Below are 40,925 nucleotides of genomic sequence, written 5' to 3' on the forward strand. Positions count from 1 at the left end.
TGCGGGGACAGGATTTGAACCTGCGACCTCCGGGTTATGAGCCCGGCGAGCTACCGAACTGCTCCACCCCGCGGCGACTCATATAACTATACAGACCCGAAACCGGGCGCGCAAGCTAAAATCACGATTTGTAACCAAGCACACAAAAATAGAGGCTGTGGGTCAATAATAGGGGCTACGGGGCAGTACCAGGGGTAGAACGTACAGGAACGGGGTGGAAGCGATTGCTTCCACCCCGTTCCGCCAGAGACCGCTAGAGGTAGCCAGTAGGAGCCATACCCAGCGCAGGCTCCGGTTCTAGAGCGAGGACGCTAGACCCGTGAGCATCCGGTATGGGCTACTCCCCCGCTGTCTCTTAGGCTTAGCCTCTTAGTCTTAGCGAGAAGCCGAGGCGCTGGCGCTGGGCTTCGCGCTTGCGGGGGCGCTTGCAGAAGCCGCGGCACTGGGAGCTGCAGAGGCGCTCGGAGCCGCAGAGGCACTGGGCGCTGCCGAAGCCTTAGCGGAAGCCGCGCTCTGCGCCTCCTCAGCCTCCAGAGCCTTCTTCACGGCTGCTTCCAGACGCTTCTGAGCCTCACCGTAGGCAGCCCAGTCGCCCTTCTTCATTGCCGCATCAGCATCGGTCATCGCCTTCGAGGCATCCGTCAGAGCCTGCTTCAGCTCCGAAGACTGCGAAGCCGACGAACCGCCGGTCGAACCTCCGGTCGAAGCGCCCGAAGAACCAGAAGCCGAGGGGCTGGCCGACGCCGAACCGTCCAGCTTCGCACCCGAAGAGCCACCGAACACCTGGTTCAGCGCCTCCTCCAGAGTCGGAGCGAAACCGACCTTATCGCCGAAGCTCACCAGCACACGCTGCAGACGCGGGTACTTAGCGTCACCGCTCGACTGCACGTACACCGGCTGAACGTACAGCATGCCGCCGCCCACCGGCAGAGTCAGCATATTGCCGTTAATAACCTCAGACGAACCGCGGCGCAGCAGGTTCAGCTGGTTCGACACCTCAGCATCAGAGTTGAAAATGTTCTGAGCCTGGCCCGGACCCGGAACCACCGAAGAACGCGGCAACTCCAGCAGACGCAGCTTGCCGTAATCGGGGCTACGCTCGCCGTCCTTACCGGTACCGGCATCACCGTTAGCGGCAAGGAAGCCGTACATCACGTTACGAGAGTTCGAATCGCTCTGCTGAGGAATGAACGTGGTCGTCAACGAGAAGTGCGCACGAGAATCCCCGGGCATCTGCAGGGACAGGTAGTAGGGCGAAATCAGCTGGTTACGATCATTAGTCGGGTCATTCGGAATCGACCAGACATCGTCACCGGCATAGAAGCTATTCGCGTTCGTCACGTGGTACTTATTCAGCATGGTGCGCTGAATATTGAACATGTCAGTCGGGTAACGCACGTGGCTCATCAGCGAAGCGTTCATCTCACGGTAGCTCTTCACCGTGCCAGGGAAAACACCCTGCCACGCCTTCAGCACCGGATCCTCCTCATCCCACGCGTACAGGGTTACCGAACCGTCATACGCGTCCACGGTAGCCTTCACCGAGTTACGGATGTAGTTCACCGAGTTAGAACGCTGAGCACCCGCAGCGGTTGCCGCGTCCTGGGAGCTACCCTGCGCGTAGGGGAACTGATCGCTCGTGGTGTAGGCATCCACGATCCACTGCACGCGGTTATTCACAATCGCCGGGTACGGCTTAGAATCCACGCTCAGGTACGGCGCCACCTTACGCACACGATCCAGCGGGTTGCGTTCGTACAGGATCTGCGAGCCCTCACGCACCGCATCCGAAAGCAGAATGTCAGAGGACTGGAACTTAATCGCGTAGGACAGGCGAGCCAGCAGCGAATCAACGCGAGGACCACCGTAACCGGCGAAAGTGTACTTCGCATCGGAGGCGTTGGTTTCCTCAGCGGAAAGCGGACGGTCCAGCTCCAGGGTGTCGCCCTTACCGCCCACAATCGAATACTCCGGCGAGCTCATGCCAAAGTAAATACGCGGCTCATAATCCTCGCTCAGGGAACCGGTCGCTTTAATACCGGACTGCAAGAACTTCGGGTTACCCGCAGAATCCACCTGGTTACCGTAGGCGGCAATCACGCCGTAACCGTGGGTGTACACCACGTGGCGGTTATACCAGGAATCGCCGCTCGTCTGCGCCGGGTTGAGCTCACGAGCCGCCAACACCGTATCCTGCGTGGTGTTACCCACCGAATAGCGGTCCACCGACAGCTGCGAATCAAAACGGTAGTACGGACGGAACTGCTGCATCTGAGCAAACGCCGAGGACACAACATTCGGATCCAACAGACGGATATTCGCAATGGTCGCGCTCGAAGAGCTCAACGCACCGGCACGGGTATCAATCGTCGCGTCATACGGAGTGGTCTCAATCTTGTCCAGACCGTACGCGTAACGGGTCGCATCAATATTGCGCTGAATAAACTTCGACTGAGCACCCTGCTCATTCGGAACCACCTGGAAACGCTGAACAATCCACGGGTACAGGCCGCCAGCAACCACGGCAACAATCACCAGCATCGCGGTGCTAATCAACGGCAGACGCCAACGATTTATCGAAGCCGCCACCACAAACATGATCGCCACCAGCAAAGCAGAAATCGCCAAAATAGCGTTCACCGGGATCGACGAGTTCACATCCGTGTACATTGCGCCAGCCCAGCGGCCCACCTGCTGCTGAGTCGAGGAATAACGATCCAGCCAGAAGCTCACCGCACGAGTCAGCAAAAACACAGCCACCACAATCGCAGCGTGACGGCGGAATGCCGACGTGGTACTCACACCACCGGGCTGAACCTTAATACCGCCGTAGAAGTAGTGCATGAACAGACCCGCGAGCGCCGACAGCACCACAGCGGAGGTCACCAGAGTCACCACCATGCGGAAGAACGGCAACGCAAACAGGAAGAACCCGTAATCCAGACCGAACTCGGGGTCAGTCTTACCGAAGGACTGCTGGTTGAAGAACAGCGCGACGGTGCTCCACTGAGTCATCGTCGCCGAAGCAATGAACAGGCCCAGCAGTAGCGGAACCGCAATCAGCAGAACCTTACGCGCCTTATCCACGCTCTCGTGGTAGCGGCGCATGCTCTCCTCAGCACGCTGCTGACCAAATACGTCACGAAGCATCTGCTCGGCAGCATCCGTGCCGCTGGTCGGTACGCTCTGATTCGGGTTCGGCGCCTCCTGCGGCTCCTTCTCGGACGCCGGCGCCACATCAGCATGACGGACCGCGTAGGACATCGAAGCCCACAGCGGCACAGCAATCACCACGGCAGCCACCACAAACACGGCTGCCTTCAACAAAATCTGGGTAGTGAACACGGTGCTATAACCCAGCTGATCAAACCACAGCCAGTCCGTGTACACCTGGGACGCACCCACAAAAGCAGCAATGAGCACCGCCACCACAGCAATCGTCGCCCTCAGGGGGCTACGACGCTTAGGCGTTGACTTCTTCGGCTTGGGATGCGCGGTGTTATTGGTCGACTCAGACACAATTCCTCGCTCATCATACGTTCAGAGAAAATAACTTCCTTTAAGTATCTCAGAGGTAACGCAGAAGGGCAGAACCTCGTAGAAGCTCGGGGCGAAATATGACCGGTTGAGAGGTTTTGGGGCGCGAAATGCTGAGATGAGAGGTGCTGGCGAGGATTACGGAGACGCAGACGAGGACAGAGAATAGGGCACAGAACAGCCCCGGTACCGTAAAGTACCGGGGCTGACTTCTACGCTATACGGGTGAGAACCTTGCGGAGAAAAACGTTATGTTAGGAACCGCAGCGGGGCAGGGAATCATCCGGGGTGCCGGACTTAATCGCCTCCACCGTCTTCACCGCCTCATCCAGGGTCGACACCGGCACAACCACCATCGTGCCGCGCACCTGACCGGCGTGATAGTAGTTGAACAGGTCGGGGTCCTGCGCCTGCATCTTCACAATCGAATCGCAGTTCTCCTTAGGCGCCAAGAAGTAGCGCGCACCGTAACGGCCCGTCGCCAAAATCTTGTACTTGATGCCGCCAATTGCGCCGACCTTACCGTTCGCATCAATCGTGCCGGTACCCGAAATGTAGCTGCGGTACGGGTCGCCTCCGGCGTCCTCATCGGCGAGCAGAGTACCCTCGCTCAGCTTATCGACCGTGCCCAGCGCCAGCATCAGACCCGCACTCGGGCCGCCCACACCGTCCAGGTTGTACTGCACGTGTGCCGGCAGGTCATAGCTCTGCTTCAGGCCAGCGCCCAGAATCCAGCGGCTATCGTCACTGGCACGAACCGGGGTCAGCTTAAAGGTCTGCTGCTTGCCGTCACGCTCCACGGTCACGTCAATCGCCGAACCGTTCGACGCATTCACAGCCTTCGGAACGTCGGTGAGGGTCTCAATCTGCTTCTCCCCCACCTTCACGATGCGGTCATCAGCCTTCAGCGCGCTCGCCGCCGGGGAACCCTCCACCGTGGAAAGCACCTGAACCTTCTCGGTCACCGGCATCTTCAGCTGGCGCATTGCCGCGACCTTCGCCTGAGTCTGCGAATCAGCCATCTGCGCACCGGTCGCTGCCGTCGCCTGCTCATGGCTCACATGCGGGTACAGGGCATCGGTCGGCACCACGAGGCTGCGGTTACCGTCAAACGCCAACCAGCCGTAGAACGCCTCCGCACCGGACAGCTCAGTGTAGGGACCACCCGAAACCGACACCGTGGTCATGTTCATCTTGCCGAACGTCTTATAGCTCGGCGCACCCGAGACCTCAATGACGTCCTTCTCCTGGTAGGTTCCGAGCACGTCAAAGAGAGGGCCGGGGCCCTCCTTCACATAGGAGCTGGGCAGCACAAAAGCACCAGCCAGCAGGGCGCACGTCGCCACAGCGCTCACCGAACGCAGGTTCACACGGCGCGGCGCAAAACGCGAACGGCGCTTAGCCGCCTTCTCATTACTCTTCACGCTCGCGGAGGCGGCGTTCGGCTGCTGCTCAGCATCGGGGGTGGACTTAGTCATGGTTTCTACAGTACCGGATAAACCTACTTTTCAACACGCGCGCGGGCACCCTCACCCAGCTAAAAATAGAGCAACCACGGGGCGTTTACTCTCTTGCCCCCGCTCTTGCCCCCGCCGCACTGTGTCAGCACCCCGAGGTTACAGCGGCACGAAAAAGCTCCCAAACCCCGGCGCCAGAGACAAGCTTGTGAGCCCTCAGCTGATTAACCCGCATCCACAGCGGTGGCGCGGGAAATTCTCAGCAAAAATCGGTAGGCTGGACAGCGAGCGGGCCAGCTACGCCCACCCCCGGATTACGAAAGGCTTCACATGTCTGAGAACCCCACCGGCGGCGCCTCCAACGAGCGCGACCCCCTCGAAGAATTCCTTAAGAAGATGCAGGAGCAGGGCTTCGACCCCTCCGCAGGGGCAACCGGCCAGGGCGGCAAGGGCGCCTCCAACGCGCAGAACCCCTTCGGTGCGCTCTTCGGTGAAGGCGGCCAGAACCCCTTCGGCATCAGCATCGACCCCGAAGACCTCAAGAACATGGGCATGGGCTTTGACCCCGCCATGATGCAGAGCATGTTTGCGCAGGTGCAGGCGATGTTCTCCGGCGCGGGCGCATCCGACAGCCCCAGCGGCGTGAACTGGGATAGTGTGAAGAACCAGACCCGCCAGATGCTCGCCGCCAAGGGTGAAGACCCCTCCGTACCCGAAAACCTCAAGCGCGCTGTAGAAGACGCGGCGAACCTCGCCGACCTCTGGCTGGACGCGGTGACTATCGTTGAACGCCACAACCTGCCGGTGCAGGCGTGGTCCAAGGCGGAATGGGTTGAGCATTCCTTCGACTCCTGGCGCGAAATGGTTGAGCCCGTCGCCGCCGAAGTTACCCAGTCCATGGTCATGCCCGGCGCACCCGAAGACGTACCCGAAGAGATCTCGCAGATTCTCAACAGCGGTTTCTTGAACAACATTGGTTCCGTAATTTTTGGTGCGCAGATGGCACAGGCACTCGCGCAGCTCGCCGGTGAGGTGTACTCCTCCACCGACGTGGGCTTCCCCCTCGCGCCCGGCTCCTCCGCGCTGCTGCCCAACGGCTACCAGCAGCTCGCCGAGAGCATCGAGGTTCCCCCGCAGGAGGTCCTGCTCTACCTTGCCGTGCGTGAATCCGCGCTGATCCGCCTGCACAAGGCAAACCCCTGGCTGCGTGAAGACCTGGTTCAGCTCGTGGCGCGCTACGCCCGCGGCATCCGCGTGGACATGAACCGCATGCAGGACGCCGCATCCCAGGTGGACATGAGCAACCCCGACGCCGTACAGGAAGCATTCGAAGGCGGCATGTTCAGCCCCCAGCGCACCGAAGACCAGGAACTGGCGGTACAGCGCCTGGAGGGTCTGCTCGCCCTCATCGAGGGTTGGGTGTCCGTCGTGACCGAGGATGCGACCCGCAACCTGCCCAAGGCACCGCAGCTGACCGAAATCATGGCGCGCCGCCGCATCGACGGCGGCCCCAGCGAGCAGGTCTTCGAGAACCTGGTCGGCCTGGAACTGCGCCCGCGCCTGGTGCGTGAGGCACAGCAGTTCTGGCGCTGGTACGAAAACTCCCACGGCATTGAGGCGCGCGACGGCCTCTGGGACACCCCGGAGACCCTGCCCACCCCCGCCGAGCTGGAAGACTTCACTGCATACGATGCGCGCATGAACGAAATAAGCCTGGACGATGTGGACTTCGACTCGGAGCTGCAGAAGCTGCTGGACGGCGGCTTCGGCGACGCGCCCGAAGAAAAGTAGAGCTGAGCGAAGTAAAGCTGAGCGGCGAAAGTAAATAGCTGACACCTCGAGCGGGGGTGGCTTGTGTATTCACAAGCCACCCCCGCTCGAGTGTTTTGGTTGAGTGTTCGGTTGGTTTTTGATTCTTTGACTTTCGAGAAGCGCTTTAGCCGGCTGGATTTTAGCTGGCAGGATTTTAGCCGGCGCTGTTTTCGCCGCGCTCGCCCTCAGCACGTTCACCCTCAGCCCGCGAGCGCCCCAACGCGTACCCCTCCAGGTAGGCCTGCGCCCGCAGCAGCTGCGGGTAGCGCGCCTCCAGGGCACGGAACGCCGCCGAATGATTCGGCTGCAGCAGGTGGCAGAGCTCGTGGTGAATCACCGAATCCAGCACGTACTCGGGCACGCCCTGCAGCTCCGAGGAGATGCGGATCTGCGTGTTCGCGTAGGTTGCCGAGCCCCAGCGCTGACGCTGGTTGCTCACCCAGCGAATCGACAGCTTCTCGAGCCTGCCCGAGGCAACCAGCTCCGGCAGGTTCTTCTGCGCCAGGTGCAGGGCGCGGGAGCGCAGGTATTCGTCCGTGACCGTCAGCTGAGTGGCACGCTCACGGCGGGCGGCACGACGCTGAATGCGCGGCAGCAGGCGGGCAATATGCTCGTCAATCTCTTCGCTCGTACTCGCGGCGGGAATGAGCAGGCGGTAGGCGGGGTTGCCGTGCTCGTCCACGCCGTCACGCTGCATGCTGATGGTGCGGGTGCGGCGCGCCGAGCGGACCAGCTCAATCTGCGGGCGGTCCTCGGTGGCGGGCAGAATCTCACGCTTAAAACGCTGAGCCATAGTCTCCTCTTCCCTTCGACGAACGGCGGGGCTGTGTTGAGCGAGGCTGTGTTGAACGCTGGCTATACGACGAGCCAGCACTCTCAGCCCTGCGGCGGCGCTTCGCCGGATCAATATCGTCCAGGAAACGCGAACGCTTACGCTGACCGCGACCACCCACGGTGCGGGTCATCGTCCAGGTCAGCCACAGGTACTTACGGGCGCGCGTAATACCCACGTACAGCAGGCGGCGCTCCTCATCCACCTCATCCGGGGTGGTCGCAAAAGTAATGGGCATGAGGCCCTCGTTCAGGCCGCACAGGAACACGGCGTCCCACTCCAGGCCCTTAGCCGCGTGCAGGGAGGCGAGGGTTACGCCGTTGACCTGCGGTGCGTCGTTGAATTCGCTGCGGTGGTTCAGGGTCGCCACCACCTCGTGTATGGTCAAAGGGAGCGGCTCGGGCACGCCCGGGCGAGGATTCGCGCGGTGCTCCTGAAGCTGCTCTTGGCGGTGCTGCGCCATCATATCCACCATATGCACCAGGGCGGCGAGGGACTCCCACTTCTGGCGGGTGGCGCCTCCCGAAAGGGGGCCTTCCTCCTTATAGCCGAGGCCGCCGAGCACATCGCGGGTGTAGCGGGTGACGTCCTCGGTACCGTCCGTGGACTTCGCCGAACCGCGCAGGGCAAGCATCGCCTGCTTGACCTCGGGGCGCTCAAAGAAACGCTCCGCGCCACGTAGCTGGTACGGAATGTGGGCGGCAGCCAGCGCAGACTCAATCGCCGCCGATTGCGCGTTCGTGCGGAACAGCACCGCAATCTCCGAAGGCGGCACGCCGTCCTTCTCAATCAGGTCGCGGATATCCTCGGCAATGCCGGCGGCCTCCTGCTCATCGTCGGCATAGCCGAACCACTCCACATCCACGCCGGGGCCGCGCTGAGACATCAGCTCCAGCGGCGGCGCCCACGAATGCGGGCTCGAATCCGGATGCGGACGACGCGCCGCCAACAGGCGGTTCGCCAACTCCACCACCTGCGAATGGGAACGGTAGTCGCGGGTCAGCTTCACCGTGTGCGCGCCACGGTACCGGCGTGCAAAATCCAGCAGGTAACGGCTGGTCGCGCCGGTAAAAGAGTAAATCGTCTGGGAGGCGTCGCCCACCACGCAAATATCGTCGCGGCCGCCCAGCCACACATCCAGCAGACGCTGTTGCAGCGGGGACACGTCCTGGTACTCGTCCACCACAAAATGGCGGTACTGGTTGCGGACGGTTGCGGCGAGCTTCTCGTCCTCCTCCAGCATGGCGATGGTCAGCAGCAGCACGTCCTCAAAATCGATGAGGTTACGCTCATCCTTCAAATCCTCATACGCCTGGAAAATACGCTGCATATTCTGCGGGGTAATCGCCGAGGGCAGCTGCTTCTCACTCAGACGCTGCATGATGGTGTCCGGGGTGAGCAGCTGAACCTTCGCCCACTCAATCAGCGACGCCAAATCACGCAGCAGGGAACGGTCCGTACTGATGCGCAGACGGTTCGCCGCCTCCGTAATGAGCGCTGCCTTATTCTGCACGATGGACGGGAACGTACCGCCCACCACCTGCGGCCAGAAATACGCCAGCTGACGTAGCGCCGCCGAGTGGAAGGTACGCGCCTGCACGCCGTGCGCACCCAGCTGGTGCAGGCGGGTGCGCATCTCCTCCGCAGCACGCAGGGTAAAGGTCAAGGCGAGTACGCGCGGGCCCTGGTAGCGACCAATCGCAATACCGTAGGCGATGCGGTGCGTAATCGCACGGGTCTTACCTGTACCGGCACCGGCGAGCACGCGCATGGGCCCGTCAAGCTCGGTGGCGACCGCACGCTGATCCGGGTCAAGCCCGGCAAGAATATCGTCTGCGGAGATCATATGCTGAGGCTGTTGAGGTGTGGCGGTCATAATACTCCATCAGTAAGGCGGGCGGTGCGGGCAGGCGGCGTGTGCTCGCGCGGGCATACGGACGTGTGTGTATGCGGGTGCCCGAGGCGGTGATAGCCGGTCTTCCATTGTATTCTCCCAGACTGTGTTCTCCAGACCTGCCGCGGCTTCTTGGCTGTTGCTTTCGTTCAGGGCGTGAGGAACCCGCCTCTTTTGGAGTGGGCAAGTAGAAGCTCAACGGGCAGCGCAGGCGAGCACGTTTAGGCTTATCCACAAGTATCTTCACCACTTGGCATAAAGATCCCAAAAACTACTAAACGGCACACATTGGTTTGGTAACCTTAACCCGTGACTTTATCTCCCCTTCAGCTAGCAGCCATTGTCTCCGCCGGAGTGCCCGGAATTTACCCCGTCGGCGCCGAACCGGTCCGCGAAGACAGCGACGACTTCGACTCGGCAATCATCGCCGACTCCACCGGTCGCCGCTGGCGAGTGCGCGCCCCGCGCCGCCCCGACGCCAGCATGCGTCTGGAAGCTGAACACCTCATCCTGCAGTCGTTCAGCCCCGGCCTGCGCGCACGACTGCCCTTCGCCGTACCCACCGTCGCCGGCACCGTACCCTACGCGGGCGGCAACGTGTTCGTGTACACGCACATCCCCGGTACCATCTACGACGTGGACCAGCTCGCCGAGCTGAGCCGCCGCGAAGTTGCGGCAAACCGCCCCTCCCTGGCATCCATCATCGCCAAGGACATCGCGACCCTGCACGTGATGCCCGAAGACATTATTTACGAAGCCGACCTGCCTTCCTACTCTTCGGAGCAGATTCGCCTGCGCAAGAACGCTGAGCTCGAGCGTGCCGCCGCAACCGGCAAGGTGCCCGCCGACCTGCTCGCGCACTGGCGTACCGTGCTCTCCCCTGGCCCCATGTGGCAGTTCCGCCCGCGCGTAGTCCACGGTGACATGGGCGCCGAGAACCTCGTACTGCACGTCACGCCCTCGACAGCTCGCATCGTGGAGGTCACCGGCTGGTCCGATGTGCACGTGGGCGACCCCGCGCAGGACTTCGCCTGGCTGTACTCCTGCCAGGACATCGAATTCACCGACGAGGCAATCGAGGTGTACCGCCAGCAGATGCCTCAGCTGCCCGACGCCTACCTGGCGCAGCGCGCGAACTTCTACGCAGAGTTCGCGATCGCCCAGTGGCTCACCCACACCGTGGAGGTTGGCGACCGCGACGGCGCAACCCACGCCGTGTCCATGCTCCTGGACATTCAGGACGACCTGCGCGCCTCCGGCGAACTGCTCGGACAGGAGGAGGTCGGTCCGCTGGTCGGCCCCGCCGAATAGATATTGGTCGGCCCCGCCGAGTAGCTCATAAGGTAAGTAGCCGCCAGGTTGTTGCCAGCCAGGTGTCACCTGCCGCATAGGTTTTTCAGTTCAGCCCCGCAGTACCGCGCTGCGGGGCTGAACTGTATCTACTGGGCTGTATATCTACTGGGCTGTATATCCACTGCCTCGCGCCCGGTGAAACTAGCTCTCCTGACTGTCTGTCACTGACTGTCTGCCAAACCGGCGGAACTATGCCTATAAGGGCTAGTGGAGGGGCTTTAGTGGGCTTTTTGCCGAAATTTCTTTAAGTGTTTCCCCTCACCTTTTGAGCACCAGTTTTGCATTTTTGTGCATGAATGACTCAAATTAAGGCTGAGACTTGAAGGTGTGATAAAGGTGTTATTCACAATATTTCCCGAACCCAAATACGTCATAAACCCACATAAACCAACTTTTGATTTCAAGAACCCACAGAGCCTCAACTCTACCTTGAACTATGCTCAAAATAGTGCATTTTAGGGTAAAAACTTACCCCGTAGATTTTTTCAAAAACTCCTGGAATACTTTTGCTGTGCCGCGAGAAAACCAGCGGACACACTCCCCATAGCGCACTGACCAGCACTGATATCGTGGCAGCGATAAATTGGGGAGACAGATTGGACGGGACCCTGACCGGTCATGTCAGACCCGAGCCGGATTCATGCACCGCGCAACCAATCACCGATGGCAGAAATCTATAGAGTTACTTTCGAGGTTGTGTTTGAGAGTAAAGACGCACGCAAACCCCACGGGGCGCCAGCGATGCGAGTGAGGTCGCGAGAGCGGCAGTCGTTCGGCGCAATTCTTTCCGGAGCGTGCGAGGGCACGAAGTACCTCTATAGTTCTTCAGCGGCTGAGGACGCCTCATCACCCTAATGCAGTGGAGTGAAGAGGCGTTCTCTGCCATTAACCGCAGAAGTCCACACAGAAAAGCAGCTCACGAGGCGCAATGCCTCCGTGAGCTGCTTTTCCATATTCGGTTACGGCGGGCGCTAATACGCGAGCGCATGCTTCCGCCGCTTAGCCTTGCTGCCTAGCCCTTGCGCGCCTCACGAATCACCTTCGCCAGCTGCGCCTCCGTGGGCAGGCCGCCGCGGATCTGGTGATCCCACACCTCCGCAACGCCCTTGCCGCCCAGATACACGAACACGGTGCTGATACGCTCCGGATCCACGCCCATAATGCGGGAGAACGCGATGCGGTACAGGCCCAGCTGGAAGCGTCGAGACTGCATGGTCGCCATCTTCGGGCGGGAACCGCTCTTCCAATCCACCAGGACCCAGCGTTCGCCGTCCTCGTCCTCGGTGCGGAACACCGCGTCGATACGGCCGCGCAGGCTTACACCCTCGATGTGGGTTTCGACCGGGTATTCGACCGCCCAGATGCGGTCCTTCCACTCATCGCTGCCCCACTCGCTGGTGGCGAAGCGCTCCCAGAGACGCTGAACGGAGGCCTCCAGTTCGCTCTCGGATTCCTCGAAGGCGTCCTCGAAGGTGAACTCGTCCTGTTCCTGCAGGTCTGCAGACTCAGAGGGATCAGCGGGCGCGGCGGAGGTGGAGGCAGCGGAACCAGGCAGGTCAGCCCCCACCGTGTCCTCCGCATCGGGCGCCTCCAGCGGGTCGGCGCTCGGCGCAACACCGAAGTGCTCCTCAATCAGCGCGTGCACCGCCGTACCAATCGTTGCCGCACGCGAGGGACGCTGCGGCACCGGGCGCATCAGCTGATGCACCGTGCCCTGCGGGTCCTCGCGCAGGCGAATGAACGTGGATGCGGACAGGTGCCCCGGCAGCTGATCGCTCAGCACCGGGTCGGTCTGACCCATCATGAGCAGTAGCAGGTCAGCTTCGCGTTCCCAGTCCACCGCCTGCTGGCGCAGGGATTCAGGAATGGCGGACTCGCCGTGCGCCGTGGATACGGCGGGTGCAGTATAGCTTGTGCTCTCCCCCGCCGCCCCAAACTCGGTACCCCCATACGGGGTACCCTCAGACTCGGCGCCCTCGTCACCCGCGCCGACGGCAAGCTCCACCGCCAGGGCGGCACGCTCCACCGCCTCGCGACGGCTCGAGGAGTTAATCGCAATCTCACGCTCTAGATGCTCATGCTGGCCGCGGCGAAGCACCGCCTCCGTACCCCGGTTGAGGGCATCGTCAGAAGCCCAACGCCAAATCACGGGGCGTTCCAGCGGGTCAAAAGGCCACATGGCGGTCAGCACCGCACCCAGGTTCGGGTTCCTGTCTTCGTAGTTCTTCTGGGCGAATTGACCACGCACCTCAATCGGTAGCGCCGCCGCCACCGTGGGTGAGAAACCGGGCTGAGGCGGTTGCGCCTCACGCCATTTCTCCCGCTCGGTGGCTTCGATAATCCATTCGGGAACCGGCAGGTTCAGGCGGGTACAGTTCTCCGCCACGGTGCGTGCTCGTACAGAAGGAGCCGCCTGCTGCCAATCCTGCGCGAGGGCGGGAGCCATGACCTCAACCAGCGCCCAGGCGTAGCGTTGCACCTGCTCGGCGTAGGTCGCCCGGGCGTTCGCGCGCGCCTCCGCCTGCTCGGGGGTGAGCTCGTCAGCGTCTACGGGGTAGAGTTCCAGGTCCTCCAGTAGCGCCGCCTCATCGGGGGCGGGCGGCAGGTTCGAGGGATCCACGACCGTACCGTGTACCAGGGTCACCGGCTCAGCCAGGCGGTACTTCGACTCAGCCAGCTGCTCAGCCCAGCGGCGCACATGGTTCAGGTGCACCTTCTTGCGCTTATCGGCGGGGTTCGGCATCGTGTACGACAGGCCCATGCCCACCAACTGCGGCGCCGCCCAGGGGGTATCCATTGTCTCTTCGAAGCGCGCAGAGGGCGCATCTACCGTGGGGGTGCCCATGTCAAAGAGCGACTTGAAAAGCATCTCCATAAGCTCCTCCCAGAAGGGCTGCACAGGCAGGGGGAGTATAGCGGCGCTCTTCCAGCGGTAGGCGCTCATCGCTAGCAGGTTACGGGCACGGGTCATCGCCACGTACATGAGGCGGCGGTCCTCCATGCCGGCATGCTCGGCGGCATCATCCTTATGCTCGCCTAGGTAGTCTTCAAGCTCCTTCGCCTTCTCGAAGGCGGTAATCTCCTCCGGGGTCTCAAGGATCGAGGGAAGGTACTCGCGGTCGCCACGCAGCGGCCAGGGCAGAGCCGTACTAGCCGACATCTGCCACAGGTTCGGGGTCTGCCCGCCGGTCGCACTACCGCACAGACCCGGCAGAAGCACATGATCCCATTCCAGGCCTTTCGCCGCGTGCATGGTCATCAGTTGCACCGCATTCGGGTCAGGTTCCACAGTGCCCAGCGCCAGGCCCTTCTCCTCGTCATCGGCACGTTCAAGCCACGCGAGGAAGCCCATCACGTAGCTCACGCCGCCCGAAGACAGCAGGAAGCGGCGTGCACCCGGGTCGCTCTCCTCCGCGCTCACGCCGTCAGCGCCGGCGTAAATCATCGCGTTAATACGCGGCGCCGACATGCCATAGGCGGCGGCAACCTCGTGGAAAGCGTCCAGGTTCGCGCGCGAACCCAGCGGGTCGGTACCCGGGCGGACCGCCAGCTCAATATCCAGCAGCATGGTCCGCTCAATCTCGTACAGAAGCGTACCCAAATCCTCGCTCAAACCGGCACGCAGCACGCGCATCTGCTCAGCAAAAGCACGCAGACGCTCCAGCGCCGCCGGGGAGAAACGGCGGCCGCGATACTGCTCACCGTAGAGAGGTTCGCCGTCCGCGCCGTCCTGCGGCAGGTTCTCCACCGCCTCAATCAGGGAGGCGTAACCGGAGGAATCCTCCACCGCGCCCTTGAGGGTTTCGTCCAGACGTTCTTGAGCGGCACGTAGGTGCTCCGCCTGCAGGTTGATGGCAGCTGCGTCGTCGGCGTCTTCAGCCTCGGCGAGCATACGCAACGCCATCTGCTCACGCAGGGCACGCTCACGCTCACGCACCAACGACTGAGCCCAATCACCCAGCGCCAACATATCCGCCGCACCCAGGCGCCAACGCGCACCCGTCAGCAGGCGCGCCAGAGCATCCGAACGGTTCGGATCAGCCAGCACACGCAACGCCGACACCAAATCCACAACCTCCGGCTGGGAGAGCAAACCGCCCAAACCCACCTGCTGCACCGGAATGCCCAGGCGCTCGCACTCCACACGAATCGGGTCCAGCTGACCGTGCACACGCGCCAACACCGCAATCTCAGGCATCTTCAGGCGCGGACGCACCGAACCATCACCGGAACGATGCGCCGCATAGGCGCGCTCGTACTCGCGCACCGCCTGCGCACGCATCGCCGCAATACGTTCGGCAATAGCCACAGCCTCCTCGCGGTCAGAGTCGTGGTACGTCAAATCAACGCGCCCCACCATGCCCGCGGCAGCCTGCTCAAAAGCGGGCGAACCAGGCTCCCCCACCAGGGCGCAGCGCGGGCGCAGGTCAGGAACCTGAGCGGCGGTAATATCGCCGTCGGCGGCACGCACCCACTCGGAAACCTCCTTCAGCTTCTCCGCCACGTGGTTCGCCGCGTTCAGCACCGAAATGTCGTTACGCCACGCAATGGACAGGAACAGCGGCCGCACATGCTCGGTCGGGAAATGACGGTAGAAGCTGAACATCTGACCGTCCGAAGCACCACGGAAACCGTAAATCGACTGCTTCGGGTCACCCACAGCCATCACCGGATGCGCCGGAATACCCGCCGCCTCATCAGCACCGTAAATCGAGGAGAACAAGCTCATCTGCGCGTGCGAAGTGTCCTGGAACTCGTCCAGCAGAACCACCTTGAAACGGGCACGCTCACCCTCACGGATCGCCGGGTCAGCCTCCGCAATGCGGGCGGCAAAACGCATCAGGTCACCGAAATCCAGCACCTGCATGCGCGCTTTCACGCGGGCGTAGCTGATCGCCATACGCGCGTACACTCGGCGGTTACGCAACAGACGCTGAACCTTCTGAATGTCCTTCTCAGTCTTCGTCTCACGGCGAGGCTCGGGCACCGCCGCATACGCCGCCAACTGCTCAGTGCAGAAGTCAATGACCTGTTGCGGCTCCACCAGGTGCTCCGCGCACTCGTCAGAGAGCTGCAGCATCTGGTTAATCATGGTCGCCGCAGACACCGGCACGCCGTCCTTATCGAGGGGAAGCTCCCCCTCCCAGTACTGCACAATCTGCGCGGCAAGCTGCCACTTCTGCGCATCGCCAAGCATCTGCGCGTCCTGCTCCACACCCAGGCGCAGACCGTACTCCTTGACGAGGTTATTCGCGTAGGAGTGGTAGGTGAGCACGGTCGGGTCAGCAACGCCCTCACGCAGCTCCTCATCGGTCGGGGCGACGCGGCGGCTACGGCGCAGCGTGTTCAGACCGGCACGCATACGGCTGCGCAGCTCGGTTGCCGCCTTGCGGGTGAAGGTCACGCCGAGCACCTCTTCAGGGCGCACAAAACCGTTATCGACCAGCCAAATCACGCGGTCAACCATGGTCGCAGTCTTACCCGAACCGGCACCGGCGATGACGAGGGTCGGGGCGGGGCCCGCCTCAATCATGCGGACCTGCTCGGGGGTCGGCTTCTTACCGTCGGCGCCGTTGAGCATCTCGGCAATGTCGAGGGCGCTGCGGTAGTCGGCAGGCTTCAGCGCGGGGTTGTTCGCGACGGCTTCTGCCGAGAAGAGCACGCCGTTGGGCAGCTGCCAGCTATTGTGCTCGCACCACTGGGCGGGGGTGAGCATGCCGGTGCCAGAACCGGGGTGAGCGCCGGGGGTAGTAGCGCCCGGGTTAGTAGCGCCATATGCGCCAGAGTCAGTCATGATTCCTCTTCCTCATGGATCATTCTCATGGGAGGTTCGGGGTGAGTGATATCAAAAGTAAACGTAGGGTACGCGGCTACTAGGGCTGAGTCACCTGGCGGCCGCGCGTACAAATCGGGCAGATCTCCGGCAGGCGGCACCCATAGCCGCCCTCACGGTGACGAGCCTGCACCTGCGAGCCAGCAATCAGCTCCGCGGCGTGCTGCACCAACTCAGCCGCCCACGAATCATGCTCCGTCAGAGCGGGTTGAACCTGCAGACGAGTCTTGCTCTCGTCATTCACACCCGAGGCGCCCAACTGCACGAGCGCCGCGCCTGCGGAATGACCCGTGTAGCCGGTGTATTCCAGTTCCTGGGGGCGGGCATCCGGTAGCGGTTCACCCGTCTCCAGGGCGGCAGCTTCGGCGCGGTAACGCTCCTCCAGTTGCTCACCCGCGCCAGCCTCCACTGCGATCTGGTAGGCGGCAAGCTGCGGATGCGTCTCCATCTCCGAGCCGGTCGGCTTAGACTTACCTGTTTTCAGGTCAACAATGGCGTAGCGGCGGGTGCCGTCCTCCGCCGGGGCGGTACCCTCGAGGCGGTCCACACGACCGGTGAGCAGCGCATCCAGCTCGCCGACCTCACCGGCGGGGTCGAAGGGCACGGGCACACGCACCGCGAAGGAGCCTTCAACACCGAGGTTCTGCCAGCCGGCGTCACCCATGTGCTGACGGTAGTAGTAGCTCAGGCGCAGAATCATGCGCTTGGCGCGCTCGTAGAGGGCGTAGGATTCCCAGGGCACGCGCTCGCGGTACTCTTCGTCGGTTTCGTCCTCCTTGCGGGCGGGCACACCGAGGGAGCTAATGCGCTCGTCGAGGGCGGTTTGGAGCTCTTCGAGGGTGCCGGTCGGGTACTCCTCGGCGATGGCATGCACGAGCGTTCCGAGCGAGCGGGACAGGTCGGTCTGGGCTTCCGCGCGGGCGGCGGAAACCAGCCAGTCCAGCGGGGAGCTGTGGATGGTTTCCAGGCGCGAGGGCGAAAGCGTAATCGTGCGGCGGCCGGGGTTTTCGGCAGGGTTTTCAGCCTGTTCTTCGCCGTCTTCACCGTGGTTTTCGTCCAGCTCAGCGTGGTCTGCCGGGCGGTGCGCAAAGAGCAGCTCCGTGCTAGAAAGCGGCAGCAGACCCCACCACTCGTCGGGTGCGGCGCCGGGTGCCTGCGCATTCGCCAGGCGCGCCAGAGTGCGGGAGGCGGCATCGAGTCGGTACGCGGAAGCCTCCGGGGTGAGCGTATCTTCCTCCGGTGCGTTGTGCATCGGTGCGCCGTTCTGCTGTGTGTCCTCCTGCTGGGCGTCTTCGGCACGCATCGCGTTCATCGATTCCTCAACGAGGGTGCGGCGAAGCTCCGCCACGAGGGAACGCAGGGTCGCGGGGCGGCGCACGCGGGTGATGGGCACGTCCGTGGAGTCGCCGACCGCGTCGGTGGGCAGCACGAAGTCGAAGAACTCGCCGGGTGCCTGATCGTCATTGCGTACGGCGGTGAGCACGAGGCGGGTGCTGGCTCGGGTGGCGGCAACGGCAAACATGCGTAGCTCGTCGTGGCGGGTGTCGCGCACGCGTTCGGGGTAGCTACGGATGCGCGCGGGTGGCACAGGCTGCTCGCTCTCCCCCGCCTGTTGTTCTGCCTGCTGGGCACGCTGGCGGAGGCGCGCATCGCACAGGTCCGTAAGGTCGCCGGTGCTCAGCAGGGAGCCGCGCACGGTGGTGTTGGGCCAGGTTCCTTCCTGCAGACCGCATACATATACGGTGCGCCAGGACTGACCTGCGGCGAGTGCGGGGGTGAGAATCTCGACCGCGTCTTGGCGTACGCCGCGGGCGGCGAGGGTGTCCATGGGCAGGTTCTGCGCGTCGATGAAGTCGAGGAACTGCTCGGCACCGGCGCCGCGCATCTGCTCGTCGAATCGGTCGGCGGCTTCGAAGAGAGCGATCATGGCGTCGAGGTTTCGGTGAGCTGCGTCGGCGTCGGGGCCTGCGCCGTGCGACTGGGCGACCCAGGACTTTTCGAGGCCGCTGGCTTCCCAGAGTGCCCAGAGCACTTCGGTGCTGGTGGATTCGGGGCGGGCGAGTGCTTTACGTCCGGCGGAGAGCACAGCTGCGATGCGGTGCACGGCGCGTCCTACGCCCTCTTCGGGGAGGGTTTCGGGGTGTAGCAGGGCGCCGAGGAGCAGGTCGTCGCTGGGGCGGTGGCCGCCGCTTTGCAGTTCGATGGATCGCAACTGCTGGCGGAGTCGTCGCACGTCCATGCTGGATGCGCCACCGAGCCGGGAGGTGAGCAGGGTGATGGCGCTCTGCGCGCCGCCGAGGGGGTTGGCGCGGCTTTCTTCGGCGATGACGTCGTCGAGGCTTCGGCGCATGAGCTCTTCAGCTTCGGTGGCGCTGAGGGTTTCGTAGCCGCCACGCTCCGCCGCCTCCGCACCTTCTGCACCTTCTGCGGCGGGCATGTGCACGGCGGGGTTGAGTGCCTTCTCGCCGCGCTTGCGGGCGTAGACGAGCAGGCTGAGCGCGTCCAGGAAGGGGCGTACGGCGGGTTCGTCGCGCACCGGCACGAGCGCCGCGGAGGTACGCGAGGGAATACCGTTCGAGGAGAGCACGCGGCGGATGCGTGCCACGTCCGCGCTGCTACGCACGATGATGACGGACTCGCGGTAGGGGTGGTTGCCGTAGATGCGTTCTTCGAGCAGCATTTGGGCGATGAGGTTCGCCTCATCCTGAGAGCTGGAGAGCGCATACTTATACACGCCAGCGGGTGCGGTGCGGTAGTGTGCGGGGTCGAGGATTTTGCCGTCGGCGCCCAGGTGCAGCAGCGGTTCGTCGACGGCACCCCAGGTGAGGGCTTCGTCGGCGGGGGTGGTGTTGATACGTCCGAAGGTTGCGGGCGCACCGTTCTTCGCTCCATCCTGTTCAGCGGTGAGCGGCACGAACCGGGTGTAGCGCGGCAGGCGGCGGCGAATGTCCGCCACGAGCGGCATCATGAGTGCGGGCAGGCGGTACGAGGTGGTGAGCGTGCGGGTGCGCATGCTGGGGAAGCTTGCCTGCAGGGTGGTGACGAGGTCGGGGCGGGCGCCTCGGAAGCCCTGGACCACGGCTTCATCGCTGTAGGTCATGACAACCTGGGGACCTTCAGCGAAGAGGTCGGGGTGGGTTTCGGTCAGGTGCGCGGCGTCTGCGGGGGCGACTTCTGCTGCGATGAGGCGCAGCAGCCGGTAGATGGAGGGGCTGAGTTCCTGCACGTCGTCGATGAGGATTAGGTCGTAGCGGCGGCGTTCTTCGGCGAGGAATTCGGGGGTGCGCAGCAGCAGCCGGCAGGCGTCGTTGATGAGTACTGCCGGGTCGTAGGCGTTTTTGGCGCGGAGGGCTCGCACGGCACGGTATTCGGTGTGCAGTTGGGCGAGGGCGTGCCAGGCGGGTTGGTTGTGTTCGGTGGCGAGGGCGTGTACGTCTTCGGCGGTGAGGTCGTATTCTGCCATGCGGTCGAAGAAGTCGCGGATTTCGTGGCGGAAGCCGCGGGTTGCGAGGGCGTCGCGGAGTACGTCGGGCCAGGCGGGTCCGGGGGCGATGCCTTCGGCGTGGTTGGCGAGTAGTTCGCCGATGATGACGTCTTGTTCGGGACCGGAGAGGAGTTTGAGGTTGCCTTCTACGCCGCTGAGTAGCCCGCGGGTTTGGGCTCGTTTGAGCAGGTCGAAGGCGTATGCGGCCCAGGCGCGGGTGGGCGCTACGGAGAGGCTGCGGTCGCTGGATGCGGCGATGGTGTCTCGCATGCGGGTTGCGGCGGTGCGGGTGGGTGCGAGGATGAGCAGGCGGGCGGGGTCGTTGCCGTCGGCGAGGTAGCGCAGGGCACGTTCGGTGAGGTTGTAGGTTTTACCGCTTCCGGGGATGCCGGTGAGAAGTTGGGTTGTCATGGTTTCAGTCTATCGGGTGGGCGGAGGTTGTACTTTGTCGGTGGTCTTGTGGGCTCGTCAGCTACTTATGTGCCGCCTCGGTGACTTAATATGCCGCTCCCAGGGCTTAATGCTGCTCTGCCGGGGGGGTATCCACAGCCGCGTGACCACCGGGCGCGCGCCTGCACCGCCGCTGGGTTAGTCTTATAGCATGACCTGGATGAACGGCCTGCGCGCCACTTTTGACCTTGAAACCACCGGTGTGGACGTCACCACCGCCCGCATCGTGACTGCTTCCCTGATCCTGCTGGACCCTCAGGGTAATGTGGTGCGCCGTGGCGAGTGGCTGGCTGACCCCGGCGTCGAGATCCCTGCCGGTGCCGCCGCCGTGCACGGTATTACGACCGAGTACGCGCGTGAGCACGGCCGTCCCGCCCGCGAGGTCGTGTGGGAGCTTGCCGGCGCGATTGGTGCGCTGAACCTTGACGGTGTGCCGATTATTGCGTTCAATGCCGCCTACGATTTCTCGGTGCTGCACCACGAGATGCTGCGCCACAATATTGCCAATGGTGAGCTGCCGCCGGGTGTGGTGCTCGACCCGTATGTTCTGCATAAGCACGTGATTCCGCGTAAGCGCGGCAAGCGCACCCTTGAGGTTCTTGCCGCCGAGTACGGTGTCTCCCTGGAGAACGCGCACACCTCCGCTGATGATGCCCTGGCGGCGGAGCGTCTGCTGGTGAAGCTGACCGAGCAGTTCCCGCAAGTTCTCAACGTGGATGCGCGCCAGCTGCACGAGCAGCAGATTCAGTGGGCGGCGGAGCAGGCGGCGAGCTTCCAGGCGTGGTTGCGTACGCAGCCGGGTAAGGAATCTGAGGTCATTGACGGCCGCTGGCCTGTGCGCCGATAAAACTGCGCCGATAAAACTGCGCCGCTAAAAACCTAGGCAGCATCCCCAAACACCTCTCTTTTACTGACGGGCTGACACTATCCCCGTTTGGGCTTCTCCCCTATGCTAGATATGGAACCATACCTACACGAATAGCACGTGAATAGCACGACCCGGAAGGCCTCTCATGGATGATCAGCCCCGCACTACCGAGCCGTACCCTGACACTAATACGCGCAGTATTTATCTGGGGTCTACCCGTCTGGCTCATGAGCACCTGGTGGCGCAGTCGCAGGTGGTGCTCCGCCTGGGCCGCATCCTGATGAAGTCGGGTGCGAGCGCATACCGTATTAAGGCGTCGATGGCGCGTTTGGCGAAGGCTGTGGGGTTGAAGGAGCATCACGCGCAGGTGACCTTCACCGAAATTTCGACTTCTTCGTACACTGACGGTAATTTCCGTACCGAGGTCGCTGAGCAGCGCACGATGGGCATTAACGCTCATAAGCTGGATCAGCTGGGTAAGTTCATTTCTGAGCTTCCTGAAAAGATCACCCCTGCGGAGGCGAATGCTGAGCTTGACCTTATCGATTCGGCGAAGCCTCTGTACACCCGCTGGATGTTGGCGCTGGCGTCGGCTGTGGCGTGTGCCGGGTTCGCGTTCCTGAACCGTGGCGGCCTGGTGGAGTGCTCGGTTGTATTCTTGGCGGCGGGTGCCGGCCAGTATTTGCGTTCGACTCTGCTCAAGCGCGGTGTGAGCCACATGGCGACGTGGATGGCGTGTGGCTTCCTGGCGGCGGGCCTGTACATTGCGATTGTTAATGTGCTGGTCGCGGCGAGTTGGATTAGCCCGAACCATATGATTGGTTTTATTTCGTCGGTGCTGTTCTTGGTGCCGGGCTTCCCCATGGTGACGGGTATGCTCGACATTTCTCGCATGGACTTTTTGGCGGGTATTTCACGCCTGACCTATGTGGGTTTGCTGCTGATTAGTGCGTCGTTTGCGGTGTGGCTTTTGGGCTCGATGTTCCATTTGCCGCTGGCTGCCCCGGCGCCTCTTAACCTGGATCCGACCCTGTATTTGCTTCTGCAGGTGCTTTCTTCGGGTGTTGCGGCGGCTGGTTTCGCGATGCTTTTTGCAGCCTCCCCGGTGGCGTGTCTGTGGGGTGGCGTGATTGCTGCGGTGGCGAATCCCGCCCGTATTCACATGGTTGAGGCTGGTATGCCCGCGCATATGGCGGCGACGATTGCCGTGTTTGGTGTGGGTATTTTGGCTGAGATTGTGGCGCCGCTGCATCACCGTAAGTACACGCGTATTTCCCTGTCGGTTCCGGCGGTGGTGACGATGGTTCCGGGTGTGCTGTTCTACCGTTCGATGTCGCATTTTGCTAGCGGTGATATGTATTCGGCGACGACCGGTTTTGTGCAGTCCATGCTGATTTTCATGGCGTTAGGTATGGGCCTGGCGTTTGTGCGTCTGCTCTTTGATAAGAACTGGCTGTTCGATCAGGACACTCAGGTGCTGAACCGTCTGGATACTGACCGGCATATGCGTTAGCGCGTTGCGCATCCTCTCTGTTCCCTAACTTGTCTGTTGTGTTTTATCGTCACCTTTCGGTACGTTCAGGTGCTTGTCACCTGCGATTCATCTGTAGCGCCTATGATGGTTAGGTACGGGACGCTAGTGGCGTGCGGGCTCCGTTGCCCGTTGCACGTCGTCCCTTGTAATTCTTTAGTTCGCCGTCCCTGTTGAAAGGCACCGATACGATGACTCCTTCCTCTACCCACCCGCTGCACCATGAAGCCAGCGAGAAGCTGTTTGAGCGTTCTCGCGCGGTGATTCCCGGCGGCGTGAATTCCCCGGTGCGCGCCTTCAATTCTGTGGGCGGCACCCCCGCATTTGCCGCGAAGGCTAAGGGCGCGTACCTGTACGATGCGGACGGCAACGAGTACGTTGACCTGGTCTGCTCGTGGGGTCCGTCGATTCTGGGTCACGCGCATCCGCAGGTGGTTGAGGCTGTTCAGCAGGCGGCTGAGCGCGGCCTGTCCTTTGGTGCGGCGAGCGCGCCGGAGGCTGAGCTGGCTGAGCTGGTGGTCAACCGTATTAACGCGGCGATTCCCGGTGCGATTGATCAGGTGCGTATGGTGTCCACCGGTACTGAAGCGACTATGACTGCGATTCGCCTGGCGCGCGGTGTGACCGGTCGCGACAAGATTATTAAGTTCGCGGGCTGCTACCACGGTCACGTGGATGCGCTGCTCTCTGAGGCTGGTTCGGGTGTGGCTACCCTGGCACTGCCGGGTTCTGCTGGCGTGACTGCCGCAACCGCCTCGGAGACCATCGTTCTGCCCTATAACGACCTGGACGCTGTGCGTGAGGCGTTCGCAAACCATGAGGGTCAGATTGCCGCAATTATTACTGAGGCGGCGCCCTGCAACATGGGTGTGGTGACCCCCGAGCCCGGTTTCAACCGTGGCCTGCACGAGATTGCTCACGCGAACGGTGCGCTCGTCATTTTTGATGAGGTGCTGACCGGTTTCCGTGTGTCTTCGGCTGGTTATTGGGGTTACGCGGCTCCCGAGGATGGCGGCTGGGTTCCCGATATTTTCACGTTCGGCAAGGTCATTGGTGGCGGTATGCCCATCGCGGCGCTGGCCGGTAAGCGTGAGGTCATGGAGCACCTGGCGCCGGTCGGTCCGGTCTACCAGGCGGGTACTCTCTCCGGTAACCCGCTGTCGGTTGCGGCGGGCATTACGACCCTGACCCTGGCTGATGCCGCCGTCTACGCGCACCTGGATTCGCGTAGCGCCCAGCTGCAGCAGGCTCTGACCGAGGCGTTCAACGCCGCCGGTGTGGACCACTCCATCCAGAGCGCCGGTAACCTCTTCTCGGTCGCGTTCGGCACCTCTCAGGAGGGCGTGCACAACTACGCCGACATCAAGGCGTCGGCAACCAGCCGCTACAACGCGTTCTTCCACTCCATGCTCGAATCCGGCGTGTACCTGCCGCCGAGCGCATTCGAGGCATGGTTCGTTTCTGCCGCACACGACGATGAGGCGATGGACCGTATCATCTCGGCTCTTCCGGCTGCCGCAGCTGCTGCCGCATCCGCGTAGGAGTTTGAGAGACGTAAGGAGGTGAGCCGCTCATGGATCTGAGCGCTCTGGGACTGCCCATGGAGCAGCTACGCGACGTGTGGCTGATCGCCTTCATGGTGTACCTGGGCTTGTGCCTGCTGGTGGATATCGCCTACCCGGTGCCCATCAAGAAGGAGAAGGCAGCCGAACTGTACCTTGAGGTGTCCGGCTCGCCCGTTGATGAGGCGCGCCGCGCCACCGCGGAACGCACCGCGATGGGTGCGCCGCTGAGCTCCTCCCGCAAGGGTAGCGCCACGAAGAAGGCGAAGAAGAAGCTGGATTCTATTGAGGGCGCCGGCGTGTTTAGCGGCTGGTTCCACACGGTCATGTACCTGTGGGGCTGGATTGTGGCGGTCTCTATCTTCACCCTGTACTGGGATATCGTGTACGACGGCGTTGTACTGCCGGCGCTGATTCTGCCGTTCCTCATGGTGTACCTGGGTGCGCGTATTGGCCGCCGTCAGTGGCGTGCAGTTCGCGGATACAGCAAGGACGACCGTGTGCTGGGCATGCCGCGCATCTACTCGGCGACGCTGGGTAAGCTGAGCGCACCGTTCCGTGTGCGCGGCACGGTGCCGGGTGTAGAGCCGATCCGTGACGACCGCACCGCCTACTGGATCCTCGGCGGTATTGCGTTCCTGCTCGCCTCGGTCTTCCTGGTTTCGTTGGCGGGCTGGAGCATTGACGAGGATTGGGAAGCGATCTATATCGGTCACGCATCCTGGTTCTTGCTGGCGGCGGGCGTTCTGCTGATTATCATATTGCTGATGCGTAGCCGCGATTACGTGCTGTACAACCCGGATTCGTTCCAGGCTGGGCGTCTGCTCCTTCCGGCGAAGTCCCGCCCCTACTCTGAGGTTCGCGCATTCCGTGTGTACCCGAAGAACCCGGACGCTATCAAGCTGAACCCGAAGGACGCGAGCCAGTGGACGCTGGAGATTCTGCTCCCCGGCGGCCGCAAGCACGACTATTCGCTGAATGAGCACCAGATTGATTGTTTGGTGGCGCAGATTGCGTTCAATATTGAGCAGGGACGCTGGGCGCAGCTGGATTCGCCGGCGGACCGCGAAATGTTGGCGAAGTACTTCGTGGACGGCCGCGTAATCTGCACGACCATGGGGTATAAGCCTGCCGGTAAGCATGCGGAGGAGGCGGCACGCCGCGCGTCCTTCCAGAAGGCGCAGTACAAGTAAACCTGCAGCCTATATACCACGAGAAGCCACATGTGTTTCGAGAAGCCACCAAAGACGTGGCTTTTCGAAACACATGTGGCTTCTCGGCATCCAAAGAAGGGAGGGGTTAGGCGTCCAGCTCACGGAGCCAGCCTGCCGCCTCCGTACCGTAATAGGTCAGGATAACGTCCGCACCGGCACGGTGAATCGAACGCAGCGACTCCAGCACCACAGCCTTACGGTCAATCCAGCCGTTCGCCGCAGCCGCCTCAATCATCGCGTACTCACCCGATACCTGATACGCCGCCACCGGCACCGGCGAAAACTCCGCCACCTCACGCACAATATCCAGGTAACTACCGGCAGGCTTCACCATCACCATATCCGCGCCTTCCTCTAGGTCAGCGCGCACCTCCAGAAGTGACTCGCGGCGGTTCGCCGGGTCCTGCTGATAGGTCTTACGGTCACCCGTGAAGCTGGACTCCACCGCGTCACGGAACGGGCCGAAGAACGCAGAAGCGTACTTCGCCGAATACGCCAGAATCGACACATCCTCAAAGCCTGCCTCGTCCAGGGCGGCGCGCATCGCCGCAATCTGGCCGTCCATCATGCCCGAGGGGGACACCGTGTGCGCACCCGCACGCGCCTGCGAAACCGCCATCTTGCAGTACAGCTCCACAGTCTCGTCATTATCCACCACGAGGGTGCCGTGGCCGTCATCGACCAGCACGCCGCAGTGACCGTGGCTCGTAAACTCATCCAGGCAGGTATCAGCCATAACCACCAGGTCATCGCCGAACTCCTCACGGCACACCGCAATCGCACGGTTCAGGATGCCCTGCGGATCCCACGCGGTCGAACCAATCTCGTCCTTATCCTCATCGCGAGGAATGCCGAACAGGTCAATGCAGCGGATGCCCACCTCGTAGGCCTCGCGCACAGCGGGGATGATGCTCTCCAGGGTGTGCTGGTACTGACCGGACATCGAACGAATCGGCTGCGGCTCGTCGATGCCGTCGCGAACAAAGAACACCTGAATCAGCTGCGCGGGGCGCAGGGTGGTCTCAGCGACGAGGGAGCGCATGGCTGCGGTGGTGCGCAGGCGGCGCGGGCGGCGGGTGAGGTTCATGATCTCTCCTGAAAACTCGATAAAAATATGTGGTCTTAGTAGATGAGGGATGCAGCAGCACGCGCCAAATCCTGCGGTAACGGCGAATCGGCCTGCACGTAGCGCAGGTTCAAGGCGCGGCATACGGAGGCGGTACTCGCCCCAATCGCAACCACCGGCGGCACCGATTCGGGCGGTACAGATTCAGGCGATAGCGCGGGGGTGCTGTCCAGCAGGGCGTGCAGGCGGGAGGGGGCGGTCACCACCAGCACATCCGGGGCGGGGGTTTCCGGCGCGGGGGCATCTGCGGCAGTCCCCTGTACGAGCGCGCGGGCGGCGGCAAGGCTCAGCTCGCCGGGTGCCACCTGCTCGGCGGGCACCATGTCGTAGAGCACGCAGCGGCGGCTGTCCCAGCCCAGTTTTTTGAGGCCTTCGCGCAGGGTCGGGCGGGCGTTGGAACCCTCCAGAACCAGCACGGCGGCGGGCTCGGTTGTAGGCTTTTCAAACTCCGCGAGCATGCCCACGGCGCTCTGCACCTGCGGCTGAAAATCCGTGCCCAGCCCCAGCTGGGTGTGCACGGCGCGGGCGGTTGCCGCACCCACGCAGGCGATGCGCACTCCCCCACTCGCGCAGGCGCGGGCAAACTCGTCGCCCCACAGCTCGGCGCAGGCGCGAACCGTGTTGGCGCTTGTGAAGCTCACCCACGCATAGTGACCGGAGGCGAGCGCCTCGAGCGCGGCGGCGTGCTCTGCGCCCGGTTTGACGGTGCGTGCCTGCTGTAGCGGGGCGAAGAGTACCCGGGGCTCCCCCAACCCGTTCTGCGCGCTTTCTTCGGCGAGGGCGCGGGCAAAGGCGGCGCCCTGGGCGGCGGAGCGTGTCAGCAGAACCGTGCGCGGGGATTCAGAGCCATGGTGAGCTTGCGGACTAGCGGCAGACATGACGCCTACTTCAGATCCAATCCGGCCAGGGCGGCGGCACCCATCTGCAGCAGGTCTTCTGCCACGCGCACGCCCAGGCGTTCGGCGCCGGGCACATCCAGCTCGGCGGTTGCCGAGGTGTGGCGCAGCATGTCAGTGCCGTCCGGGGACGCCACCACAACGTTAAGCACCAGGTCGCCTTCAACCACGTGCGCGTACGCGCCGATGGGTGCGGCGCATCCGGCTTCGAGGCGGCGCAGCAGGGCACGTTCGGCGCTGACCGCGAGGCGGGTTTCGTGGTGGTTTGCAGTGAGCAGGGCACGGCCGAGGGCACGCACCGGGCGCGCCACCTCGGGGTCGGCGAGCACGGCGGGGTCCGGGTTCTCGAATTCGCTTTCGCGCACTTCCAGGGCGAGCGCACCCTGGCCGGGGGCGGGCAGCATGCGGGTGGGGTCAAGGTACTCGGTGATGAGTTCTTCCTTGCCCAGGCGCTTAAGGCCGGAGACGGCGAGCACCACGGCATCGCAGTCGCCGCTGCGTTCGGTGCCTACACCGTGGTCGACGCGCTCGGAAGTTTCGGTGTTCTGGCGGAGTACGACCTGCTTGCCGGCGTGCTCTTCCAGGCCCTTCACGCGGCCGATGCGGGTGCCCACGTTACCGCGAATGTCCACGATTTCAAGGTCGGGGCGCAGTGCACGCAGCTGGGCGGCGCGGCGGGGTGAGCCGGTGCCCACGCGGGAGCCTTCGGGCAGGGTGTCTACGGTTAGACCGTCACGTGCCACGAGGGCGTCGCGGGGGTCTTCACGCTTGAGGGTTGCAGCGACCACCAGGCCGGGGCAGGGTGCGGAGGGCAGGTCCTTGAGGGAGTGTACTGCCATGTCCACGCGGTTTTCTTCGGAGGCGTTCTCACCGTCGAGCAGACGCTGGCGCAGTGCCGCCGCGAATACGCCGGTGCCGCCGAGGGTTGCCAGGGGCCCGGTGAGCACGTCGCCTTCGGTTTTGACGGTGCGCAGGGTGAAGTCAACGACCTCGGCATCTGCGGCGCCGTGGTGTGCCTGGTGTTCGGTGTAGAGGGAGGTGACGGTTTCAGCGGCAATACGGCTTTGGGTCAGGGCGAGAGCAGACCCGCGGGTGCCCAAGATGTACTCGTGATGGCTCATATCTCTCCTTTTCGGTGATGTGTGTGATAGCCCGTAGGTGCGTGTGTCTGTGCGTTGAGCTGTGCCTGCAACTCTGTGCGCCACAGCTGTGTGTGGGCTTGTAGGCAGTGCGGCTCCGACCCGCCCGCACACCCCGGTCAGGGGGTGTTGGGGCGAGCCGGAGCTACAGATAGTGTTAGTGGGAGCAACATCCGCCGGAGCCGCATCCACCGGAGCGGCTGGCGGGAGCTTCCTCAGACTCGGCGGTATCAGCACCGGCTGCGTACTCGGCGATGACCGGCTTCGGCGCGCCACGGCCGGGCTTGCAGCAGGCGGGTTCGCACTCGTCGAACCAGCCGTACTGACCGCTCGCGCTCGGGGCGAGGACGCTCTCACGTTCGGGGCGCAGGTCGGCTAAAACGCCGTTCTCCACGCGCTCCTCAATGAGGCGGCGCAGCGACTCCACGTACGCCGGATGCGTGCCGGGGGTGGGGGTGCGCACGGCAACCACGCCCAGGCGTTCGCAGGTGTCCAGCGCCTCGGTGTCCAGATCCCACTTGACTTCCATATGGTCGGAGACGAAGCCGAGGGGCACCAGCACGACGCCTTCCACGGGGGCTTCGCCGTCCTCCGCCGGGTTGGCGGGGGTGGACAGCGCCTCCAGGGCGTCGTTGACGTCCGGTTCCAGCCACGGCATGGACGGCGGGCCGGAACGGGACTGGTACACCAGCTCCCATTCGACGTTCTGCAGAAGCTGCGGGGCTTCATCGCGAACCAGCGAAAGCACGGCGCGAGCGACCTGCAGGTGCTTCTCCACGTAGGCGGAGCCGCCCTCGTAGTTCACGCCGCGCGGACCTGCCTCATTCGCCGCGGAGGTCGGCACCGAGTGGGTGCAGAACATGATGCGCAGGCGCGGGTTCAGCGAACCGCTATCGCGTGCGGCGAGCTGCTCACGCACCGTGGCGAGGCCGTCCTTCAGCCCGTCAGCAAAAGCGCGGGAAAAGCCGGGCACGTCAAAGAACTGACGGATCTTGCCCACGTGCACGCGACCTTCCAGGCCGAGCTGCTCAATCGCCATGCCGTAGTCCTCACGGTACTGGCGGCAGCTCGAGTAGCCGGGGTAGGCGCTGGTCGCCAGCACGAGCACATTACGGTGCCCGTTCTCGTAGGCTTCGGCGAGCACGTCCTTCACGTAGGGCTTCCAGTTGCGGTTCGCCCAGGTGATCGGGATGCGCGGGCCGCGTTCCGCGAGCGCCTGCTGCAGCGCGGCGAGCAGGGCACGGTTCTGCTCGTTAATGGGCGAGACGCCGCCGTTGGCGCGGTAGTGGGTGGCGACCTCTTCGAGGCGCTCATCCGGGATACCGCGGCCAGCGGTCACGTTGCGCAGGAACGGGATGACGTCCTCCTGCCCCTCGGGGCCACCGAAGGAGGACAGGATCACCAGGTCGTAGGGGCGTGCCTCTTCGGCACGTTCACGGGTGATGCTGCGTTCGCTTCGGTAGTCGCCGAGGGTCTGTTCGTTGAGCACGGCGGGGCCGTTGGAGGCGGTGTTCGCCGGGTCGGTGCGGTTGGGTACCACATCGTCAGGCAGGAGCGTGCCGTTGAGGGTTACGCCGTTGTTCGGCTGATGGCTCACGCCAGAACCTCTGCTACTTCATCTGCGCCAATGCGGCGGCCGGTGTAGAAGGGCGTTTCCTCACGTACGTGCAGGCGTGCTTCGGTGTTGCGGAAGTGGCGCATCATGTCGACGAGGTCAACGAGCTGGGGTGCTTCGAGGGCGAGGACCCACTCGTAGTCGTTCATGCCGAAGGTTGCGACGGTGTTTGCCAGAATCTGCGGGAAGTCGATTGCCTTCATGCCGTGGTTCTTGAGCATTTCTGCGCGGCGTTCGGGATTCATGTAGTACCAGTCGTAGGAGCGTACGAAGGGGTAGACGCAGACCCATGCTTCGGGTGCCTTGCCGCGTGCGTAGGCGGGTGCGTGGTTGCGGGTGAATTCTGCTTCGCGGTGTACGCCCATGGTGGACCAGACGATAGTGGTGCCTGCGAAGAGTGCGGTGCGGCGGATCTTGCGGACTGCTGCCTGCAGCTTTTCGGGGGTTGCGCCGTGGGTCCAGATCATGACGTCTGCGTTGTCGCGCATTGCGGAGACGTCGTAGATGCCGCGCAGGGTCACGCCGTCTGCTGCGAGCTGTTCTGCGACCTTCTCGAACTCTGCGCGTGCCTCGTCGGTGTTGGACTCTGCGGGGCGTGCGCCGGAGCGTGCGAACACGGTGTAGAGGGCGTAGTGCAGGGTTTCGCCTTCTTCGCGGCCGCGGCGGTTCTCGTCAGCTGCGGAGTGCTGGACAGCGTAGCCCTTGGGTGCGCCGCCGTAGCCGTGGCCTGCGTGGGTGTAGCCGCCCTGACCTGCGCCGTGTGCGCCGCCGTGGCCGTGTGCTGCGTGATCGTGAGACATTGTGTGTTCCTTTCTTCAGCGAGGGTTCGCTGTGCTGGAGGCGCGGCTTCCGTAGCTGCGCGTTTTCTCAATTTTTTTGGTCTAGTTGCTGGCTGAGCTGAGTTATTGGCTAAGCTTCTGCCGCCGCGCCGTCTACTTGGCGGTTGCGGCTTTCGGGGAGGTGACGCCTTCCCAGTCCTGTGCTGCGTGGTAGATGAGGCGGTCCATCTGCTCGTAGGTGTCTTTGACGGTTACGACCAGGCCGGAGCCTGCCGCCCAGGAGCCGACGGTGCTGAGGGTTCCGAGTTCGCTGGCGCGTTCGCGGAATTCCTTAACTCGGTCGCGGTGGCCGGGGGTGGAGGCGGGCAGTACGCCGCGCCAGCGTACGACGTCCGCGTCGACGAGGTTGCTGCGGGTGAGGGCTACATCCATCATGCGGGTGGCGTCGCGCAGGGCGAGGGTGATGAGCTGTTCATCGGCGAGTGCCACTTCTGAGAAGCGGGCGTCTTCGCCGCCGCGGCCGTAGGAGAGGCGCACAACGTGGCGTCCGGGGCCTGCGGCCTCGGCGACCCACTGCCATTTGGCGGTGGCGTGAGTGAGTGCCTTGGCGCGTACGGCGGTGGCTTCTTCGGAGACGAGCAGGCCGGTGCCGCGGGGGTGCTTGTCCAGGGCGGGGGCATCAACGACGAGGGTGACGAGAGCGACTTCGGGGCCGGGTTCCAGGGCGGGTAGTGCGGTGGAGACGTGCGGGCCGATGAGTCGTGCCACGGTCGGGCCGTCGGTGGCGAGCACCAGGTAGTCGGCGTAGAGGGGGGTGTTTTCGCCGTCGGTGGTGTGGCGCTGGATGATGAACCACTGGCCGGTGGATTCATCGCGGTCAACGGCGATGACGTCGAATCCGGTGACGATACGAACACCGGAGGCGTACAGGTCTTCGACGAGACGTTCGGACAGCTGGTTCATGCCGCCCACGATACCGGCGACCTGTGAGCCTGCGGGGGCTGCCGAACGGAAAGCGTGCGCTGCGGCGGAGAGGGAGCGGTGCTTGCGGAAGGCTTCGCGCAGACCGGGGATGGTCGCATCGACGTCGAGCTTGTCGGGGTGGGTGGAGTACACGCCGGAGACGACGGGTGCGACGAGGCTGTCGAGCACTTTCTGACCCATGCGGATGCGCACGAGCTCACCGAGGGTCTTCGCGTTTTCGCCTGCGGAGACGGGCAGGAACTTGTCCACCTGGGCGCGGCGCAGACCGTTCTTACCGATGACGGGGATCAGTGACTTATCGTTCACATTGCCGGGGATGCCCATGATGCCGGTGCTGGGGGTGCGACGGGCGCCCTGCGGCAGGTACAGCCAGGAGCCGTAGGAGTTGGGGCTGACGATCTGGTCGCCCAGGCCGAGTTCCTTGACGAGGTCGCTGACAATGGGGCTGCGGGTTGCGAAGGATTCTGCGCCGGAGTCCAGCAGAAGGCCGCCAACTTCGTGGGCACCAACGGCACCGCCGAGGTGGTGGCGCTGTTCCAGCAGGGTGACGCGCATACCGGCTGCGGCGAGGCGGCGTGCGGAGATCAGGCCGGAGGGGCCGCCGCCGATGACGATGGCGGTGGGTGCCTTCTCGTTGCGGGTGAAAGCTCGTGCGTTCTGGGGCGCGGCGGAGGAACTGACCTGTGCGGTGCGGTGCGGTGCCTGGTTGGTGTGGCCCATGGTGGTTCTCCTTTGGTCTGCCTGCAGTGGAGTTGCCCATTGCGGTAACGGGTGTGGTGGTTGGTTCGGGGTGCAGATGTTCGGTGCAGATGCCGGAGGGTATCCGGCATCTGCGCCGTCTATTTATCGTTATTTATCCTATGCCTGCGCGGTGCGTTCGTGGATATATGCCACGAGGTCGGTGAGCACCTGCGGGTCGGTGGTCGGGGGTACGCCGTGACCGAGGTTAACCACGTGCGAGGGGGCGGCGTTACCTTCTGCGAGGACCTCGTCTACGTGTGCGTAGAGGTTTTCGCTGCCTGCGGCGAGCAGTGCCGGGTCGATATTGCCCTGCAGGGGTACAGCGCCGTTGAGCAGGGTGTTCGCTGCGGACAGCGGCAGTCGGTAGTCCACGCCGATGACGTCTGCGCCGGCTTCGTGCATGGCGGGCAGCAGCGCGGTGGTGCCGGTGCCGAAGTGGATGCGCGGCACACCGTATTCGCGCACCATATCGAGGGCGGTTGCGGAGTGCGCCTGCACGTAGCGGCGGTAGTCGCTTTCGCTGAGGGATCCTGCCCAGGAGTCGAAGAGCTGCACTGAGGATGCGCCCGCCTCGATCTGTGCGCGCAGGAACTGGCCTGCGGTGCGGGCTGCCCAGGCGGCGAGTTCATGCCAGGCGTCGGGGTCGGCGTGCATCATGGTGCGCGGGCGCAGGTGGTCGCGGGAGGGGCCGCCTTCGACCATGTAGGCGGCGACGGTGAAGGGAGCTCCGGCGAAGCCGATGAGCGGGGTGTCGCCGAGCATTTCTACGGTGGCGGCGACGGCTTCGCGGATGGGGTCGAGGTCGCTGTCTTTGAGTTCGGGCAGGGCGCGCACCTCGTCGAGGGTGCGTACGGGCTGGTCGAGTACGGGGCCCTTACCGGGCACGATGTCGACGTTGACGCCCGCGAGCTTCATGGGGATGACGATGTCGGAGAAGAAGATACCGGCGTCGACCTTGTGGCGTCGGACGGGCTGCACGGTAATTTCTGCGGCAAGGTCGGGGGTGAGGCATGCGTCCAGCATAGGGATGCCTTCGCGTACCTGGCGGTATTCGGGCAGGGAGCGGCCTGCCTGGCGCATGAACCAGACGGGTCGGTGGCTGGAGGGGCGGCCGGTGAGGGCGCGGAGCATGGGCGAGTCGGCGGTGGTGCCTGCGCGCAGGGGGTGGTTTGCGGGTAGGTGTGCGAGCTGTTCGTCGGTGAGCAGGGGTCGCTGGGCGTCGGTGGGGTGTGCGGGCAGGGCGGGTGCCTGTGAGGCAGCCGATGCGGGGCCATTTTCCGACGCGGGGGTAGTGTGCTGGTTTTCGCTCATAGTGTCTAGTGTGACAGGTTTATATGGGCGTTTTTGCGACACTATGTCATGGTGACTCTTACCTAATGATGGCTTTCTTAGCAGTGAGGGAAACCTTAGTTCATGCCTACTCTTCGTGTCCGCTCCCCCACCGTGCAGATTTTCTTGCCCCCTACGATGATGGAACTTAGGTTCTGTGAGCTTTACAGGGGCTTAGTCGGCGTGGTTATGATTAGTCTCTAGTGAGTACTTATGCATTTGTGGCATCGCACCACACCGTTGATCTGACCACCGTCGCTGCGTTGAGCGCCGGTGCTTCCGGCGTACCCGATGTTCTGGCGGGCGATATGGCACGCCAGCTGGGCGTGAAGGGTGCAGTCGTTCTTGCCACCTGTAACCGGCTTGAAATGTATGTTCAGCTACACGTATCCGCCCATGTACACATGGTTCGTGAGCTGATTGCTGATTCGATTGCACGCACCTCCGGCTTAGACAAAGAACTGGTTGATTCCAGCTTCGACGTGTACGCCGACGAGGAGGCTGCACGCCACCTGCTGACGGTCGCCTCCGGCCTGGAATCTGCCGTGGTCGGCGAGCGCGAAATCACCGGTCAGGTGCGCCGCGCCCTGGCCGCCGCGCAGGCGAAGGCGCAAGAGGACGGTGTGTCCCTTCCCGGTGAGCTGGTTCAGCTATTTGAGCATGCAGCGCATACGGCTCGTCAGGTAGGTCAGCACACGGCGCTTGGCGCCCAGGGCCGCTCGATTGTGTCTGTTGCCTTGGATCTTGCGGATGAGGTTGCCGAGAAGGACTGGTCGACCCGACGCGCCCTAATTTTTGGTACGGGTGCTTATGCGGGTGCAACCATTGCGGCTCTGCGCGAGCGCGGTTGCACCGATATTTGGGTCAATTCCCGTTCTGGTCGCGCCCCGGAGTTCGCGGCGAAGCGCGACGTCTTCGCGGTGCCCGAGGACGGCATGGAACAGGCGATGGCTGAGGCTGACGTGATTATTGGCTGCTCTGGCGGCTCAGATCCGCTGCTTCCCGAGCAGATTCCGGCTGGTCACCACACGATTCTTGACCTTGCTCTTTCACGTGACTTTGATCCGTCGGTCGCTGACCTGCCGCATGTTGAGCTGATTACGCTCGAGTCGGTGCGCCTTGCCGCCCCCGAGGAGACCGAGGAATCCGTGGCGACGGCTACGCGCATCGTGGAGTCTGAGCTGGCGGCGTTTGTGTCTCGTCAGCGTTCCCGCACGATTGACTCCGCGATTGTTGCGCTGCGCTCGCACACTATGGATGTGCTGGATTCCGAGCTGGAGAAGGTACGTAACCAGTTTGGTTGCGGTGCGGCGACGGAGCAATTTGAGCTGGCGATGCGCCGCATGGTGAAGTCTCTTCTGCACACCCCGACGGTGCGCGCCAAGAAGCTGGCGTCGGAGGGCCGCGCAGAGGATTACGTGCAGGCGCTGGAGACTCTCTACGGCATTCAGGTGGAGGACTCTTAAGAGCCTCCTCTCCCCCGCTCTTCCCGGTATTTTCCGGCATTTTTCCGGCGTTTTTCACGCGCATTTTCGCGCATCCGGCGGCGAGTATTTTATTAGCCCCCGGCGAAGTACCGCCCGTTCACGGTGCCGATGGGCGTATTCACGCTAGAGTAGATGCTAGATAAGACAGTTCCCATACCCGGCGCACGTTTGGTTGCACCGGACTATTCTGCGAGGAGACTCATGGAAATCAAGATTGGCATTCGCCACATTGCTCGTGAAATCGTTGTTGAGACCAGTGAGGCTAAGGAAATCCTCATGGAGAAGGTCTCGAAGGCTATTGAGGACGGCTCGCTGCTGCAGATTATGGATGATAAGGGCAACACCACCCTGATTTCTGGCGCTCAGATTGGCTACGTTGAGCTGGGTTCTGACGCTAAGCGTCACGTTGGTTTCGGTATCGGCGCCTAATTAGTTCGGTAGCTGTTTACCCTTTAGCTTGAGCTTTCCCCGCATCCGTCACGATGCGTAACCGCGCTTTATGCGCTGTGCGCGTGCGCTTTATGCGCCACGTGGTTACGCCGTGCCGAATGCGGGGTTTTGCGTTTTAAACCGCCTACACAAAAACCTCGCGGCACCCGGTTTTGGGGCGGTATATCGCCCATCACGGGCGCACACCACAACCGGTCGGGGGTGCGCCCGAAGCAAATCCGGGTTAATATTGAGGGGTTAAGTGAATGACCGGTCGTACCCCTTTCAAGACCCCGAGGCTGCACCGCCTTCTCATCATGAATGAACCATGAGTAATAACCATGCGTGCAGGCGGCGTCTCGGTAAGAATTTCCCGTGTAAGAATTTCCCGCGGCCGGCTTTCGACGCCCGCCCGTCACCGCCTCCACCGTTGAGGCGCTGACTGGTACACCCCGTTACGGGGAGAAACACACCCCGAGCAGGGGTAGAAAGATACGGTCCAGTGACTGAAACGAACACGCAGGAAACCACTCAGACTGCAAAGTCCTTCGCCGACTTCGGCGTTCGCCAGGATATTAGCGACGCCCTCGCGGCAGTTGGCATTACCTCCCCCTTCCCCATCCAGGAGCTGACTCTTCCCGTGGCTCTGTCTGGCCAGGACATCATTGGTCAGGCAAAGACCGGTACCGGTAAGACCCTCGGCTTCGGTCTGCCCACCATTCAGCGTGTGGTCGGCCGCGACGATGAGGGTTGGGCTGATTTGGAGTACCCCGGCGCACCTCAGGCGCTGATTCTGGTTCCGACCCGTGAGCTTGCTATTCAGGTGGGCGAGGACCTGGCGATTGCTGCGAAGCTGCGCAACGCCCGCGTCGCCACCCTGTACGGTGGTGTGCCGATTGAGCCTCAGGCTGAGCTGCTGCGCCGCGGCTTGGAGGTTGCGGTGGGCACCCCCGGCCGCATTATCGACCTGTACCAGCAGGGCTTCCTGAACCTGAAGCAGGTTAAGATCGTGGTCCTCGATGAGGCTGACGAGATGCTGGATTTGGGTTTCCAGCCGTCGGTTGAGAAGATCCTCAGCTACCTACCGGAGGACCGCCAGAGCATGCTGTTCTCCGCAACCATGCCCGGCCCGGTCATTGCGATGGCACGCCAGTACATGACCAAGCCCATGCGCATTAGCGCCGCTGACCCCGAGGACGCCTCGAAGACTAAGGCGTCGATCCGCCAGGTCGTCTACCGTGCGCACCACCTGGACAAGGACGAGATGATTGGCCGCATTCTGCGCGCTACCGGCCGCGGCCGCACCGTCATCTTCACCAAGACCAAGCGTGACGCTGCCCGCGTAGCGGAGGAGCTGGTGAACCGTGGCTTCGCTGCCGCTCCCCTGCACGGTGACCTGAACCAGGTTGCGCGTGAGCAGGCGCTGAAGGCTTTCCGCTCCGGCAAGGTCGACATTCTGGTTGCGACCGATGTGGCGGCTCGCGGTATTGACGTTGAAGACGTGACCCACGTGATTAACCACCGCGTGCCCGAGGATGAGAAGACTTACCTGCATCGTACCGGCCGTACCGGCCGTGCGGGCAATGAGGGTACCGCTGTGACCCTGGTTGACTGGGATGACCTGCCGCGCTGGAAGGTCATTAACGACGCCCTGGAGCTGGGTGTTCCTGAGCCGGTTGAGACCTACTCTTCCTCTGAGCACCTGTTCCATGACCTGAACATTCCGGCTGGCACTAAGGGCCGCCTGCCGCGCGAGGAGCGTGTGGCTGAGGGCATGGGCGACGAGTTCTTTGAGAGCGCCCGTGACTCGCGTGATGGTCGCCCGGCTCGTTCTCGCGGTGGCCGCGACGGTTCCCGTGAGGGTGGCCGTTCTGGCGGTCGTGACGGTGAGAAGGGTTCGCGCCGTTCTCGCGGCGGTCGTGACGGTGGCCGTGAGGGTCGTTCCGGTGAGGGCCGCGGCGAGCGCCGTAACCGTTCCGAGGGCCGCAAGCGCACTGAGCGTTCCGAGCGTTCTTCTGAGCGTGCGGAGCGTACCGAGCAGGGCGCATCCGAACGTTCTTCTGAGCGTTCTTCCGAACGTTCTTCTGAGCGTTCTGAGCGTGCGCCTCGTCAGCGTCGCCGTACCCGCCGTGTTGAGGGTCAGCCCGTGGAGGGTGAGGGTCGCCGCCGTACCCGCCGCCGTTCTGAGGGTTCTCGCGCTGAGGGTTCTCGCGGTAAGGGCCGTGGCGCTGACCGTGCTGGTTCTGAAGGCTAGGGCCGGGGTTGGGTATTTCAGCATCCCCGGTGCCCGCCGCGCCCTCCCCTGCCGCTGAGGCGCACCCCGCGGATTCGGCGCTTTTCGACCCGCAGGGCCCGTCGCTGCTGGTGCAGGCAGATAACCTGGAGTATCTGCGTGAGCTGCCCGATGGTGCGTTCACCGTGATTTATATTGATCCGCCGTTCAATACGGGTAAGAAGCAGACGCGCCGCGCATTGAGCGCGGAAGCTTCTGAGAAGGGTGATCGCACCGGTTTTAAGGGCAAGAGCTATTCGAGCACCCTGCAGACTCTGGCGAGTTATAACGACTCGTTCGAGGATTATTGGGCGTTCCTAGCACCGCGTATTGAGCAGGCGCATCGTCTGCTCGCGCAGGACGGCACCTTGTACCTGCACCTGGATTGGCGTGAGGTTCATTATGTGAAGATTATGTGCGACATGATTTTTGGTCGTGAGAACTTCATTAATGAGCTGATTTGGGCTTATGACTACGGTGCGAAGTCTACGCGCCGCTGGCCGACGAAGCACGACAATATTTTGGTGTACGCGAAGGATCACCGCAGCTATTACTTCAATACTGCGGAGGTTGATCGTGAACCGTATATGGCTCCCGGTTTGGTGACGGAGGAGAAGGCTTCTCGCGGTAAGCTCCCTACAGATGTGTGGTGGCATACTATTGTGTCGCCGACGGGTAAGGAGAAGACGGGGTATCCCACGCAGAAGCCTACGGGTTTGTTGCGCCGTATGATTGCGGCGAGTTCCCGCCCGGGTGATTGGGTGTTGGATTTCTTCGCTGGTTCTGGTTCTACGGGTGCGGCTGCGGCTCAGCTGGGTCGTAAGTTCGTGTGTGTGGATCAGAATCCGCCGGCTATTGAGGTGATGGCTAAGCGCCTGGGCGTGGATTCGGTGTCGTTCGCTGAGTATCGCGGTGTGCCGCGTGGGGCGAGTGTGTTGTTCACGCCGAAGCGTACGGTGGGTGTTCGTGGCGGTACGAGTCGTGATGCGTTGACTGCGGCGAGCCGTCATGCGTTGAAGGCTGTGTTGGATACGTTGACGGAGACTACGCAGCCGGTTGAGGGTGCGTCGTGCCGGTTTGTGCGTCACTGGTCGATGGATGCGGTGGATAAGAAGATGCGTATTGATGGGCGTGATGAGTTGCGTCGTCAGCGTCAGCATCAGGCGCGGGCTAAGGCTCGTGCGGCGCGGGCTCAGCGGGATGCGGTTGCTGCGGGTGCGGTGTTGCAGCATCATGCCTCGCGTGAGAGCGTCTAGTCTGTCTTGTCTACGCGTTTGGGAGAGCACGTGTTAAGAGTGTGGGGCGGGTTCCTTATCGGGAACCCGCCCCACACTCTTTTGTGTTGCCCTAGTGTTCTGTTCTAAGGTGCCTTCTCTTTATAAATGTTTTTAGAATGCACCTCGAGTATCTGCCATTCGCAATACTTCAAAAGCCTGTTCATATGTTGCTTGGAAAGTCCATTGGCTCACTCGTCGACCTTCATAGTCCATGCTCGCTACGTCATGGTGTCTAATCGATTCGTGGAAGCCAGTGTACTTCTTATCAGAGCCGGCTCCAGTGTATTTCAACCAAACATAGGCCCGATGTAACTCTGAGCCGTAAGGAAGGTTGGGGTTCCGCTTGGTCCAGGGCTCTTCCTCATTCGGAGGATTCATATCGGGTAGCTTGACCGCCGGACTACCAGCTAGGCGGTATGCCATGATTACTGTCGTCGTTTCATTCGCGGGGGCATCGTAATGGAAATTCCCATCACTCCAACCCCAGGTAATGCCCCGCTGACGAGCCCACATCACTACAGGAAGACGCGGATCATCAGTCTTAATATCACCATACGGAGACTGAGCCGGAAGATTCTTCACCTCAGGAGAACCCGACAGGCGATACAAATACTCCACAAACTGCCCACGGGACATTACGGTGTTTTCTTCGATTAGCTGATACTTCTGGTATTCAGAAATTAGACCAACGCACTCAGCCCAGTCGTAGATAATCTTGCGACCGTAAGTCACATAAGCATTCGGAAGGTACTTATATTCGTAGATTGCACGGTCGTTACAGGTCACCGCCGGTTCATTGGGCTGCACAATAGGGGTCACTTGGCGAGGTTTCAGAACACCAAGAGAATATGCCGGCACGCTACCGCACACCATGGCACCAGCCAACAGTACCGTGCCACCAGCCTGGATAACCCGCCTCGTAGGGCGAGCAAATAATTGTCGAAGCATCATAGCTCCTTCACGAACAGAGGGGAGGCACAATCTTTGTGCACCCCAATGAGTAGAACGTTCTCAGCGTATCAAA

At 62.7% G+C, this 40,925-nt stretch carries 24 protein-coding genes and 1 tRNA gene; 10 read left to right on the forward strand and 15 right to left on the reverse strand.

Annotated features, from left to right (window positions below):
* From HMPREF2927_RS02895 to HMPREF2927_RS02905, 3 genes are all read right to left on the reverse strand, one after another.
* Window positions 1-73, reverse strand: a tRNA-Met gene (locus HMPREF2927_RS02895).
* 302 nt (window positions 74-375) lie between these two features.
* On the reverse strand, window positions 376-3,519 hold the full coding sequence (locus HMPREF2927_RS02900; protein ID WP_070685353.1) for a UPF0182 family membrane protein: 3,144 nt from the start codon (window positions 3,517-3,519) through the stop codon (window positions 376-378).
* Between the two features lie 272 nt (window positions 3,520-3,791).
* Entirely contained in the window at window positions 3,792-5,015 is a 1,224-nt protein-coding gene (locus HMPREF2927_RS02905) for a YlbL family protein (RefSeq protein WP_070685355.1), read from the reverse strand.
* Window positions 5,016-5,324: 309 nt separating this feature from the next.
* Between HMPREF2927_RS02905 and HMPREF2927_RS02910 the strand changes: the two genes are divergently transcribed.
* Window positions 5,325-6,785, forward strand: a complete 1,461-nt coding sequence (locus tag HMPREF2927_RS02910) for a zinc-dependent metalloprotease (RefSeq protein ID WP_070685356.1) — start codon at window positions 5,325-5,327, stop codon at window positions 6,783-6,785.
* Window positions 6,786-6,960: 175 nt separating this feature from the next.
* On the opposite strand, the gene HMPREF2927_RS02915 is transcribed toward HMPREF2927_RS02910, so the two are convergent.
* Window positions 6,961-7,599 (reverse strand): M48 metallopeptidase family protein, encoded by a 639-nt coding sequence (locus tag HMPREF2927_RS02915; protein WP_070685357.1) that lies wholly within the window; start codon window positions 7,597-7,599, stop codon window positions 6,961-6,963.
* Window positions 7,583-9,514 carry an ATP-dependent helicase gene (locus tag HMPREF2927_RS02920; RefSeq protein WP_070685358.1) on the reverse strand — a complete coding sequence of 644 codons (1,932 nt, stop codon included), beginning with the start codon at window positions 9,512-9,514 and terminating at the stop codon, window positions 7,583-7,585. The genes HMPREF2927_RS02915 and HMPREF2927_RS02920 overlap by 17 nt, the downstream gene beginning before the upstream one ends.
* A 327-nt stretch (window positions 9,515-9,841) precedes the next feature.
* Here HMPREF2927_RS02920 and HMPREF2927_RS02925 point away from each other — a divergent pair, with 327 nt between their 5' ends.
* Window positions 9,842-10,843 carry a phosphotransferase gene (locus HMPREF2927_RS02925; protein WP_070685359.1) on the forward strand — a complete coding sequence of 334 codons (1,002 nt, stop codon included), beginning with the start codon at window positions 9,842-9,844 and terminating at the stop codon, window positions 10,841-10,843.
* Between the two features lie 1,054 nt (window positions 10,844-11,897).
* Here HMPREF2927_RS02925 and HMPREF2927_RS02930 read toward each other — a convergent pair.
* The gene (locus HMPREF2927_RS02930) at window positions 11,898-16,679 is read right to left on the reverse strand and encodes an ATP-dependent DNA helicase (protein WP_070685360.1); all 4,782 of its coding nucleotides are present in this window, start codon (window positions 16,677-16,679) and stop codon (window positions 11,898-11,900) included.
* Window positions 16,680-16,758: 79 nt separating this feature from the next.
* Window positions 16,759-20,613 (reverse strand): UrvD/REP family ATP-dependent DNA helicase, encoded by a 3,855-nt coding sequence (locus HMPREF2927_RS02935; protein WP_070685363.1) that lies wholly within the window; start codon window positions 20,611-20,613, stop codon window positions 16,759-16,761.
* Between the two features lie 190 nt (window positions 20,614-20,803).
* On the opposite strand from HMPREF2927_RS02935, the gene HMPREF2927_RS02940 reads away from it, so the two are divergent.
* The 4 genes from HMPREF2927_RS02940 to HMPREF2927_RS02955 all read left to right on the forward strand — a co-directional run bounded on the left by HMPREF2927_RS02940 (window position 20,804) and on the right by HMPREF2927_RS02955 (window position 25,806).
* Entirely contained in the window at window positions 20,804-21,499 is a 696-nt protein-coding gene (locus HMPREF2927_RS02940) for a 3'-5' exonuclease (RefSeq protein WP_049337874.1), read from the forward strand.
* 166 nt (window positions 21,500-21,665) lie between these two features.
* On the forward strand, window positions 21,666-23,033 hold the full coding sequence (locus HMPREF2927_RS02945) for a threonine/serine exporter family protein (protein WP_070685364.1): 1,368 nt from the start codon (window positions 21,666-21,668) through the stop codon (window positions 23,031-23,033).
* 209 nt (window positions 23,034-23,242) lie between these two features.
* Window positions 23,243-24,592 carry a glutamate-1-semialdehyde 2,1-aminomutase gene (hemL, locus tag HMPREF2927_RS02950; RefSeq protein ID WP_070685366.1) on the forward strand — a complete coding sequence of 450 codons (1,350 nt, stop codon included), beginning with the start codon at window positions 23,243-23,245 and terminating at the stop codon, window positions 24,590-24,592.
* Between the two features lie 32 nt (window positions 24,593-24,624).
* Window positions 24,625-25,806 carry a sugar dehydrogenase gene (locus HMPREF2927_RS02955; protein ID WP_070685368.1) on the forward strand — a complete coding sequence of 394 codons (1,182 nt, stop codon included), beginning with the start codon at window positions 24,625-24,627 and terminating at the stop codon, window positions 25,804-25,806.
* A 106-nt stretch (window positions 25,807-25,912) separates the two neighbouring features.
* Here HMPREF2927_RS02955 and hemB read toward each other — a convergent pair whose 3' ends face one another.
* The 7 genes from hemB to hemE form a co-directional block, all read right to left on the reverse strand.
* Entirely contained in the window at window positions 25,913-26,914 is a 1,002-nt protein-coding gene (gene hemB, locus HMPREF2927_RS02960) for a porphobilinogen synthase (RefSeq protein ID WP_070685370.1), read from the reverse strand.
* A gap of 35 nt (window positions 26,915-26,949) precedes the next feature.
* Window positions 26,950-27,831, reverse strand: a complete 882-nt coding sequence (locus HMPREF2927_RS02965) for a uroporphyrinogen-III synthase (protein ID WP_070685372.1) — start codon at window positions 27,829-27,831, stop codon at window positions 26,950-26,952.
* 5 nt (window positions 27,832-27,836) lie between these two features.
* The gene (locus HMPREF2927_RS02970; RefSeq protein WP_070685374.1) at window positions 27,837-28,970 is read right to left on the reverse strand and encodes a hydroxymethylbilane synthase; all 1,134 of its coding nucleotides are present in this window, start codon (window positions 28,968-28,970) and stop codon (window positions 27,837-27,839) included.
* A 175-nt stretch (window positions 28,971-29,145) separates the two neighbouring features.
* Window positions 29,146-30,585, reverse strand: a complete 1,440-nt coding sequence (locus HMPREF2927_RS02975; protein WP_070685376.1) for a ferrochelatase — start codon at window positions 30,583-30,585, stop codon at window positions 29,146-29,148.
* Window positions 30,582-31,403 (reverse strand): hydrogen peroxide-dependent heme synthase, encoded by an 822-nt coding sequence (gene hemQ / locus HMPREF2927_RS02980; protein ID WP_005505272.1) that lies wholly within the window; start codon window positions 31,401-31,403, stop codon window positions 30,582-30,584. Before hemQ ends, HMPREF2927_RS02975 begins: the two co-directional genes overlap by 4 nt.
* Before the next feature lie 132 nt (window positions 31,404-31,535).
* Complete coding sequence (gene hemG / locus HMPREF2927_RS02985; RefSeq protein WP_070685378.1) at window positions 31,536-33,086, reverse strand: protoporphyrinogen oxidase; 1,551 nt, start codon at window positions 33,084-33,086, stop codon at window positions 31,536-31,538.
* A 138-nt stretch (window positions 33,087-33,224) separates the two neighbouring features.
* Window positions 33,225-34,418, reverse strand: a complete 1,194-nt coding sequence (gene hemE, locus HMPREF2927_RS02990; protein ID WP_070685380.1) for a uroporphyrinogen decarboxylase — start codon at window positions 34,416-34,418, stop codon at window positions 33,225-33,227.
* A 221-nt stretch (window positions 34,419-34,639) separates the two neighbouring features.
* On the opposite strand from hemE, the gene HMPREF2927_RS02995 reads away from it, so the two are divergent.
* The 4 genes from HMPREF2927_RS02995 to HMPREF2927_RS03010 all read left to right on the forward strand — a co-directional run bounded on the left by HMPREF2927_RS02995 (window position 34,640) and on the right by HMPREF2927_RS03010 (window position 39,880).
* On the forward strand, window positions 34,640-35,902 hold the full coding sequence (locus HMPREF2927_RS02995) for a glutamyl-tRNA reductase (protein ID WP_070685381.1): 1,263 nt from the start codon (window positions 34,640-34,642) through the stop codon (window positions 35,900-35,902).
* Window positions 35,903-36,124: 222 nt separating this feature from the next.
* On the forward strand, window positions 36,125-36,352 hold the full coding sequence (locus tag HMPREF2927_RS03000; RefSeq protein WP_005505268.1) for a DUF3107 domain-containing protein: 228 nt from the start codon (window positions 36,125-36,127) through the stop codon (window positions 36,350-36,352).
* Between the two features lie 502 nt (window positions 36,353-36,854).
* Window positions 36,855-38,606, forward strand: coding sequence for a DEAD/DEAH box helicase (locus HMPREF2927_RS03005; RefSeq protein ID WP_070685383.1), 1,752 nt, complete (start codon window positions 36,855-36,857; stop codon window positions 38,604-38,606).
* 8 nt (window positions 38,607-38,614) lie between these two features.
* Window positions 38,615-39,880 (forward strand): DNA-methyltransferase, encoded by a 1,266-nt coding sequence (locus HMPREF2927_RS03010; protein ID WP_070685385.1) that lies wholly within the window; start codon window positions 38,615-38,617, stop codon window positions 39,878-39,880.
* Window positions 39,881-40,012: 132 nt separating this feature from the next.
* Here the strand turns inward: HMPREF2927_RS03010 and HMPREF2927_RS03015 are convergent, their stop codons facing one another.
* On the reverse strand, window positions 40,013-40,852 hold the full coding sequence (locus tag HMPREF2927_RS03015) for a heme peroxidase (RefSeq protein ID WP_246827339.1): 840 nt from the start codon (window positions 40,850-40,852) through the stop codon (window positions 40,013-40,015).
* Window positions 40,853-40,925: the final 73 nt, after the last annotated feature.

The sequence above is a fragment of the Rothia sp. HMSC061E04 genome (genome assembly GCF_001813685.1).
GTDB classification, from domain to species: Bacteria; Actinomycetota; Actinomycetes; order Actinomycetales; family Micrococcaceae; genus Rothia; species Rothia mucilaginosa.

Excerpts from the sequence above, each read along its gene's own strand:
- HMPREF2927_RS02905 (WP_070685355.1), bottom strand. The coding sequence starts at position 5,015 with ATGACTAAGTCCACCCCCGATGCTGAGCAGCAGCCGAACGCCGCCTCC.
- HMPREF2927_RS02910 (WP_070685356.1), top strand. The coding sequence starts at position 5,325 with ATGTCTGAGAACCCCACCGGCGGCGCCTCCAACGAGCGCGACCCCCTC.
- HMPREF2927_RS02915 (WP_070685357.1), bottom strand. The coding sequence starts at position 7,599 with ATGGCTCAGCGTTTTAAGCGTGAGATTCTGCCCGCCACCGAGGACCGC.
- HMPREF2927_RS02920 (WP_070685358.1), bottom strand. The coding sequence starts at position 9,514 with ATGACCGCCACACCTCAACAGCCTCAGCATATGATCTCCGCAGACGAT.
- HMPREF2927_RS02930 (WP_070685360.1), bottom strand. The coding sequence starts at position 16,679 with ATGACTGACTCTGGCGCATATGGCGCTACTAACCCGGGCGCTACTACC.
- HMPREF2927_RS02935 (WP_070685363.1), bottom strand. The coding sequence starts at position 20,613 with ATGACAACCCAACTTCTCACCGGCATCCCCGGAAGCGGTAAAACCTAC.
- HMPREF2927_RS02940 (WP_049337874.1), top strand. The coding sequence starts at position 20,804 with ATGACCTGGATGAACGGCCTGCGCGCCACTTTTGACCTTGAAACCACC.
- HMPREF2927_RS02945 (WP_070685364.1), top strand. The coding sequence starts at position 21,666 with ATGGATGATCAGCCCCGCACTACCGAGCCGTACCCTGACACTAATACG.
- hemL (WP_070685366.1), top strand. The coding sequence starts at position 23,243 with ATGACTCCTTCCTCTACCCACCCGCTGCACCATGAAGCCAGCGAGAAG.
- HMPREF2927_RS02955 (WP_070685368.1), top strand. The coding sequence starts at position 24,625 with ATGGATCTGAGCGCTCTGGGACTGCCCATGGAGCAGCTACGCGACGTG.
- hemB (WP_070685370.1), bottom strand. The coding sequence starts at position 26,914 with ATGAACCTCACCCGCCGCCCGCGCCGCCTGCGCACCACCGCAGCCATG.
- HMPREF2927_RS02965 (WP_070685372.1), bottom strand. The coding sequence starts at position 27,831 with ATGTCTGCCGCTAGTCCGCAAGCTCACCATGGCTCTGAATCCCCGCGC.
- HMPREF2927_RS02970 (WP_070685374.1), bottom strand. The coding sequence starts at position 28,970 with ATGAGCCATCACGAGTACATCTTGGGCACCCGCGGGTCTGCTCTCGCC.
- hemQ (WP_005505272.1), bottom strand. The coding sequence starts at position 31,403 with ATGTCTCACGATCACGCAGCACACGGCCACGGCGGCGCACACGGCGCA.
- hemG (WP_070685378.1), bottom strand. The coding sequence starts at position 33,086 with ATGGGCCACACCAACCAGGCACCGCACCGCACCGCACAGGTCAGTTCC.
- hemE (WP_070685380.1), bottom strand. The coding sequence starts at position 34,418 with ATGAGCGAAAACCAGCACACTACCCCCGCGTCGGAAAATGGCCCCGCA.
- HMPREF2927_RS03000 (WP_005505268.1), top strand. The coding sequence starts at position 36,125 with ATGGAAATCAAGATTGGCATTCGCCACATTGCTCGTGAAATCGTTGTT.
- HMPREF2927_RS03015 (WP_246827339.1), bottom strand. The coding sequence starts at position 40,852 with ATGATGCTTCGACAATTATTTGCTCGCCCTACGAGGCGGGTTATCCAG.